We start from the raw sequence: 57671 nt of genomic DNA on the forward strand, positions 1-57671 counted from the left end.
ACGCCACAGCAACGGCGCGTCGAAACGGATTGGGACCTCACGGCAAACCGGGTTCTGGAAGAACGCATCATCCCGCAGCCGAACAACAGCACCAACACGGTGCCCGATGCCAAGACGACCTATGCGTATGATCCCGCGACCGGCCGGCAGGTTTCGGTCACGCGAGCAAACCTCACGGATGGAACCATCCGGAAGACGCAGCGCACCTACTGCTCGGTCACCGACACCGCCGCGACGGGCTGTGTAGCGGGCTACCTCAAACTGGTCGATGGGCCGCGATCGGACCTGATCGATCAGACGACCTATGCCTACTACACGTCGACGGACCTCTCGGGTTGCGCGAGTGGCCCTTCCGGTGCCTGTCACCATGCCGGGGATCTGTATTCGGAAACCAATGCCCTCGGTCAGGCGAGCTATTTCCTCGCATACGACAAGTACGGACACCCGACGCGCACGAAGGACATCAACGGCGTCATCAGCGACTACCAGTATTCCGCGCGTGGCTGGCTCACCGACAAGATCGTTCGTGTGAACGCCAATGGCACGCCCGCCGTGGGGGACGCGACCACGCACGTAGAGTACGACCTGTCCGGCCTGGTGAAGAAGGTCACCGACCCGGACGGCGTGTACCTTTCGTATACGTATGACGACGCCCATCGATTGACGAGGATCACGGATCGCGCGAACGCGACCATCGACTACTGCCCGAGCGGCGCAGGCAGCCCGACGTGCCTCGATCCCCTTGGCCACCGCTTGATCGAGGTCACCAAAGACAGCTCCCAGAGCCAGAAGCGCAAGCTCTCGCGTGCCTATGACGCCTTGGGACGCCTGCAGCAGCTGAACAATGCTGCGGGCGCATCCGTGGTCGCATTCGGCGCTACGGGCTACGACGCAAACGGCAATCCGCTCCTCTCGACGGACGGACGTGGAATCAAGACGAAGAACGTCTACGACGCGCTGGATCGCCTGACGCAGCAGGTGCGAGACTTCAATGGTGCGGCCCCGGCGACGAGCAACACGGCGACCTCATATGAGTACGACTCCCGCGACAACGTCAAGAAGATCACGGATCCGGACAACCTCGCTACGACTTATACGTATGACGCCCTGGACAACCTGAAGGCACTGGACAGCCCGGACACCGGTCACACGAGCTACCGGTACGACCTCGCGGGCAATCGGATATCGCAAACCGATGCCCGCAACAAGGTGACGAACTATTCCTACGACGCACTGAATCGTCCGAGGACGCGGACCCATCCGGCCGCAAGTACGCTCAACGTTACCTACACCTATGACGTAGCCAATGCGGACTGCGTCACGGGAGAGCAGGCACCCATGGGCCATCTGACGCGCATGCAGGACGGCAGCGGCGAAACGCGCTACTGCTACGACGCGCATGGCAACCTGCGCCGGAAAGTGCAGGTGACCGCGGGAATCACGCAGACGACCGCATATACCTATACGGCCGGTGACCGTCTGGCCTCGATCACTTATCCGAGCGGCGCTTCGGCGACCTATGGGTTGGACACCATGGGCCGCCAGTCCTCGCTGACATGGCAGCAGTCATCCACGTCGAGTCCCGTCACCATCGTCTCCAGCGCCACCTACAATCCCTTCGGGCCTGTGAGCGTGCTCACGTTCGGGAATGGGAGAACGCTGACCAAGACATACGATCAGGACTATGAGATCTCCGGCGTATCGAGCAGCGAGTCGACGGGGTTGCGCCTCGCTTTCGTTGTGGACACTATGGGCAACATCACCAGCGCGAGCATTCCGCTGTCGCGCGTGCAGCGCTCGTACTCCTATGATGCGCTAGAGCGGCTCGCGGATGTCACCGCGAGTATGGTGCCGTTCGAAACGTACACCTACAACAAGACCGGGGATCGTCTTTCGGCAGCGTTTGGCGGCGGCTCCGCGCAGGCCTATTCCTACGTGCCGGGCACACATCGCCTGCTCAACGCGGGGGATGGAAACCGCAACTACGACGCCAATGGCAACCAGACCACGCTGCCGACGTCGACGTATCCGCTCGTGTACGACGACAGCAACCGGCTCTCGACCGCGACCGTGACGGTCGCCGGTTCGGCGACGACGTTCTCCTACGCGTACAACGGCGCAGGGCAGCGTACGTTCAAGAACAAGAGCGGTCTGACCACCTCGTTCGACGAGTCCTCGGTCTACGACGAGGGCGGCCGTCTACTGAGTGTCCGGACGAGCGATGGGACCTCGAGCTCGAGGAGCACCACATCCTCGACCAATCCGACGTTACGAGAGTTGATGTACTTCAACGGCGTTCCGGTCGCGCAGTTTACGCAGGAGCCGGTGTCGTTGACCGCGGGGCTGCACTACATCGAAACGGACCACCTTGGTTCGCCGCGCGTTGTGTTCGATCCTTCGAATAACGGCGCCATGTGGAAATGGGAGTTCCTGGACAGCGCATTCGGAGCGAACGTGCCGGACGAGGCCGTGTCCGGAAATGGACAGTACTTACTCGGCCTTCGGTACCCGGGCCAGTATTTCGATGCGGAGTCCGGGCTGCATTACAACTACTTCCGGGACTATGACCCAGCTACTGGCCGCTATGTTGAGAGCGATCCAACTGGACTTATGGATGGACCGAATACGTACGCATATGTTGGGTCGTCCCCGCTGAACTACCGCGATGCCTGGGGTCTCGCGCGCTGCGAGTATTCAGTTTCCAGGCATACGCTCACGTGCACATCAAATAATGCGTTCGACCCGAACTTTGTTGGTCCTCCAGATCAACGCAACCTTGGGCCTGGCGGGGTGTTCTCTGGCATTGGCGGATGCAGAAACAACAATTCGCAGGAGTGCGCGGACTCTAGCCATCGTGGGCCGATTCCACCGGGAAATTACCTGATGAACCGAGATACCCGTTCGTGCTGTCTCGATCATTGGCGCCTTGAGCCAAACCCGCCGGTCAAGTGGTGGGAGTATTACTCTGGCCTGCGTCGTAACGGCTTTAAGCTTCATCCAGGCGGGTTCTCGCTGGGCTGTATTACGGCATCAAATAACGATAGTCAGGCAATGCATGACTACGATTGGGTCCACCAGTTGCTGATGCAAGAGGACGGAAACAACATGCTTGTCGTGGTGCCTTGAGATGCGCGTGTTGCTTGCTGGCCTTCTTGTCCTTCTTTCGAGCATTGGATGCTTTGTGGTGGCTGAATTTGCGTCGGCTGCCGCATATCAGGCCGTACCCTTTTTTTCCGCACCCATAAAGGTTGGCGCCAACGTGTTGGCCGCGCCACTTCTTGCGGGATTTATTGCGCGAAGAGTTTCCAGGGCTGGCATGTTGATAAGCACGGCTACCGGGTTTATCGGAATGCACTTGCTAACGATTATGCGGGTTGTCATTGACGACCTGTCAGGCGCCTGGTTGCTCGGTGCGTTGCCTGCAATATTTATGACGATTTCGGTTACAGCAGTGTTATGTTGGACTGGCGCTTATCTCGCACCGCGGTACGGAGGGTCGATGTAACGCGGTAAGGCGCATCTTGGATGCGCCGTTGGATGCTGTTGGGGGCGGAGCCGGGGTCAGGTCTACCGCGGTACGGCGTATAGCGTGCGCCTTGGCGCACCGTCACGAGGCGTTGCGGTGTTCCCATCGGCGCGTCCAAGACGCGCCCTAAGCCGACGCAATCCGGGACACCCTTGAACTTCGAGTGCGATCCGGGGACATCCAAGACTCCCGGCTACCAAGCCGAAAGCTTGAAAAGCGACGAAGTGCGAGCCGATGTAATGACCCAGCGAATTCCTGCTCAGGTGTTACCTTTGACTGAGGAGTCCACCGGTGGGCATCGGCCCAGACAACTTGTTCTCTGGAAATGGGGATTGTAAAAACAACAATTCTGATAAGTGCCAAGGTTCCGATGATGAAGGGCCCGTTCCCGAAGGGGACTACCATATGAGGCCGTATGACGGGAAACATCCGGACTCGGGAAACTGGTGGCGACTGCTGCCTGACTCGTGGTGGGCGCAGATTGCCAGCTTTTACGCGCAGCAGACCGAGAGGACAGACTTGGGGCGACTCGGGGGATATATTTTGCATCCTGGATCCCGGTCCAATGGCTGCATTACGTTTCGATGGGATAGTGAATTGAGGAAGGCCCAGTACGGTTTGGTAAATGAGCTACTGAGCGCGGACCCTCCTAATACGCTACAGGTGGTTCCATGAGATTTGGCCTAAAGCGCACGCGTGACGCCGTCGTGCCTATCTTCGCAATTGCTGCGTCGGAAGCAGGCATGCCATATCTCTTGCATGCAATTTTCCTTGGCTTATCGCTTCCCTATGTTTCTTTGGTTCTCGCTAAAGTTGGCGTCCTATGCATATCCAAGGTAATCGTCGGGTCCGTCGTTGGATGGGCTACGAGCTTCGGGTGGCGCGAGCTACTAGCCATTTTTCTGGCGGGCACGGGTCTGTCATTCGTCGTGCATTTTGCAAGGGGGGCGGATTTTCGGGATTTCGCCGATATGCCGGCGGTGCCTATTTTCTTCTTGGTTTCGATACTGCTGATGCTATTTGGCGCAGTGCTTGGAATTTGGGCGCGTGGACTGGTAGGGGAGCGCAAGGGTCGGCCTAGGATGAATTGAAGTCGTTGATCCAGATATATTTCTCGCAGTAGAGGTACGTTGTCCCCCTGTTCAGACAGCGCTCATGCTTAGCCATGCGATCATTCGTGAATGGAGACGTGGGCTGCGTGCTTGCGAGGTATTGGTGTTGCGCTACTCGCCACGATGCTCGGCGCGTGCGCGACCTTGCGCACGGACTTGCCGAAGCCGCCGTCGACGGCGCTGCCCGCGGTCGCCGACACGGCGTCGACGCGCTACGTCGCGGGTGAAGTCGCCGCACATCCGGGGCAATCCGGTTTCCGTCCGCTGCTCGGCAACGCGAACGCGCTGATGAGTCGCGTCGTGCTCGCCGATGCGGCGCGCCATTCGATCGACCTGCAGTACTACATCTTCAAGAACGACGCGACCGGCCGTCTCGTCGCGCAGCGCCTGCTCGCCGCCGCCGACCGCGGCGTGCGCGTGCGCATCCTGCTCGACGACCTCGACATTTCGAAGGAGGACCGCCTGCTCGATGCGCTCGACGCGCATCCGAACATCGAGGTGCGCCTGTTCAATCCATTCCGCTTCCGCCACCGGTCGATCCTCGCCAAGGCGAGCCAGTTCCTCCTCGAAGGCCCCCGCCTCAACCGGCGCATGCACAACAAGGCGTTCATCGTCGACGGCATGCAGGCGATCGTCGGCGGTCGCAACATAGGCGACGCGTATTTCGACGCGGGCGAGGAGGTGCACTTCCGCGACCTCGACGTGCTCGCCATCGGCCCGGTCGTCGCGCAGGTTGCCGCGATGTTCGACCGCTACTGGAACAGCGACGCGGCGTTTCCCGTCACCGCGTACAGCGACAACCAGGTCAGCGAAGCCAACCTCGCGACCCTGCGCGTACGCTTGCTGCGCGACGCACGCGCGTTCAAGGAAAGCGAGTACGCCGACGTCGTCGCCCAGGACCTGCCCAATGGCCCGAGCGCGGAACACAAGGGCGGATGGTTCTGGGGCGAGGCACGCCTCGCCGCGGACGATCCCGCCAAGGTCGATCCTTCGCCCGGCGTCGACGAGCGCCGGCTGCGCCATATCGCGCCGGCCCTGCGGCGCGAACTCGACGCCGCGAGGTCGCAGGCGCTGCTCGTCTCGCCGTACTTCATCCCGGGCGACGAAGGCGTCGCGCTGCTCGCCGCGCTCGTCGCGCGCGGAGCGACGGTGAAGGTGCTGACCAACGCGCTGTCGGCGACCGACGAGCCGGAAGTGCACGCGGGCTACGCGAAGTATCGCGAGGACCTGCTGCGGGCCGGTGTCGAGCTGTACGAACTCGAGGGACTGCGCGGCGCCGGCGTCCAGCGCGCCTACGGCACGTCGTCGGGCGTGAGCCTGCATGCGAAGACGATGGTGATCGACCACCGCCGCGTATTCGTCGGCTCGATGAATTTCGATCCGCGCTCGGTCACGTTCAACACCGAGATGGGCGTGATCGTCGACAGCCCCGGGCTCGCCGATGCGATCGAACAGTTCTTCGCGCACGCGACCGCGCCCGACAATGCCTATCACGTGGAACTCGTGCATGGCCGCTTGCGCTGGACCGGCCAGGAGGACGGCAAACCGATCGAGTATGACCACGATCCCGGCGCCTCGCGCTGGCAGCGCGCGAAACTGCGCATGCTGCGCTTGCTGCCAATCGAAGGATTGCTTTGATGCGCAGGCGCCTGCTCGCGCTCGCCGGCGTGCTCGCGCTCGCCGCGGCGGCCGCCGCGGTGTGGCAGCTCGCGCCGCACGTCACGCACGCGACCGTCGCGGACGTGTTCGCCGCGGCGGAGCGCTGGCGCCATTCGGCCTGGGCGGCGCCGCTCCTGCTCGTCGCGTTCGTGGTCGGCGGTCTCGTCGCGTTCCCGGTCAACCTGCTCACCGCACTCGCGATCGTCGTGCTCGGCCCGTGGCTCGGCGCGCCGTGCGCGCTCGCCGGCGCGCTGCTCAGCGCGGTCGCGGTGCACGAGATCGGTCGCGCCTTGCCCGAGCGCTTCCATGCACGGCTCGCCGCGCCGCGCTGGCGCCACGTGCGGGAACGCATCCTCGCGCACGGCGTGCTCGCAGTCGCCGCCGTGCGGATCGTGCCGGTCGCGCCCTACAGCGTGGTCAGCCTCGCCGCCGGCATGCTGCGCGTGAAGCGCGTCGACTACGTCGCGGGCACCGCGCTCGGCATGGCGCCCGGCGTCGCGCTGTATGCGGTGTTCGCGGATCGTGCCGCGGCCGCCCTGCGCGATCCGCACCCGCTCGCCTGGCTGTCGCTGCTCGGCGTGGTGGTCGTGATCCTCGCGCTCGCCTGGTTCGCGCGTTCGCGCCATCGCGCGCGCGGCGTGCGCTGATGCGCATCGCGACCTGGAACCTGCACGAGGCCGTCGGCGTCGACGGCCGCTGCCTGCCCGTGCGGATTGCGCGCGTGCTCGCCGAGCTCGACGCCGACATCATCGCGCTGCAGGAATTCTCGCCACGCCGCAGCACGCTGGACGAGCTCTCGGCGGAGCTCGAGCATGCTGCCGGCGCGAGTCTGGTCGTGATGCCGACCTTCCTCAAGCGCGGCCGCGTATTCGGCAACGCGCTGCTCTGCCGCGTCCCGATCGTATCGGTGGATGCGCGCGAGCTCGCACTCGAACGGCGCGAGCCGCGCAACGTGATCGACGCGCGCATCGACTGGGACGGCCGGCCGCTGCGCGTGCTCGCGACGCACCTCGGCCTGCGTCGTGCCGAACGCATCCAGCAGGTCGAGCGACTCGATGCGCTGCTCGACGAGGATGCGCCGACCGTGCTCCTCGGCGATTTCAACGAATGGCGCCTGCACGGCTGCCTCGCGGTGATCGAACGCCGCCTCGCGCGCGTGCCGGCGCCGCCGACGTTCCCGTCGCCGTGCCCGGTCGCGCGGCTCGATCGCCTGTTCGTTTCGGCAGGCTTGCGCGTATCCCACGTGCGTACGCATCGCAGTCGCAGCGCGATGGTGGCGTCGGACCACCTGCCGCTGGTCGCGACGCTCGAACGCGCCTGAACAAGGCGTCACGGACAGCCGCGGCTCAGCGATGCGCGACGAGCATGGACTCCCGTCTCGGTGGAGTGCACACGATGATCCGCAAGCTCAAATCCGGCGAATACCGCCTCTATTCGCGCAAGACCGACCCGCGCACCGGCAAGCGCCGCAACCTCGGCACGTTCCGCACCCGCGCGGCGGCCGAAAAGCACGAGCGCGAGGTGCAGTACTTCAAGCGCCACGGGTAAGCGCAGGTGGCGGGGCTCTGCAGGAGGCGCCAGTCGCGATGCTCCCCGGGGCCGGGCGGCTGCAGCCGCTCCTACGGGTTGCGCGCCATCAGCACTCGATGACGTTCACCGCGAGACCGCCGCGGCTGGTCTCCTTGTACTTGTCCTGCATGTCGCGGCCGGTGTCGCGCATCGTCTTGATGACCTTGTCGAGGCTCACCTTGTGCTTGCCGTCGCCGCGCATCGCCATGCGCGAGGCGTTGATCGCCTTGACCGAGCCCATCGCATTGCGCTCGATGCACGGGATCTGCACGAGGCCGCCGATCGGATCGCAGGTGAGGCCGAGGTTGTGTTCCATGCCGATCTCGGCCGCGTTCTCGATCTGGCCCGGGCTGCCGCCGAGCGCGGCGGTGAGCCCGGCGGCTGCCATCGAGCAGGCGACACCGACTTCGCCCTGGCAGCCGACCTCGGCGCCGGAGATCGACGCGTTCTCCTTGTAGAGGATGCCGACCGCCGCCGCGGTCATGAGGAAGTCGCGCACGCCCTGCGCCGTCGCGCCGGGACAGAAGCGGTCGTAGTAGTGCAGCACCGCGGGGATGATGCCGGCCGCGCCATTGGTCGGCGCGGTGACGACGCGCCCGCCGGCGGCGTTCTCCTCGTTCACCGCGAGGGCATAGAGATTGACCCAGTCGAGCGTGGTCAGCGGGTCGCGCATCGCCGCCTCGGGACGCGACGACAGTTCCGCATGCAGCGCGGGCGCGCGTCGCGCGACGTGCAGCCCGCCCGGCAGCGTGCCTGCCTCGCGGATGCCGCGCGCGACGCAGGCCTGCATCGCGCGCCAGATCTCGTCGAGCCCGGCGTCGATCTGCTCGCGCGTGCGCCAGGCAAGTTCGTTCGCATACATGAGCGCGGCCATCGTGAGCCCGCTCTCCTCGCAGCGCCGCAGGAGTTCCTCGCCCGAATGGAACGGGTAGGTGAGCGGCGTCTCGTCGGCGACGATGCGGTCTTCCGCCGCCTCGTCCTGGTTGACGACGAAGCCGCCGCCGACCGAGTAGTAGTCGCGCGTGGCGAGCACGTTGCCGTCGGCGTCGTAGGCGGTGAAGCGCATGCCGTTGGTGTGGAACGGCAGCTTCTGCCGCTTGTTCATGATGAGGTCGGACTTCTCGTCGAACGCGATCTCGTGCTCGCCGTGCAGGCGGATGCGCTTGTTCTTTCGGATGCGCTCGAGCGCGGGCGGAATGAGGTCGGGATCGATCTCGTTCGGCCAGTGGCCCTCGAGGCCCATGAGCACGGCCTTGTCGGTGCCATGGCCGCGGCCGGTCAGAGCGAGCGAACCGAACACTTCGGCGCGCACGCGCGCCGTGCGCGCGAGGTCGCCGCTCTCGACGAGCCATTTCTGGACGAAGCGCGCGGCCGCGCGCATCGGCCCGACCGTGTGCGAGGACGACGGCCCGATGCCGATCTTGAAGAGGTCGAAGACGCTGACGGCCATGGTGATGGAATGAGGCGACGGAAAACATGCAGTGTACTCCGACCTGCGCGGAGCAAGCCGGCCCGTCGTCGCGTCATCCGAGCCGCTGCCGTGCGGCCGTGCGATACGCCTCGGCTACACTGTGCCGACGCCGCATCGCGGATGCGGAGCGGAACCCCGCATGCACTTCGTCCTCTACCAGCGCGACGACTGCGCATTGTGCGACCACGCGCTCGCCATGCTCGCCGCCGTGCGCGCACCGGAATTCGCCAGCGTATGGATCGACGACGACGCCGCGCTCGAAGCGCGCTACGGTGCGCGCGTACCGGTGCTGCGCGACGAGCGTGACGGACGCGAACTCGAGTGGCCGTTCGACCCCGAACGCCTCACTGCATTCCTGCGCCACGCGTAGGGCAAGGCATTCCCGGACGCGCGACGTGGGGCGAGGCTACCTCCCCATCCCGGCCGATGGCGCTGCGTGGCGGTTACTCGAACCAGTCCGCGAAGATGAGTTCGTCCGTGATGCGTGCGACCATGAAGTCGGCGTGGCCGAGGTCGGCCACGTTGAGGGCACCGGCGAGCACGATCTTCGAGCCTTGCGCGGCGATGCCGTTGAAGAGCTGGCCCGATGGCATGCTCTGCTCGAAGTCGTACAGGCGCTTGCCGACCGTGCCGAAGGTCGGATCGAGCAGGCCATCGGGTCGCAGCCGGATCACCGTGCCGTACTCGTAGGCCGGCGGTACCTGCAGGCCGAGTGAAGTCCCCGCGACGAGCAGGCGGCCGTTGCCCTGCTCGAGCAGCGAGAAGCCGTAATCGGCGCCGTTCGGCGCGAGATCGAGCGAGACGACCGTCTTGCCGCCGATGCCGAAGGTCGCGTCGGGCGATCCATCGGGTTGGAGGCGCGCGACGGCGATGTCGAGGTTCCCCGCCTGCGGATCGTTGGCCGAGGTAGGACTGGAATCGACGGCCCCGGACAGCACGATGCGTTCCTGCCGGTCGATGATCATGCCGATCGCCTGGTCGTGGTTGTTGCCGTTGGCGCCGCCGAGGTCGAACGCGAGGGTCGCGCGGCCATCGGCGCTGAAGTCGGGATCCGGCTGGCCATTCGGCAGCAGGCGCACCACGGCCATGTCGAGTCCGCCGGGCGAGCCGCGGTCGGCGAAGCCCGCGGCGATGATGCGTCCCGCCGCATCGATCGCGACGCACTGCGCCTGGTCGTCCTTGATGCCGCCGAGGTTGAAGCCGACCGTCACGCGCCCCGTGAGGTTGAACGCGGTGTCGCGCGAGCCGTCCGTGTTGAGTTGCAGGATCGCGAAGTCCATTCCGTTGGACGCCGTGCTGGCCGAGCCGGCCACGACGATGCGGCCGTTCGGGCGCAACGCGACGGCGAGGGCCTGGTCGGAATTGTTGCCGCCCAAGTCGAAAGCGACGACGCTCTTGCCGCTGCCATTGCCGAAGCCGGCGGTGTCGAGGGTGCCGTCGCTGTTGAGACGCGCGATCGCGAAGTCCCCGTTGCTGCCCAGGTGCGGTGCGCTCGTGCCGACGATGACGATCTTGCCGTCGGGCTGCACGGCGAGGCCGGTGCAGATGTCGTCGCCGCCGTCGAAATCGACCGTGGTACGTCCGTCGAAGCTGAAACTGGTGTCGAGCTCGCCATCGGCGGTGAAGCGGGCGACGTAGAAATCGCTCGAGTCGACGCCCGCGGCCTGGGACCCGCAGATGAGGATCTTGCCGTCGGCCTGCACGGCCGTGCCCGCGATGGGGTTGGGGTACGCATCGAGGATGCCCGACAGGCGGAAACCGCCATCGCCGAAGTCCGGATCGAGGTCACCGTCCGCGGCGATGGCGTGGTTGGCCATCGCCGCGGCGATGAGGATGGCGCAGAAGCTGCGCGGGGTGATGACGTGCATGCTGGTTCTCCCGTTGGTGCACCGGAGCCAGCCGCAAGCCGCCCCGTCGCTAGTCGGCCGGCACGTGGCCGTGGGCGGCTTCGACCGCCGGCGTGCGCCAACCCGATCGCACGCCCCACAGGTAGAACGCAAAACCGACCACGGCTATGACAGCGAGGTCCCAGCCATAGGGCAGGTACCCCTTGCCGCCGAAGCGCTCGCTGCCGCCCCAGGACAGCAGCGCGATCACGGGCAGGTAGGCGATCAGCCACCATGCGCCCTTGAGCTGGCGGTCGAAATCGCGCCAGCCGGCTTTCGCCTGGTAGTAGAAGTAGACGGGGAGCGCGACCACCATCAGCAGGATGATCTCGCCGGTCAGCGGCCACTTCGCCCAGTACAGCAGCTCGGTCGCGAACACGAATGCGAACGCGGCGAGCACGGGCAGCGCGTTCAGCCGGAACGGGCGGTGCAGGTCCGGCGCAGTGCGGCGCAGGCTCATCGCGCTGACCGGCCCGGTCATGTACGAGATGATCGTCGCGACCGAGATCACCGCCGCGAGCGTGCCCCAGCCGCGGAAGAAGAACAGGAAGATGTACGAGACGACGAGGTTGAACCACATCGCCGGGCGCGGCACGCCCCACACCGGATGCACGCGACCGAGGATCTTCGGCATCGTGCCGTTGCGTTCCATGCCGTAGATCATGCGCGCGGTCGTCGCGGTGTAGGTGATGCCGGTGCCGCTCGGGCTCACGAATGCGTCGGCGTAGAGCAGGATTGCGAGCCAGTTGAGGTTGACCAGCAGCGCGAGTTCGGCGAACGGCGAGCGGAAGTCGATGCCCTTCCAGCCGACCTGGGCGAGCAGCTCCGACGGCACCGAGCCGATGTAGGCGACCTGCAGGATGAGATAGACGATCGTGGCGAGCCCGATCGAACCGAGCACTGCGAACGGGATCGCCTTGCCCGGGTTGCGCGCCTCGCCGGCGAGGTTGACCGGGCTCTGGAAGCCGTTGTAGCTGAACACGATGCCGGCGGTCGCGACGGCGGTGAGCACCGCGGCCCAGTCGATCGTGTGCTCGGAGCCCGGATGGATGCCGACGGAGAAGTTGCCGGTGTGGAAGCCGCTCGCGATCAGCGCGACGCCGGTCGCCGCGGGCACGACGAGCTTGAAGATCGTGATCGCGGTGTTGGAGTGCGCGAACAGCTTCACGCTCCAGAAGTTGAGCAGGAAGTAGACGATCACGAGCGCCGCGGCGATCCACAGGCCCGGCACGGTCAGCTCGCCATGCCCGTCGGGCAGATGCATGAACAATCCCTGCGCCCACGGCCATGGCCATGAGGCCATGTATTGCACCGACGCTTCGGCCTCGACCGGGATTACCGAGACGATCGCGATCCAGTTCGCCCACGCGCCGATGAAGCCGACCAGCGAGCCGTGCGAATAGTGGCTGTAGCGCACCATGCCGCCCGATTCGGGGAACATCGCGCCGAGTTCGGCATAGGTGAGCGCGATCGTGGTGATCACGATCGCGCCGATCACCCACGCCCAGATCGCGCCGGGACCGGCGAGGCCGGCTGCGCGCCAGGCGCCGAACAGCCAGCCGGAACCGATGATCGAGCCGAGGCCGGTCAGCATCAGCGCGAAGGCGCCGACGTCGCGGCGGATGGAAGAATGCTCGGACATGCAGGAACCCCAGGTCGCCGCGGAGCGCGGCCTATCCCCCGATGGTCGCAGGTCGGGTCGCGAATGTCAGCGCCCGGGTGGCGGGGCGTCGTCCTCTCGCTGGCCCACGCCGAGGGTGGACGAATGGGATCCTGTCGCGCGCGAGTGCTGTTCGCGTGGGCGGCAGACGCGATGGTCCTGCGTGCCCGGCTTCTTGAGCCCGGGCCTCATCACGCTTTGCCGCCTACTCCAGGCCGTCGCTGAAGATCAGGTCGACGCCGAGGTCCGCAACGAAGCCATCGTAGATGTCCTGCCCCGTCGTCGCCGTGTCGCCCGAGACCAGGAGTCGCCCTTGCTGGAAGCGAACTCCGTTGAAATATCCGAAGCCGGCGGTGTCGGGCAAATCGTAGACTTTCCTGCCGCCGTCGCCGAAGGAGGTGTCGAGCGAGCCATCGCTCGCGAGGCGAGCAATGGCGGGATGGTTGCCGGATTGACCGGCGAGGACGACCTTGCCGTCGTCCTGCAAGGCGACCGCATTCGCCGCGTCGCTGCTCGCTTCATTCGCGCCGAATGCGATGCGCACGCGTCCGCCGCCGAAACTCGGGTCCAATGTGCCGTCGTCGAGCAGGCGAGCGACCGCCATGTCGGGATCGGCGAGGGCGGGGATCGGGAGATTGGCCGAGCCCGCAATGACGATGCGTCCATCCCGTTGCACCGCCAGGCTCCGGGCCATGTCCCGTTCTTCCGGAATGGCGCTGAAGGCGACAATGGCGCGGCCGGCGTCGCCGAAGCTGGCGTCGGGGCTTCCCCCAGGCGTGAGGCGCGCGACGGCGAAGCGCGCCGGGCCGTTCGGCGCGCCGCTGTAGCTGAAGCCGCCGACCACGATACGGCCTTGCCGGTCGAGGGCGAGCGCAGTGGGATGGTCTTTCACCGCCGATCCGACGATGTCGTCGAAGCTGATGGTCGCCTTGCCGCCGTTGCCGAACGTCGTGTCGAGCTGGCCGTCAGGCAGCAGCTGCGCGACGGCAAACTGCTCGTCCTGCGAGGTCGTCGACGTCGGGCCCGCGAGCACGATGCGCCCGTCGCCGCGCACGCGCACGCCGACCGCGGCCGAGAACTCCGAACCCGATCCGCTGAAATACACCGTAGCCCGGCCGTCGCCATTGCCGAACGAGGCGTCAGGCTCGCCGTCTGGATCGAGCCGAATGACGAGGAACCCGGCCGGAAGTGCGGACGGGTCGGCGTAGTAGTCGCCGACGACGACGATCCGACCGTCGTCCTGCACGGCGATGTCGATGCAGTCCGTCGAACCATCCGCGATGACGACGTGACCACTCGTCCCGAACCCTTCGTCCAGCGAACCCGCGGCGTCGAAGCGCGCGACGACGAAGGCGTCGCCGGAACCGACCGGATTCGGGGCGGCGTCGCAGACCACGATCTTTCCGTCCGGTTGGACGGCTGGCCGTGTTGCGAAGCCATAGTACGGTCTCGGCGTCCCCACCCATGCGATGCCGTGCTGGCCGAACGCGGGCAGGAGATCGCCTTCCGCGGCGCCGGCGCCGAAGCTTGTGAGCATCGCACCCGCGGCGCACACGAGCGCGCGTTTGAAATCCATTGGGTTCCCCGGCAAAGCCGCTATTCTAGGCGCCGCCTTGCCGCACCCGCAATCCGCGGGCACGCCAGTGGCTCGCGCGGCGTGCCAACGAGACGGCCGAGGCGGCCCGGGCGATCTTTCAAGGGCGCGGGACGCGCACGCCGGCGCTGAAGCGACTGCCGACGTGCGCCATCACGGTTGCACTTCGAAGCCGTCGGCGAAGACGGTGTCGATCACGATGCGGCCGGCGAGGAACTGCTGATAGTCGCCGGCGCCCGTGGTGACGCCACCGAACACGAGGTGGCCGCCGTAGACGCGCGCGCGCACGGCCGCGTCGAACAGCGCCCCGCCGAGGTCGAGCGGGATCACCTGCTTGCCCGCAAAGCCGAAAGTCGGATCGAGCTGGCCTGCGGTATCGAGGCGTGCCAGCGCGATATCGTTATTGTCCGTGTCGATGGATACGAAGCCGACCAATACGAGCTTGCCGTCCGGCTGCAAGGCCGAGCCGTAGGAAATGTCGCTGTTCGGCGCGCCGAGGTCGAACGGCACGGTGACCTTGCCACCATTTCCGAAGCCCGGATCGGGCGTGCCGTCCGGCAGCAGCTTCACGGCGGCGAAGTCGTAGCCATTGTCGGTGGCGACGCCGGTGAGGTAGATCGCGCCGTCCGGCCCGACGTGGAGTTCGAGCGCTTGGTCGTCGAAATCGCCGCCGATGTCGAAGGCGACGGTGACGCGGCCGTCGCCGCCGAAGTTCGGGTCGAGCGTGCCATTGGGCTTGAGCCGGGCGATCGCGAAGTCGAAGCTGTTGGCGCTGCCGTGTGCCGCGATGCCGGCGACGAGGATGTTGCCGTCCGCGTCGATCGCGACGCTCGAGGCGGTTTCGTCCTTGAACGCGGGATCGAGGTCGAAGTGCAGCGTGACGCGGCCGTCGCCATCGAAGCTCGTGTCGCGGCTGCCATCCGCGTTGAGCCGCACGATCGCGAAGTCGCGCCCCTGGCCGGTGACCTCGGCATTGCCGACGAGGATGAGCTTGCCGTTCGCGAGCTGCACGCCGTCGAGCGCGCGATCGTAGTTGGCGCCGCCCGCATCGAAGTTGATGAATGCCTTGCCGTCGCCGCTGAAGGAGGTGTCGAGCGTGCCGTCGACGTTGAAGCGCACGACCTCCATGTCGGTATCGTCGCCGCCGACATCGGTATCGGGGCCGTCGCCGATCAGGACGATCTTGCCGTCCGACTGCACGATCGTGTTGAACGACGTGTCGGTCGCCGCACCGGCCCCGACCGCGACGGTGGTCTTGCCGTCGAAGCTGAAGCTGGTGTCGGGATGGCCATCGCGATCGAGGCGCGCCACCGCGAAGTCGAAACCGGTGGCGGCGCCGCTGTCGACGACGCCGCCGAGGACGACTTTGCCGTCAGGTGCGATCGCCATGCCGTAGGCGGTGGAAAACGAGCCGAAGTCGACGACCGTGTAGCCGCCGGTGCCGAAGGTGGGGTCGAGGTCGCCGTCGCGTGCGAGCGCCGTGCCGGCGAGGGACGAGAGGATCAGCGCGGCCGTCAGGGTGGGACGAATCGAGGTCATGGCAGTTCTCCTATGCCTTGGAGAAACGCGGGAACATGCGTTTTTGCGACACGCGCCCGGGCTTCCCATGGGTGTAGCGCTCGGCCCGGCAGGCGGCGCCGGGGCGGATCCGCCATGGTCGAACGCGATGCGGCTGCCCCGGCGCGACGCGCGGCGTGACCGGTTCAGGGGGCATCGAATCCGTTCGCGAAGATCGTGTCGTCGGTCATGCGCGCAACGAACACGTCGATCGAATTCGCGCCCGTGTCGACGATGACGATGCCGCTTGCAAGGATGAAATCGCCGGCGAGCGCGAGCCCGAGGAAGGCCTGCGAGGACGGCAGCGTATGTTCGAAGTCGTAGCTGCGGCGGCCGATCATGCCGAAGCTGGCGTCGAGGTCGCCGTCCGGCTCGAGGCGGAACAACGTCGCATGGAGGCTGCCGTCCCCGGCGTACTGCGTGGCCCCGGCGACGAGGATGCGTCCATCGGCGCGCAGCCCGACGTCGAGGCCGTAGTCGAGCCCGCCCGGTATTTCATCGTAGGTCACGACCGTGCGGCCGCCGATGCCGAAGTTCGCGTCCGGCGAGCCGTCGGGCAGGAGCTTCACGACGCCGACGTCCTGGTTCGTGGGCAGCGAGGGCGAAACCTCGACATTGCCGCTGAGCACGAGCGAATCGTCCGGGCCGATGGCGAGACCGAACACCGCGTCGGCCTTGTCGAAACCCAGGTCGAAAGCGATCGTCGCGCGACCGTCGGCGTCGAAGTCGGGATCGAGCGTGCCGTTCGGGCGCACGCGCGCGACGGCGAAGTCGCTGCCTTCGCTGTCGTTGCCCTTGTCCGCGGCACCCGCGACGACGATGCGGCCCTGATGGTCGATCGCGACACGCGTGGCGGCGTCGTTCATGCTCGTGCTGCCGGGCAGGTCGAAGCCGAAGCCGAGCTTGCCGGCGAGATTGAAGCTTGCATCGGGCGTGCCGTCGGAGAGCAGGCGTGCGACACCGATATCGGTGCCATGGTTGCTGGTGGCGACGGTTCCGGCGAGGACGATGCGGCCATCGCCCTGGATCGCCACGCTCGCGAGGTCGTCGTTGCCGCTGCCGCCGGCGAGGTCGAATGCGATGACCTTCTTGCCCGTGCCCGCGCCGAACGTCGTGTCGAGCGTGCCGTCCGCATTGAGGCGCGCGACAGCGAAATCGTCGTGAGTGGCGCCGCCGTCGGCATTGGTGGTGCCTGCGACGACGATCTTGCCGTCGGCCTGCAGCGCGAGCGCCATGGCCACGTCGATGCCGCCGGAGCCGGAGAAGTCGATCGTGGTCCGGCCGTCGAAGCTGAAACTCGTATCGAGCGCGCCGTCCGCGGTGAAGCGCGCGACGAAGAAGTCGGCCGTGGTGCCGCTCGCCCGCGTGCCGCAGAGCAGGATCTTGCCGTCCGGCTGAACGACGGGCCGGCAAGCGGAAACGCCGCCGGTGGCGTCGGTGATGCCGGCGAGCGCGATGCCGCCCATGCCGAACGCGGGGTCGAGATCGCCATCGGCCGCGCTGGCGGTGACGCTGGCCAAGGCGAGGGACAGCGCGACGGTGAAACGCGAAGTGGTCGTGTTCATGGGATCTCCTTTGTCCCCGTGAAACGCAGGAGCGATCGGTTTCCGACATGCGCGCATCCGCAACGCCCGGGCTTGGCGCGGGCGGGCTGACCGGAAGCGCGCTGCGTCGGCCGGTCGGCAGGCAGGCGTCCCGTTCATGCCGGGCGGGCGCTGCCACGCCCCGCAGCACACAGGCTCCGCTCCGTCGTATGGCGTCGTTCGCGCGATCCCGGCCGCGTCCCTCGCCATTGCTCACCGCGCGCAGGGTCATTTCGGTGTCCATGTAAACCTCATGGAAACCGGGGACAGGTCGCCGAGCGGCGGCGCGACCTCGCGTGACTTGTGGTCGATGTCCCGGCTACTCGGCGAACCGCACCTCGTCGCGCGGGGCATCGCACTCCGCCCGTTGCTCGGCGACGCCGTGCCACACGAGCTCCGGGCTGCACATGCACCGATGGTCGAGGCGTTCGGGTCAGGGCCGCGGGACGAAGACGGCGCTCGAGCGCGATCTCGGGTCGAACAGCGCGCCGAGCGCGCTATGTGCCCCCGGCCTGCAGCAGGCGCGCACGCTGCGCTAAGCTGCGCCCGCAGGCACGGGGCAGCATGGCGCGAATCCTGACCATCGAAGACGACGCGGTCACCGCGCGCGAGATCGCCGCGGAGCTGCAGGCGGCGGGGAACGAGGTCGACTGCGTCGGCGACGGCCGCGCGGGGCTCGAGCGCGCGCTCGCCGGCGGCTACGACGCGATCACGCTCGACCGCATGTTGCCGGGGATGGACGGGCTCGAGGTCGTGTCCGAGCTGCGCCGTGCGGGCGTCGACACGCCGGTGCTCATGATCAGCGCGCTCAGTGACGTCGACGCGCGCGTGCGCGGGCTGCGCGCGGGCGGCGACGACTACCTGACCAAGCCGTTCGCGCCGGAGGAGATGGCCGCGCGCATCGAAGTGCTGCTGCGCCGCGGCGCGGGCGCGCGCGAAACGACCCTGCGCGTCGGCGACCTCGAGCTCGATCTCATCGCGCGCACCGCGCGCCGCGGCAGCGTCGTGCTCGACCTGCTGCCGCTCGAGTTCCGCCTGCTCGAATACCTCATGCGCCATGCCGGGCAGGTGCTCACGCGCACGATGATCTTCGAGGCGGTGTGGGGCTACCACTTCGATCCGGGCACGAACGTCATCGACGTGCACATCGGCCGGCTGCGCCGCAAGGTCGATGCGCCCGGCTTCGAGCCGCTGATCCACACCGTGCGCGGCTGCGGCTACGCGATGCGCACGTCGTGAACGCAAGCGACGCAGCATCCCGCCAGGACGGGCCCAGTGGCCGTTGGCGCTCGAGCACGAAGCGCCTGATCCTCGTGTACGGCGCGTTCTTCGTCGCCTGGACGGTCGTGCTGGTCGGCGCGATCCGCTGGCAGACCGCGAATTACCTCGACGGCATCGTCGACAGCATCCTCGAGCAGCGCCTGCGCTACCTGTCCTCGGTCGAGCGCACGCGCCTGCCGGCACTGCTCGCGGCGACGACCCAGCTCGACCTGCACGGGCTCATGGCCTCCGGCCTGTTCGATGCGCAAGGCCACTACGTGGCCGGTGACATCGAGCACCTGCCCGAGGGGCTCGCGATCGATGGCCGCGTGCACCCGCTGCCCGAAGGCGTGCAGCGCATCAGCGGCGAGCGTGCGGGCCGCATGCACGCGGTCGCGCTGCGGCTTGCCGACGGCGCGGTGATGCTGCTCGCGCGCGACTACCGCGTGGTCGACCAGGTCGGCGAGATCATCCGCAGTGGCCTCCTGTGGGCGCTGTCGCTGACCCTCGTGCCGGGCCTGCTCGGCGGCTACCTGCTCAGCCGCGGACCGTTGCGGCGCGTGCGCGCCATCGAGTCCGCGATACAGCCGGTCATGCGCGGCGATCTCGGCGCGCGCCTGCCCGTGTCCGAGCGGCGCGACGAGCTGGACATGCTGGCGGCGATCGTCAACCGCATGCTCGAGCAGGTCGAACGCCTGCTCGGCGAGGTCAAGGGCGTGTCCGACAGCATCGCGCACGACCTGCGCACGCCGCTGACGCGCCTGCGCACACAGCTGCATCGCGTGCAGCAGCTCGGCAGCGAAGGCGATCCGCGCAGCCAGCTGGTCGAGCGCTGCATCGTCGAGGCGGACGCGCTGCTCGACCGCTTCCGCGCGCTGCTGCGCATCTCCGAACTCGAGGACATCGGGCGCCGTGCCGGCTTCGCCGCGGTCGATGTCGGCGATACGCTGCGCCGCGTGCACGAACTGTACGCACCGCTCGCGGAGGAGAAGGAGATCGCCTTCGCACTCGAGGCCGACGCCGTGCCGACGCTGCGCGCGGACGGCCACCTGCTGTTCGAGGCGATCGGCAACCTCGTCGACAACGCGATCAAGTTCGCACCACGCGGCGGCCATGTCGTACTGCGCGCCGCGAGCGAGGACGGGCGCGCCGTCATCGAGGTCCTCGACGATGGGCGTGGCATCCCCGCCGACGAGCGCGATGCGGTGCTGCGACGGTTCTACCGCAGCGCCGCGTCAGGCGCCGACGACGCCGTCGGCCATGGCCTCGGCCTGCCGCTGGTCGCCGCGATCGCGCGGCTGCATGGCTACGCCTTCACCATCGCCGACAACGCGCCGCATGGGACGCGGATGCGGCTGGTGTGTTGGCTGGTTGACGACGGGCCCTGACGCTTTTCGCTCCTGCACGAGCGCGGCGCATGTCACCAGCAGGAGCGCACCCTGTGCGCGACCGTCGCGCCTCGGTGTGCTGCGACGCTGCGGCCGCCCAGCGTGAGCTCCTGCAGGTGCACACGCGCGCGATGGGAGCGCCCTGAGCGCCGGCCTGCGCGCTGCGCTCGGCGCGAGCGGAACGGTGGCGTGGGGCAGCAAGGATGGTTGCCCGCCGCCGCCTCCGCCACTCCCGATCCACCCCCATACCTGCCCACGATCCCCAATACCTCCCATGCGCCCAGCCCTCAGCCCCGGCCCCGGCCTTCATGAACAATTCTTCATCCGGCCGAGCCTTGGTAACCCGCTCCATGCACCGATAATCCGCGGCTGCAGCACCATTGGTCTTCCGCATGATCGGTATCGTCCGCGTCGCGCTCACGCGCCCGTACACCTTCGTCGTCCTCGCGCTGCTCATCCTGATCACCGGCGTCCTCGCCGCGTTGCGCACGCCGGTCGACATCTTCCCCGAGATCCGCATCCCGATCATCGGCGTCGCCTGGCAGTACACGGGCCTGTCGCCGGAAGAGATGGCCGGGCGCATCGTCACGCCGTACGAGCGCGCGCTGACCACGACCGTCAACGACATCGAGCACATCGAGGCGAGCTCGTACAACGGCTTCGGCATCGTCAAGATCTTCTTCCAGCCGAACGTCGACATCCGCACCGCGAACGCGCAGGTGACCGCGATCTCGCAGACGGTGGTCAAGCAGATGCCGCCGGGCACGACGCCGCCGCTCATCATCAACTACAGCGCGGCGACCGTGCCGATCATCCAGCTCGCGCTGTCCGGCCATGGCCTGACCGAGCAGAATCTCGCCGACCTCGCGATGAACACCGTGCGCACGCGCCTGGTGACCGTGCCCGGCGCGGCGATCCCGTATCCGTTCGGCGGCAAGACGCGCCAGGTGCAGATCGACCTCGACCCGGCCGCGCTGCAGGCGCGCGGCCTCTCCGGCCAGGACGTCGCCAACGCGCTAGCCGCGCAGAACCTCATCACGCCGGTCGGCACGCAGAAGATCGGCGACTTCGAATACAACGTGCTGCTCAACAATGCGCCGAAGGACATCGAGGCGCTCAACGACCTGCCGGTCAAGGCGGTCAACGGCTCGATGGTCTACATCCGCGACGTCGCCCACGCGCACGACGGCAATCCGCCGCAGACCAACATCGTGCACGTCAACGGCCAGCGCTCCGTGCTGATGTCGGTGCTGAAGAGCGGCGCGATCTCCACGCTCTCGATCATTTCGGGCATCAAGGACAAGCTGGCCGAGATCAAGCCGCAGCTGCCGGACAACCTCGAGATCGCCCCGGTCGGCGACCAGTCGCTGTTCGTCAGCGCGGCGATCGGTGGCGTGGCGAAGGAAGGCGTGATCGCCGCGCTTCTCACCAGCGTCATGATCCTGCTCTTCCTCGGCAGCTGGCGTTCGACCGTGATCATCGCGATCTCGATCCCGCTGTCGGTGCTCGGCGCGATCGCGATGCTCTCGGCGGCGGGCGAGACGCTCAACATCATGACCCTCGGCGGCCTCGCGCTCGCGGTCGGCATCCTCGTCGACGACGCGACCGTGACGATCGAGAACATCAACTGGCACCTCGAGCACGGCAAGGACGTCGAGACCGCGATCATGGACGGTGCCGCGCAGATCGTGACGCCCGCGTTCGTCTCGCTGCTGTGCATCTGCATCGTGTTCGTGCCGATGTTCTTCCTCGACGGCGTCGCGCGCTTCCTGTTCGTGCCGATGGCCGAGGCGGTGATGTTCGCGATGGCGTGCTCGTTCATCCTGTCGCGCACGCTCGTGCCGACGATGGCGAAATACATGCTGAAGCCGCACGCGGCGCACGCCGACGCGCACGGCGGCGACGCCGCGAAGCCGCCGTCGCGCAACCCGCTCGTGCGCTTCCAGCGCGGCTTCGAGGCGCGCTTCGAGCGCGTGCGCGCGGGCTATCATGGCGTGCTCGAGCTCGCGCTCGGCCACCGGCGCGCGTTCGTGCTGGGCTTCATGGCGTTCGTGCTGGCCTCGTTCGCGTTGCTGCCGTTCCTCGGCCGCAACTTCTTCCCCGCGGTCGACGGTGGCCAGATCCTCATGCACGTGCGCACCCAGGTCGGCACGCGCGTGGAGGAGACCGCCAACACGTTCGCGCGCATCCAGCAGGCCGTGCGCGGCATCATCCCGCCGGGCGAGCTCGCGGCGATGGCCGACAACATCGGCATGCCGATCAGCAGCATCAACATGACCTACAACAACACCGGCCTCATCGGCTCGCAGGACGGCGACATCCAGATCGCGCTCAAGGAAGGGCATGCGCCAACCGAGGAGTACGTCAAGCGCATGCGCGAAGAACTGCCGCGCCGCTTCCCGGGCGCGACGTTCTCGTTCCTGCCGGCCGACATCGTCAGCCAGATCCTCAACTTCGGCGCGCCGGCGCCGATCGACCTGCAGATCCGCGGCCCGAACGTTGCCGCCAACTTCGCCTATGCGCAGAAGCTGCTGGCCCAGGTGCGCCGCGTGCCCGGCGTCGTCGACGCGCGCATCCAGCAGTCGCTGTCGAGCCCGGGCCTCAAGGTGGACGTCGATCGCAGTCGCGCGCAGTACGCGGGCGTGACCGAGCGCGACGTCACCAACAGCATGGTCGTCAACCTCGCCGGCTCCAGCCAGGTCGCGCCGACGTTCTGGCTCAATCCCGCCAACGGCGTGTCCTATTCGATCGTCATGCAGACGCCGCAATACGCGGTCGACTCGCTCGCCGACTTGCGCAACCTGCCGGTCACCTCATCCTCGGGCGGCTCGCCGCAGGTGCTCGGCGGCATCGCCGACATCGACCGCACCACCTCGAGCGCGGTGGTGTCGCAGTACGACATCCAGTCGATGGTGCAGATCTTCGCGACGACGCAGGGGCGCGACCTCGGCGCGGTCGCTGCCGACATCTCGCGGATCATCGACGCGAACAAGGCTGACCTGCCGAAGGCCGCGACGATCGCGATGCTCGGCCAGGTGAAGACGATGAACAGCGCGTTCGCGGGCCTGTCGTTCGGCCTGCTCGGCGCGATCGTGCTCATCTACCTGCTCATCGTCGTCAACTTCCAGTCGTGGAGCGATCCGTTCGTGATCATCACCGCGCTCCCGGCTGCGCTCGCCGGCATCGTCTGGATGCTGTTCGCGACCCACACCACGTTGTCCGTGCCCGCGCTGACCGGCGCGATCATGTGCATGGGCGTCGCCACCGCGAACAGCGTGCTGGTGATCAGCTTTGCCCGCGAGAAGCTCGACGAACTCGGCGACGCCACCGCCGCCGCCCTCGAAGCCGGCTTCGTGCGCTTCCGCCCCGTGCTCATGACCGCGCTGGCGATGGTCATCGGCATGGCGCCGATGGCACTCGGGCTCGGCGAGGGCGGCGAGCAGAACGCGCCGCTGGGCCGCGCGGTGATCGGCGGCCTCGTCTTCGCGACGGTCGCCACGCTGCTGTTCGTGCCGGTCGTCTTCAGCATCATCCATTCGCGCCACGGCAGGAAAGCGCCCGTGGCCCCTGCCATCGGAGTTCCCCATGTCGCCGTCTGATATCCGTAAAACGAAGCGCGGCCTGCGCATCGCCGGCATCGTCGGCGCCGTGGTCGCGATCGCGATCGTTGCCACCGGCGTGCTCGCGCGCAGCCGCGGCGACGCCCGCCTGCGCGAATGGACCGAGGCGCAGGCGATCCCGACCGTCGCGGTCGCGCCGCCGGGCGCGAGCGCGGACGGCGACGAGCTCAAGCTGCCCGGCCGGCTCGAAGCCTATGCGCGCGCGCCGCTGTACGCGCGCACGAGCGGCTACCTCAAGAGCTGGAGTGCGGACATCGGCACGCCGGTGAAGGCGGGCCAGTTGCTCGCCGAGATCGAGACGCCCGACCTCGACCAGCAGCTGCAGCAGGCGCGCGCCGACCTCGCCACGGCGCAGGCGAACGAGAAGCTCGCCGGCATCACCGCCGAACGCTGGCAGAAGATCCTCGAGTCGAACGCGGTGTCCAAGCAGGACGTCGACGAGAAGACCGGCGACCTCGCCGCCAAGCGCGCGCTGGTCGCGTCGGCGAAGGCGAACGTCGACCGCTACGTCGCGCTGAAGGGTTTCACGCGCATCGTCGCGCCGTTCGACGGCATCGTCACCGCGCGCAACACCGACGTCGGCGCGCTCGTCAATGCAGGCAGCGCGGCGGGGCAGGAGCTGTTCGTCGTATCCGACACGCGCAAGCTGCGCGTCTACGTGAACGTGCCGCAGACCTTCGTGCCCGACGTGCCGCCCGGCACGAAGGCGACCCTCACCGTGCCCGAACATCCGGAGAAGACCTACACCGCGACGGTCGAGGCCTCCGCGCAAGCGGTCAATGCGCAATCCGGCACGACGCTGATGCAACTCGTCGTCGACAACAGCGCCGGCGAGCTGCTTCCCGGTGCGTATGCGAACGTGAGCCTCGCCCTGCCGCACGACGCGACCGCGCTGAGCGTGCCGGCGAGCGCGTTGATCTTCGACGCGGGTGGCCTGCGCGTCGCCACCGTGGGCGCCGACAACCGCGTCGTCATGAAGCCGGTGACGATCGCGCGCGACTTCGGCAAGACGATCCAGCTCGGTTCCGGTCTCGCGCCGGACGACCGCGTGATCATCAACCCGCCCGACGGCGTGGTCGCCGGCACCGAGGTGCGCATCGCGGGCAATGCGGAGCCAGCAGCGCCGTCGGCGAAAGGGTAGTCCCGGATCACTCCGCCGCGTCGAGGCCGTCGCGGAAGAGGCCGTCGCCGTCGCGCCATGCGCCCGCGTAGAGCGCGAGGCCGCCGCTCGTGCCGTAGGCGCCGGCGAGCAGCAGGCGGTTCGGTGCGAGCAGTACGCTGCCGAACGACAGGCCGCCGATCGACTGCAGCAAGGTCTGCTCGCCACCGCCCGGGAATGTCGCATCGAGTGCACCGTTGGGCAGCAGGCGCGCGACGCGCACGGCGGCCGCTTGCGAGGTGGCGCGCGCGATCACGACCTTGCCGTCCGCACCGAGCACGGCATGCACGTCCGGGAAGCCGAGCCCGTCCTCCTCGCCGCCGAAGTCGACGATGCGGATGCCCGCGTCGCCGAACCCGGTATCGAGCGCACCACTGGCGGTGAGCTTGAACGCGGTGATGCGTCCCTTCGCCGAACTGCCTCCCGCGAGCGAAGCGCTGTTGCCGATCGCGACGATGCCGCCGTCCGGCGTGGGCAGCACGCGCTGCACGGCCGAGTTCGCGTCGATCGGCACGACGATCGTGCCGCCTTGGCCGAACGTCGTGTCGAGCTCGCCGTCGGCGAGCCGCCGCTGCACCGCCATCGTCGCTGCATTCGTGTTCGCGCTGCCCGCGAGCAGGATGCGTCCCTGCGCATCGAACGCGAGTGCGAGCGGCGAATAGCAGCACGGCGCGGACAGCGTGAGCACGCCGCCGTCACCGAACGAGGCATCGGGCGTGCCATCTTCGGCAAGCCGCACGAGCGTGTGCGACGGCACCGTGCCGACGAGGGCCCAGGTTCGCGATTCCGCGTCGGCAAAGAGGCCGTAGACGGTGTTGTTGCCGCTGCCATTGCCGAGCGCGAGGCGCACGCGACCAGCGTCGCCGAACGCGGGATCGGGCACGCCGTCGATGAGGAGGCGCGCAATGCCGGTGTCGTTGCCGCTGCCGATGCGCCCGGCGACGACGACCTTGCCGCCCGGCGCGGTGGCGATCACGCTCGCGTAGGCGGGGTAGTCGGCCGCGCCGTCGCTGAAATCGACTCGCGCGACGCCAGCGTCGCCGTAGCCTCCGTCGACCGCTCCATCGGCGGTGAAGCGGGCGACGACGAATCTGGTCGCGCGGCTGCCACTACTCACACCCTCGGTGGAGGCAACGAGCACGTTGCCGCCCGCGTCGATGGCGGTATCGGCGCTCACGACGTAAAAGGGCGATGTGACGAGGCGCGTGGCGAGGCCGCCGCCGGCGAAGCCGCCGTCGGGGTCGCCATCGGCGGCGAGTGCGGCGACAGGCGCGAGCAGGGCGGTGAAGAGCAGGGATCGAAACGACATGGAAACCTCGCGGATGCGGTCGGCGCAGGTCGATCAATAAGGATGTCCGCGACGAAAGCTATCGCGAGGGCAGCGCGCAGCCCGCACGGCGCCGGTTGCCGCAGCCGGTCGAGCGGGCGTCACGCGGCGCGCGTGCGCAGCCGCCTCAGGATCTCCTCGCGCGCCTCGCGCAGGATCGAGTCGCGGTCCAGGCTCGCGACGATGTCGGCGACGACGCGCTTGGGGCCGAGCTCGCCCCAGGACTTGCCGGCGACGAGGTATTTCTCCGCGGCGCGCCCCACCAGCTCGGTCGCATACCACGCGAGCGCGCCCTGCGCGCCCGCGGTGACGACCGTCGATACGCCGGCGCTCAGGCCCTTGAGTGCCGATGCGACGAGGTGCACGCCCCAGATCGCGCCCATCAGCACGGCGAGCTGCGCGGTGATCACCGCGATCAAGGCGCCGGCTTCGCTCTTCGTGAGCGGCAGGCCGTAGACGCGGCCGAGATGCATGACGAGCGCAGCGTCGAGCGCGCCTGCGGCGAGCAGGTCGGCGACCGGGATCGGGTTCAACGCGACCGCGACGGCCTTGGCGATGCAGTACTGGCGGATCACCGTGCCGGCGAGTTCGCGCCGCGCCTCGGCGATGCGCGCGCCGACCTGGTCGGCGACGCGGCCGGCGAACAGGCTCGCATTGAGCGCAGCGAGCGTGCGGCCCTCGCGTTCGAGCACGGCGACCAGGCGCGCGCGCAGCGCGCCGAGCTCGGGCGTCTGCTCGACGAGTTCGGCCTGCTCGCTGCCGTCGGCGGCGACGCGCACGCGCTTGATCGCGGCCGGCTGCGCGGCGATCGCGACGACGTCGTCGGCGCGCACGAGCCCCGCTGCATGTTCGCGCAGGCGCTCGAGCAGGCGCTCGCGCTCGTCCTCGCCGTAGCGGTCGGCCTTGTTGAGCGCGAGCAGCAGCGGCCGCTCGGTGCGCGCGAGCGACACCAACGCGTCGCGCTCGCGCTGCGTCATGTCGCCGTCGACGACGAACACGACGAGGTCGCTGACACCGGCGACGTCGTAGGCGAGGCGTTCGCGCGCCTCGCCGTCGAGTTCGTCGATGCCTGGCGTGTCGATGAGATGCACGCCGCCGCCCGCGACCTCCCGCCAAGCACGCTGGCCGGCTTCGCGCGTCGTGCCGTGCAGCACGCCGACGGTGAACGCATCCTCGCCGAGCAACGCATTGGCGAGCGCGGACTTGCCGACGCTGACGCGGCCGAACACGGCGATATGCAGCTCGCCGCGTTCGAGCTTGCCGAGCATCGATTCGAGCCGCGCGAACTCCGCCGCGAGACTCTCGCGCACGGCCTTCGGAATCTGCGGATCATCGAGCAGCGCGCGCAGGCTCTGCGCCGCCTGGTCGCCGTGCGCGCCACCGTCGTCCGCACGCGCGGGTTCCCGCGCGAAGCGCGAACGCAGCCGTTGCCAGATCGAAGGTTCACTCATCGGTCATTCAAGGCAAAAGATGTCGACACGGAGCGCACAGAGCACACGAAGAAGGAACGCAGAAGAAAGCTTCCTCCGTGTGCTCCGTGTTTCGATCTTTCCGCTTATGCCGCTACTTCCCCGTCAGCACGAGGTGGCCGTGGACGGAGACGTCGGCGCCGACGTCGGACCAGTCGCTGCCGGCGCCGAGGCCGAAGTCGGCGCGCTTGAGCACGGTGGCGACGTCGAGCGTGGCGGTGTCGCCGCTTTCGGCGAACGTCACCGCGAGCGTGACAGGCTTGGTCTGGTCGCGGATCGTGAGCTTGCCCTGCGCGGTCACGCTGCCGTCCGCGGCCGTGGCGAACGACTCGGTGACGAAGTGCGCCTTCGGGAATTTCGACACGGCGAAGAAATCGCTGCCCTTGAGTGCATCGTCGCGCTCGGCGCTGGCGGTGTCCGCGCTCGCCAGATCGACGCTGACGTCGAACTTGCCCTTCGACGGGTCCGCCGCGTCGTAGGCGATCGTCGCGTCGAACGTCCTGAAGCTGCCAGTGAACGCCTCGCCCTGGTAGCTGCCCTTGAAGCCGAGCGTGCTCTTGGACGCGTCGACCGCCCAGTCGCGCGCGGACGCGGCGGCGGGCAGCAACAGCAGGGCGAACGTCAGGGTGCGCAACATGGCGGTTCTCCGGCAGGTATGGGTTCAGCCGATGCGCGATCGGCGTTGCGGCAGCATACGGCGCAATACCTCGTCGCGATTGACGAACTGATGAACGAGCGCGGCCGCCGCATGGCCGGCGGCGACGAGCACGAGGGTCCAGAACAGCCATTCGTGCGCTTCCTTCGCGATGTCCTTGAGCCCGGGTGCGGCACCGCCGGTGAGGCTCGGCATCGGCACGAGGCCCCACCAGATAAGCGGGCGCAGCGCGGTCGCCGAATCGAACAGCCAGCCCGACAGCGGCACGGCGAACAGCAGGGCATAGAGCAGGGCATGCCCGACGCGCGCGCCGGCCACCTGCCAGCGTGACATCGATGCGGGCTCCGCGGGGCGCGGATCGAACAGGCGCCAGCCGAGGCGCAGCACGGCGAGCAGCAGGATGGTCAAGCCGAGCGACTTGTGCAGCGTGAACCAGGCGATCACGCTCGGCTTCTTCGGCAGCTCGACCATGACGAGGCCGAGCGTGCCCTGCACGAGCAGCAGCGCCACGATCGTCCAGTGGAAGGCCTTGGCGAGGGTGCCCCAGCGCGTCGCATCGCTCTTGAGCGGCATCGTCATTCGTCCTTCTCGGGTGCGGCGGCGTCGCGGTCGCGCAGGCCTTCCACTTCGATGCGCAGCTCCACGTCGGCGCCGATCACGTCCTTGTAGCGCGTGATGCCGAAGTCGAAGCGCGGCAGGGTCGCGGTCGCGGAGAAGCCCGCCTTCTGCCTGAAGGCATAGGGATCGTTGCCGACGCGGTTGAGGGTGATCGCGAGATCGAGCGCACGCGTGACGCCGTGAAAGGTGAGGTCGCCGTGGACGACGCCGTGGTTCGCATCCGTCTGCTCGATGCTTCGACTCGTGTAGCGCGCGGTCGGCCAGCGCGCGGCGTCGAGCAGCTGGCCCGACGTTGCGGTGTCGTTCCACTTGGCATCGCCGAGATCGAGCGAGGCGAGGTCGACGACGACGTCGACGCGCGCGCTGCTCCAGTCGGCGGGATCGAACTGGAACCAGCCTTCCCTGACGCGCAGGCGCCCGTGCGGACGCGAGAAGCGCTGGTGGTCCACGGCGAACAGGACCTGGGTGTGGACGAGGTCGAAGCGGTAGGTCTCCGCCGCCGCGCGCGCCGGGCCGGGGGCCGCGGAAGCGGCTGCCGCGAACACTGCGGCGATGCGCATCGGACGAAGCAAGGACGATGGCGTCGGCATGCGGCGAGCTTGGCAAAAACCCCGCACGGGCGCCACCGCCACGCGGTGAACGCTGCGTTGCCGGAACGTGCCTTCCGATCCTCGCCGGCGCCGCGCTGGCCCGCAGGGCGGTACGCGCGCAGCGCGTGCCGCCGGGTGGCATGTCGGCCCGCGAAGACCGGGGCTCCTGCGGAAGAAGCGCGGCCGCGATGCCTGCAGCCCCGGCTCAGTCCTCGGCCCTCGTTTCCCGCGCCGCCGCCAACGCCACCCGCGCCACCCGCTCGAGCCGCTCGCGCGCGGGCTCGGCGAGCAGCGCGCGCACGCGCGTCTCGACGTCGGTGGTATCGAGCGTGGCGCGCTCGGCGAGCGTGTCGGCGACCGCGTGGCCGAGGCTGTCGAACACGAGCCCGTAGGCGATCGCGTGCAGCACGCCGCCGCCGAGCGTGCCGAGGCCGGGGAATGCCTTCATCGCGTTGCCGGCGATCGCGAGTACGAGGGCGCTCGTGTTGCGCACGGTCAGGCCGACGCGGGCGAGCAGGGTTTCGACATCGAGTTCGCGCACGGCGACGCCGTGGATGCGCGCGAGTTCGCGCACGAGTGCGGTGCCGAGCGCGCCCTGGATCAGCAGGTCGCTGCCCGGCGCCACGGCGGCAAGCGCGCCGACGACCGCGCGCCGCGTGTACTTCGTGATCGCGAGCTCCGCCTCGCGCCGCGCCGCCGTGCGCGCGAGTTCATCGCCGCGACGGCCGACTTCGGCGAGCACGGCCGCTTCGCGCGCGGGTTCGAGTGCTTCGGCGCCATGCGCGGCGATCGCGCCGAGCGCGTCGAACAGGGGCGCGAGTTCGGCGGCGCGTTCGCGCTCGACCTTCTCGCGGCGCCCGTCGGCGAGCGCGCGCTCGTAGCGCTCGCTACCGCCGGCGCTGATCGCGACGATCGCGCGCGCGATCGGCGCATAGCGCTCGCGGAAGCGGCCGAGCAACGCCGCGCGCTGCGCGTCGTCGTAGAGGTCGGCCTTGTTGAGCGCGAGCAGCAACGGCTTGCCGAAGCCGGCGAGCCAGCGCAGTTCGGCATCCTGCGCGCGGGTGAGATCGGCGGCGGCGAGGTAGACGACCGCGTGCGCGCGCAGCGCCTCGTCGCGCGCGAGCTGCTCGCGCACGGCGCCGTCGACCTCGCCCGTGCCGGGTACGTCGGCGAGGACGAGTTCGCGGCCGTCGTCGAGGCGGCCGCGATGATGGGCGACGTGGTGCGTGGTGCCGCCGCGCACGTCGATCTCCGGCGCGGCCTGCGGCGCGAGCGCACGGACCAGGCTCGACTTGCCGGTCGAGATTTCGCCGAACAGGGCCACGTACAGCTCGCCGCTTGCGCGGCGGCGGTCGAGTTCGGCGAGCTCCGCTTCGAGCGCGGCGGTCGCCACCGCCCGCTCGCGCAGGCGGTCGATGCGCACGTCGACCTCGGCGCGCGATACCGGTGGCGCCGTGGGCACGGCGGCCGGATGGCGGGCCGGCCGCGCGAGCCGCCAGAGCAGCCAGCCGAGCGCGCCCGCGAAGCCGGCCGCGGCAGCGAGCAAGGGAATGCGCAGCCACGGCGGCAGCTCGGCGAGGCGCTGGTAGAGCTCGAGTACGCCGTTGAGCGTCGTCACGACGAGACCGAGCAGCAACGCGGCGCCGAGCGCGAGCGCGGCCGACAACACGAGTCGCAGGGGCAGGCGCGGGCGTGGCATCGGCGCATCCTAACCGGGTTTGCCGGCGGGTCGCTGCCCCGGCGCCGGCTCCGCCGCGCACCGCCCGGTGCGCGCCCGCACGTGTCCACTTTGGGATTCCGTCGTCATGCATGGCAGTATCGGCGTGGGAGGGGTCCCATGCGTCGTTCGTTCCGCCGGTTGGCCGCAGTGTTGTTGGGGGTCGCGTGGCTCGTCGCCGCGCGCGCGGCGGCACCGCCTGCGCCACCGCAGTTCGTCCTGCTCGGCGTCGCCGACGGCGTGCCGTCGAGCCTCGTCTACAAGATCGTGCAGGACCATGACGGCTTCATCTGGATCGGCACGCAGGACGGGCTTGCCCGCTACGACGGCGTCGGCTTTCAGGTGTACCGGCACGATCCGACCGATCCGGGCTCGCTCGCCTCGAACGACGTGTCGGCCCTGCTCGTCGATCGCGACGGGCGCCTGTGGTGCGGCGGCGAGGCGTCCGGCCTCAATCGGCTCGAGGCCGACGGGCATACGTTCACGCACTGGATGCACCGCCCGAACGACCTGTCGACGCTCGGCAGCAACGACCTGTTTTCGATCGAGCAGGATGCTGCGGGTGCGATCTGGGTCGGCACCTATCTCGGCGGACTCAACCGGCTCGAGCCGGACGACACGTTCACCCATGTCGACCACGACGCGGAGGATGCGACGAGCCTGCGCTCGAGCAATGTCTACGCGCTGCTCGGCGATGCGCAGGGCCGGCTGTGGATCGGCACCGACGAAGGACTCGACGTGCGCGATGCCCAGGGTCGCCTCGTCCATGTCGACCTGCCGCCGATGGACGGCCGCCCCGGGCCGCCGATCATCATGAGTTTCCTGCCCGAGGCCGACGGCAGCATGCTGGTCGGTACGCGCAAGGGCCTGTTCCGCGTCGATGGCGCACTGCGCTACCGCGAGGAGATCGCCGCGTCGACGCCGGCGCTGATGGTGTCTGCGCTCGCGCGCGATGCCGACGGCGGGCTCTGGCTCGGCCAGCTCACCGGCATCGCGCGCCTCGATGCGCGCGGACTCACCCGCTACAGCACGGAAGAAGCCGCGCCGGGCGCGTATCCGGGCACGCGCACGATGGACATCTTCCGCGATCGCGAAGGCGGCCTCTGGTTCGCCGTCCACGACGGCGGCATCGCGCGCCTGCCGCCGCACTGGGCCAACTTCGCCTCGTTCCGCCATGCGCCCGGTGACGCGAGCACGCTCTCTCGCGCGCGCGTCAAGGCGGTCGCCGTCGACGGCTCGCGCGCGGTATGGGTCGCAAGCGGCAACGACGGCGTCGATCGCATCGACCGCGCCACGGGCGTGCTCGAGCGCTGGGGCGAACGGCTGCACCTGCCGAAGAAGCGCGTCGAGGCGCTGCTCGCCGACGGGCGCCACCTGTGGGTCGGCCAGCGCGGCGAGTTGCGGCGCTTCGACCTCGACACGCTTGCGGCGAGCGAGTTCCCGGTCGACGTCGCGCGCGCCGACGCGTTGCCGCAGGGCTCGGTCGACCATCTCGTGCGCGGCACCGACGGCAGCGTCTGGGTGAGCGTCCTCGGTGGCGGCATCGCGCGCATCGCCGGCGAACCACCACGCGTGGTGCGCCGCTACACGCCTGCGACGCACGACCTCGACGACGCCGACATCACCGCGCTCGCGCTCGACCCGCGCGGCGAACCGTGGATCGCCACCGCGAGCGGCGTCGAGCACCGCGTGCCGGAGCGCGACGTCTTCGAGTTCGTCGCCGGCGGGCCGAAGGAGCGCATCCATGCGCTCGCGTTCGCCGCGGATGGCAGCCTGTGGCTGCATCGCCTCGGCATGCTCGAAAACTATTCGATCGACGGCGGCACGATGCTCGTGCGACAACGCTTCGACGCCGCCAAGGGCTGGCCGACATTGCAGGCGCATGCCCTCGCGGTTGCGAAGGACGGCACGCTGTGGGTGACGTCGCCGCGCGGGCTCTGGCGCGTCGACCCGGTCTCCCGCGCGTTGCGGCGCTTCGACGCGCGTGACGGGCTGCCGAGCCAGGAGTTCATCGCCGGCGCGCTCGCCCAGGCCGACGACGGCACGCTGTTCGGCGGCACGCTCGGTGGCCTCGTCGCGTTCGACCCGCCGGCGTTGCACCTGGACGCGGCGCCGCCGCGCCTGGTCATTACCGCGCTCGATGTACAGCGTGGCGGCGCCACCGTCGCGCTGGATCCGGCGCAGCCGATCGAACTGCAGCGCGGCGACGTCGACCTGCACGTGGTTGCGCGCGCGCTCAGCTACGCGAACTCGTCGGCTAACCGTTACCGTTTCCAGCTCGCCGGCTTCGACCAGGACTGGATCGACACCGACCGTGGCGAACGCATCTGGTCGCAACTGCCCGCGGGCGAGTACCGCTTGCACGTCGGCGCGACCAGTGCGGCCGGTGCGGGCACGGAGCTCTCGCCCCCGCTCGTCGTGCGCGTCGCGCGCGCGCCGTGGGCGACGCCGGCGGCGTACGTCGTCTACGTGCTCGTCGCATTCGCGGCGGCGCTGCTCGCGCTGCGTTCGTATCGCCAGCGCGTGCGCCGACGGCACGTGCTCGCGCTCGGCGAGGAGCGCCGCCGCGCGGCCGAGCAGGTCGCCGAGGCGAAGTCGACGTTCCTCGCGACGATGGGCCACGAGATCCGCACGCCGATGACCGGCGTGCTCGGCATGAGCGAACTGCTGCTCGGCACGCCGCTCGACGAACGCCAGCGCGGTTACGCGCAGGCGATCCACCACTCCGGGCAGATGCTGTTGCGCCTGGTCAACGACAGCCTCGACATCGCGCGCATCGATGCAGGCAAGTTCGTGCTCGAGGACCAGCCTTACGACCCGGTCGCGCTCGGCCGCGAGGTGATCGAGCTCGAACAGCCGGTGGCGCAGGCGAAAGGCGTCGCGCTCGCGCTGCAGGTCGCCGAAGCGGTGCCGGAGAAGGTCTGGGGCGACGCGTTGCGCATCCGCCAGATCCTCCTCAACCTGCTCAGCAACGCGCTGAAGTTCACCGAACACGGCCACGTCGAACTCGCGCTCATGCGCTACGGCGACCGCTTGCGCTATCGCGTGTCCGACACCGGCCCCGGCATGGCGGAGGAGTTGCAGCAACGCCTGTTCAATCGCTTCGAACAGGCGGCGGGTGTCACGCGGCGGCACGGTGGCAGCGGCCTCGGCCTCGCGATCTGTCGCGAACTGACGGTGCTGATGGGTGGCACGATCTCGGTGTCGAGCCGGCTCGGCGAGGGCACGCGGTTCGACGTCGACCTGCCGATCTACGAAGTGCCGGCCGAGCAGGCGCCCGCGGCCCCCGTCGCGCCTGCGGTGACGCCGGTCGCGCTGGACGTGCTGCTGGTCGAGGACGACGAGACCGTGGCGGAGGTCGTGGTCGGGCTGCTCGGCCGCCTCGGCCATCGCGCCGTCCATGTCACCAACGGCCTCGCCGCGTTGACCGCGTTCGAAACCGGGCGCTACGACCTCGCCCTCGTCGACCTCGACCTGCCCGGCATCGATGGCCTGCAGTTCGCGCGCCTGCTGCGCTCGCGTGGCCACGCGGACCTGCCGCTCGTCGCGGTCACGGCGCGGTCGGTCGGCGACGAGGAAGCCCGGATCCGCGCCGCCGGCATGGATGCGCTGCTGCGCAAGCCGCTGACCAGCACGATGCTGGCGGAAGCCATCGCCGCGGCCGGCAGCTCGCGGCGCTGAGTCCCCTGCGGCGCCGTATCCCCGATCGGCCGGAACTCCTCCCGCGCCGCCCCTTGCCCCGGCCCGCAATGCGGAGCTAGAGTCATCCTCTGGACGGATGTGATATTGGGTCTCCGGGCGCTCGGCCGGGTCCATGGGGCCGGGACGCTGTGGCAACGGGGAACGATCTCACGGACGCGTGGCGTGCGCTCTCGTCACGCGTGCTTGCGCGTGGCCAGGGGCACGAAGGGTGCCGGGCTTCGGCCCGGTCGGGGTACCACGATCCGCATCGGCTGCCGCCGATGCCATTGGGGAGAGTTCCATGACGCTGTTGAAGCGCTGTCGTTTGGCGGGTGCGACGCTCGTCGTGCTCGGGCTGGCGTGGTCCGCCAGCGTGGCGGCCTCGGGGCCGCAGACCAAGGAAGAGCAGGTGGCCGGCCAGATGCAGGTCGGCGTGTCGTACCACAGCGACGTCTCGCTGCCGCTCTACATCATGACCACCGGCTGGCGGGAACACAACATGGAGGAGGCCGCCGAAGAGGCTGCCGAGAATCCTGCTTGGGGTTTCCCGAAGCGCCATGTCGACAGCGTCGATCCGGTCGTGCAGAACCTGATGTCGCCGATCTCGTCGATGCCGCTGCCGATCCTCAGCTTCGACGGCCAGCCGAACGGCTGCGGCTGCGCACCGCCGGACACCGATGGTGAAGTCGGCGCGACGCAGTACGTGCAGATGACGAATGGCGGCGTGCAGGTCTTCGACAAGGTCACGGGTGCCTCGATCCTCGGACCGGTCAGCACCGCTTCGTTCTGGAGCGGTTTCGGTGGCGTCTGCGAGAACAATGGCCACGGCGACCCGGTCGTGCTGTACGACCAGATCGCGCAGCGCTGGCTGATCAGCCAGTTCGCATCGGCGACGTCGAACATCACCGACGAGTGCATCGCGGTGTCGACGACGTCGGACGCGACCGGCACGTACAACCGCTATGGCTTCCACCTCGGCTCGGCCTTCTACGACTACCCGCACCTGGGCGTGTGGCCTGACGGCTACTACATGAGCATGAACGTGTTCAACGCCGCGGGCACCGCCTATCTCGGCCCGCAGCCGTACGCGTTCGACCGCGCCAAGATGCTGGCGGGCGCACCCGTGACGACCTTCATCTCGACGGCGGCGCCGCTCGGTGACACGTTCGCGCCGATGCTGCCGGCCGACCTCGACGGTTCCACGCTGCCGCCTGCCGGCGCGCCGAATCCGTTCGTGTTGTTCCCGGATTCGGGCAACTACGACATCTATCGCTTCCATGCCGACTTCACGACGCCGGCCAACTCGACGTTCACCGCGGTGGCCAATCCGCCGGCGGCGGCGGGCTTCACCGCGGCGTGCACGGCGGGACGCAACTGCGTGCCGCAGAGCGGCAATGTCGCCAGCGATCGCCTCGACGGCATCGCCGACCGCCTGATGTTCCGCCTCGCCTATCGCAACATCAACGGCCACGAATCGCTGCTCGGCAACTACACCGTGCAGTCGAACAGCGTGACCGGCGTGCGCTGGTTCGAGCTGCGCAACGTCACCAGCGGCACGCCGATCGTGTTCCAGGAAGGCACCTACCAGCCCGATACCGATTGGCGCTGGATGGGCAGCATCGCGATGGACGCGAACGGCAACATCGCGCTCGGCTACAGCGCATCGAGCCCGACGATCAACCCGCAACTGCGCTACGCCGGCCGCCTCGCCGGCGATCCGATCGGCACGCTGCCGCAGGCCGAAGCGCACCTGTTCGACGGTGCCGGCCACCAGACGGGCACCAGCGGCCGTTGGGGCGACTACAGCGACCTCACGGTCGACCCGGTCGACGATTGCACGTTCTGGTTCACGAGCGAGTACTACTCGACCACCGGCTCGTTCGCGTGGAAGACGCGCATCGGCAGCTTCAAGTTCCCGAGCTGCAGCCTCGCGCCCGGCTTCAGCCTGAGTCCGACGCCGGCGGCCGTGTCCGTCTGCGCGGGCACGCCGGCCAACTACAGCGTCGCGGTCGGCGCCGTGTCGGGCTTCACCGGCTCGGTCACGCTCTCGCTCGCGGGCAACCCGGCGCCGAGCAGCGGCACGTTCACGCCGAACCCTGTCACCGTCGGCGGTTCCAGCAGCCTCGCGGTCAACACCACGGGCGTCGCCTCGGGCACCTACCCGTTGACGATCAACGGCACGGCCCCGGGCGCGACGGACCAGTCGGCCGGCGTCAACATGACCGTGTTCGCGGCGGCGCCGGGTGCGCCGACGCTGACTGCGCCCGCGAACGGCGTGAACGGCGTGGCACTGCGCCCGACCTTCACCTGGACCGGCAGCAATACCGAGTCGTACCTGCTCGAAGTCGCCACCGATGCCGGCTTCGGTTCGATCGTGCTGACCCAGTCCGTGACCGGCACGACGTTCACGCCGGCGGCCGACCTGACCGGCAACACGACGTACTTCTGGCGCGTGACGCCAACCAATGCCTGCGGTGCGGGCACGGTGTCGCCGACCTTCAGCTTCACGACCGCCAACCTCATCTGCCGCAGCCCGGCGCTCCCGATCACCGACAACTCGCCGGCCGGCGTGAACGACCAGCTCGTCGTGACCGATCCGTCCGGCGCGACGCTGACCGACCTCAAGCTGGTCATCAAGGCGACGCACACCTGGGTCGGTGACCTCAAGTTCACGCTGACCAAGTCGCCGGGCAGCTCGATCGTCATCGATCGTCCGGGTTTCACCGGCTCCGGCTTCGGCTGCAGTGGCGACAACGTCGACGTCGTCATCGACGACACGTCGGGTACGCTCGTCGAGAACCAGTGCAACACGACGCCGCCAGCGCTGTCGGGCAACGTCAAGCCGAACAATCCGCTGGCGACGCCGTTCCTCGGCCAGACCCTCGCCGGCACGTGGACGCTCAACGCATCCGACAATGCGAACGGCGACACCGGCACGCTCGACCAGTGGTGCCTCGTGCCCGCGACGAGTGGCGGCACGACGTACACCGTCGGCGGTTCCGTCAGTGGCCTGTCCGGCAGTGGCCTCGTGCTCTCGCTCAATGCGGGCGCGCAGACGCTGCCGATCGCCGCCAACGGCTCGTTCACGTTCCCGACCGGCTTGGCCGACGCTTCGCCCTACGCTGTCACCGTCGGCACGCAGCCGGCCGGCCAGAGCTGCTCGGTCGCCAATGGCAACGGCACGGTGTCCGGTGCGAACGTGACCAACGTGGCGGTGACCTGCACCGACATCACGTACACGGTCGGCGGCACGGTGACGGGCCTGCTCGGCGACAGCGTCACGCTGTCGCTGAACGGCACCGAGAGCCTGCCGGTCGCGAGCGACGGCTCGTTCACCTTCGCGACGCCGCTCGCCGACGGTGCCTCGTACGCGGTCACGGTGCAGACCCAGCCGGCTTCGCCGCCGGAAGTGTGCACGGTCGCCAATGGCAGCGGCTCGATCGCCGGCGCGAACGTGACGTCGGTGCAGGTGTCGTGCATCGACCGCATCTTCGCGGACGGCTTCGAGCTGCCCTGACCGTACCGGGAGGTCGCTCCGCGCGGTGCGCAGGAGCGACCCCCGCTTGAACTGCGGCCCCGTTTCCGGGGCCGCTTTTTTTTCTTTCTTGCCTGATGCCGTCCTTCGCGCGAAAGGCGGGGGTAGCGCGAGGCCCTGTCGCCCGGGCTGCGGGGTTCGCTTGAAAGCGCATCCCTGCGCCATCGGCGAACGCGGCGCATCCCGCGTCGCCCCTGCGGCGGCATCCCGGCCGGTCCGGGCCATGCACAACGAATTGCCGCTTTCACGAGAACGACGCCGGGCGGGCGAGGACCTCAACCGTCGAGTTCGACGATGCGCGCATCCACCGCTTCGCCGTCGACGACGAGCTCGCCGACGGCGATCGGCAGGCGGAAGCGTCGGCGTCCGGCGCTGCCGGGGTTCACGTGGAGGAGGCCGGCGCGTCGATCGATCGCTGGACGATGCGAGTGGCCGCAGACGACGACGCCGATGCCGGCCGCGTGCGGATCGATCGCGAGCGTGGCGAGGTCGTGCAGCATGTGCATGCGCACGCGCTCGAACACCATGTCGACACTCGCGTGCAGCGCCTCGGCCCAGGCGCCGTGGTCGTTGTTGCCGCGCACGGCGGTCAACGGCGCGATGCGCGAGAGCGTGGCGAGGATCGCCGGGTCGCCGATGTCCCCGGCATGCAGGATGTGGTCGCTGCCTTGCAGGAACGCGATTGCCTGCGGCCTCAGCAGGCCGTGCGTGTCGGAAATGAGGCCGATGCGCGTCATCGTACGCCTGGCCCTGGCTCGCGCGAGACGACGCGCACCGCCGACTCGCGGTGGATGCGGAAGCCCATGCGTTCGTACATGCGCACCGCGCCGGTGTTCGTGCTGGCGACGTGCAGGAACGGCCGTTCACCGCGCAGCATCTCGCGCCGCAACAGCAGGTTCATGAGCCGCTGGGCGTGGCCGCGACCCTGCTGGTCCGGATGCGTGCAGACGCCGCTGATTTCGCGCCAGCCGGCCGCGAACACGCGTTCACCCGCCATCGCGACGAGCTGATCGCCGTCGAACAGGCCGAAGTACTCGCCGAGTTCGATCGTCCTGGGCCCGAACGGACCGGGTCGCGTGAGCCGCGCGAGTTCGAACGCCCTGGTTGCGTCACGCGCGTCGAGCGGTCGCACGCCGCGCAGGTCGTCGGCGTCGGGGACCGGCCCATCCCGGACCATCTTGTACATCGTCGAATCGAGCTCGAGACGCCAGCCCGGTGCCACGCGACCGGTCCAGCCGTCCACGTAGAAGCGCTCGCCGGCTTCGCACCAGGGCGCGATCGCGGCGAAATCGGGCGACTGCGCGTCGGCGAACGCGATGATCGGCGAGTAGTCGCGCGCGAAGCGCCGCGCCACGTTCGTTCCGAGCGCGAAGCGTGCCTGCGGCCCGGCGAGTGCGTGCCAGAAGATGTTGTCGAGCAGATGCAGGTCAGCCACCGCGTGTCCTCCGCCGGGAAGCCGCCACGATGACCGGCGCGCAGGCGATCCGCTTGCGCGGCCATCTGCCGTGGTCGCTTCGCCGCGGGCCATCGCTCGCGCTGGAGCATGCCCGGTCCATGTCAGCGCGAGCCGGTCTTCTTGCGCGGCGCGGTCGCACGCGTCGTGCCCGCGGCCGACCGGCTGCGAGGACGCTTCGTCGCCTGCGCTGCGCACGCCTGCTGCAGCAATCCGCGCAGCGCCGCACGCGTGATCCGCTCGAGGCGCACGAGTACGGCCGCATAGCCATCGTAGTGCGGCTCGGTGAAGAATGTGTCGGGATCGGCGAGCAGCAGCATCTCCTTCGCTTCGAGATCGGCGACGCGCACTGCGAGCACGTCGGGATTGACGACGCGCGGCTTGCGCGGATGGATCCGCTCGCGCCACGGCCAGGCGATGCCCTTGCGAGTGCTGCCGCTGCGCACGGAATACGCGAGCGGGCCCTCCTCGCGTACGTCGGGCAAGGCGAGGGCGAGCTCACGGACGTCGCCGTGCGTGACCATGGCGCGACCTCTTCACGGACGAAAGCACGAGTCTACGCCGACGCGTTTGACGAATGCTGCCCTTTCGCGACGCGCTCGAGCGTGCGTGCGCCGAGCCGTCGCCGCGGAACGCGTGCTCGCGCAGGATGGCCGTCATCGCGATTTCCGCAGCTTGCGCGACAACTCAGGCGGGCCTTGGCCCATCACGGCGGGGAGCACCGCGCCAGAACAATCTGCCCACGGAGCGAACGGGCGTCACGTCCGGCAGGCGCTTCGAATCCGCCCGCTTCGCGGGCTGCGCCCGGCGCGAACGGCATGGTGCGCCCTCCAGCCCTCAGCCCCTGGCCCTCACCCTGCAGCTCCCGGCGCCCAGCCCTCACCCATAAAGCTCACCCCACCGCATCTCCCGACCGATGCGCGACCCACGCGCCGGCCAGCGCCGATGCGTACGGGATCGCCTGGGCGGCCAGGATCGCGATCCACAGGCGGCCCTCGATGTAGTTGACGCCGGTGGAGTTGATCATGCCGATCACGCAGGCGACGAGGGCGAGGAACAGCAGCAATTCCTCGCTGACCGAGGTGAACGGATTGGGCTTCTTGCCGATGCGGCGGCTCTTCGCGGTGCGGATGAACTCGCCCTTCTTGCGCCACAGCCCCTCGAAGATGCCGCGCGCGATCGCATGCGACAGGCTCATGCTCGCGACCGACGCGGCGATCGTGTCCTTCCACGAACATGGCACGCGCACGCGGTAGAGGATGAAGCCGAACGCGGCCTTGAACACGAAGAAGCCGATCAGCGGCACGAGGAAGAGATACATCGGCAGGGTGAACCAGCGCGGCGCGAGCACCATGCCGAGCGTCCACAGCATCGCCATCAACGTGAACACGAGGTGCAGCGCGTCGCCGAACCAGGAGAACCAGCCGGTGAGGAAATGGAAGCGCTGGCCGCGGGTCAGGCCGGAATCCTTCGAGGTCATCCAGTCCCAGCGCGCCTTCATGATCTGCATCGCGCCGAATGCCCAGCGGTAGCGCTGCGACTTGTAGGCCTTGAAGTCCGCCGGCGTCAGGCCCTTGCCCATGAGTTCGTCGACGTAGACGAGGTCGTAGCCGGCCTTCATGAGGCGCAGGCCGAGCTCGGCGTCCTCGCAGATCGTCCATTCCGACCAGGCGCCCGTGTTCGCGAGCACGTCCTTGCGCACCATCGTCATCGTACCGTGCTGGATGATCGCGTTGCGCTCGTTGCGGTGGTGCATGCCGATGCGGAAGAAGCCGTCGTATTCCCAGTTGGTCATGCGGCGGAACGGGTTGTGCTCCCACTCGCGGTGCGCCTGCGGGCACTGCACGACCGCGACCTTGGGGTCGGCGAAATAGCCGGTCAGCGCGCGCAGCCAGTCGCTGCGGACTTCGTAATCGGCGTCGACGACCGCGACGACCGCCGCACGCGGGTCGGTGACTTCGAGACCGTAGTTGAGCGCGCCGGCCTTGAAACCCGGCCAGGGCTCGAGGTGGTAGAAGCGGAACTTGCCGCCGAGTTGCGCGCAGTGCGCCTCGACGGGCTTCCACACGTCCGGGTTCTTGGTGTTGTTGTCGAGGACGATGACCTCGTAGTTCTCGTAGTCGAGCGCGGCGAGCGAATCGAGCGTGAGGATCACCATCTCGGGCGGCTCGTTGTAGCAGGCGAGGTGGATCGACACGAACGGTTGTGGGTCGCCCGGCTCCGGCTGCAGCGGCCGGAACTCGCGCAGCCAACGCGGGCGCCACAACACCTCGGTGAACTCGAAGCCGTTGATGAGCAGGATCAGGATGATCGCGAGCTGTGCCGGGAACAGCAGCAACAGCATCGCCCAGTCGAACGGGTCGAGGTAGAAGTCGTACGGCAGCGTCGCCATCCAGACGAGGATCGAGGCGCTGAGCTGGATCAGGGCGAGGAAGAAGGCGAGCCCCGTCGCGCGGAAGCGGATGAAGTGGCGCGCGAACCAGAACATCGGCAGCAGCGCGATCAGCGAGGCGAGCCCGGCCTTCCACGGCCAGATCGGATCCTCGATCACCGTGCCGGTGAACGAGAACTTCGGCTGGCGGCTCGCGTTGAACACGCCCCAGTACGCCTCGACGCGACCACCGATGCCTTCCTTCCACGGCTGGTCGATCGCTTCCATCACGTAGTAGTCGATCTTCTCGCGCGCGGCGACGTTGAACCAGTCGCGCAGGAAATGCGCTTCGTCGGCGAGCGACGGCTGCGCGTACTCGCGGCGGTTGCCGTTCGACGGCCAGCCGACCTCGCCTATCACGATCGGCTTGTCCGGGAACAGCTTCTGCAGTTCGCGGTACTGCCCGAGCACGAAGCCGACCGCGTCCTTGCGCGGCACGCGCTCCCAGTACGGCAGGATGTGCACGGTGATGAAGTCGACGTGTTGCGCGAGTTCGGGGTGGCGCTGCCAGGTGTCGAGCGGCTCGGCGGTCGACACCGGCACCTTCAGCTGCGCGCGTGCACGATCGAGATAGCCGATCAGCGACTTCACGCTCGTGTCGCCGCGCAGGATCACCTCGTTGCCGACGATGACGCGGTCGATGTTGTCGTTCTTGCGCACGACCGCGATCAGCGCGGCGAGCTCGCGCTCGTTGCGCTCGGCGCGCCCCTCGATCCACGCACCCGCCATCACGCGCATGCCGTAGAACTTCGCGATGCGCGGGATCTGCGGATTCTCCGCGGTCGAATAGGTTCGGATGCGCTTGGTGTACTGCGACAGCATGCGGATGTCGCTGTCGAGCTCCGCCTCGCTCGGGAAGATGAGCTTGGTCGGGTCCTGGTAGCGCTGCGACGGGTTGTAGGCGAAGCCGGCGACCCCGCCACGCCAGTCGGCGATGTGCACCGGCCGGTTGAGGAAGCCCCACAGCCCGATGTTGAGCGCCGCGACGACGAGGGTCAGGGCGAGCGCGCGCCAGAACGACTTGCGCACGACGGGAGGCGGGGTGGCGTTCAAAGAGGCTCTCGGCTTCGGAAAACGGGCGCAAAACGCGTTGCAGCATAGCGGAACGCCGCGCGGCGCCTCAATGTGCGGGGGAACGGCAACCCCGCGGCATTCGAGGGCGCCGGACGCTGACTGTCCTTGGCCGTGGGGCTGGCGAGGAGCCCCGCCGCCGTCGTGGGAGCCCACCCCGTGGGCGAGCCGGTCTCCGGCGAGATCGGAGGGTGCGGTCGCGCACGGGGTGCGCTCCTGCGCGATGGTTTCGCGGCGGCACGAGCGAGGTTCGCGCCGTGGCTCGCGCTCAAGCCTCCGGCGGCTTGCGTCGCAACTGCGCCAGCACGATCGGCGCGAGCGCGAGCACGGCCATGCCGAGCAGCGGCAGCAGCACGCTGCGGTGCGCGAACAGGTTGAGCGACACCGTGCCCTCGCGCGCAATCGTCTCGGTCAGGCCTGCGCCGAGCGCGGTTTCGAACGCGATCATCACGCTGCCGCCGGTCACGGTGGCGACGAGGAACAGCCACAACGGGCAGCCGAGGCCCGCAAGCGCGATCGTCACGCCGCCGAACGGGAAGATCGGCACGAGCCGCAGGAACATCGCGTAGCTGACCGGGTAGGCGCGATAACCGCTGCGCACGCGCTCGACCCACGCCGGCGCCTTGCTGCTGCCGGCGGCGAACGCGGAACGGCTCGCGAAGAACAGGATCAGCGCGCCCAGCGTCGTGCCCAGCGCGGACAGCACCGTGCCTTCGACGATGCCGAACAGCATGCCGCCGGCGAGCACGACGACGATCGCGCCGGGAATGCCGGTCGCGATCGCGAGCGTCATGAGGCCGACCTGGGCGAGCGCCGCGAGCAGCGGATGCGCGGCGATCATCGCGTGCAGCTCGGCTTGCTCCTGCGCGATGCGGTGCGGATCGAAGCGGTCGAGCGCGCCGCCGAAGAAAAGCGCGAGGCCGATCGCGACCAGCACGAGCAGCGGCAGCAGGGCGCGCAGGCGTTTCATCATCGTCCGTGGATGAAGCCGCCCGACCGGCGGCGGCGTGGTCGCCAAGGATAGCGGCAGGGGCGCGCCGCCGATACCCGGCGACTCAGGCGACGCGCGCGTAGACGGTGATTTCCTCGCGGTCGTGGTAGAGCTGCTTCGCGCGCACTTCGACGCGCCGGCCGCTGGCGGCGAGCGCGCCGGCGACGAGATCCAGGCACAGGCGCACCTCGTCGTGGCGCTTCTTCATCGGCAGCTTGAGATTGAAGATCGCATGCCGGCAGAGCCCTTCCGCGAGCCAGTGCGCCATCAGTTCGGCGACGCGGCGCGGCTGCTCGACCATGTCGCAGACGAGCCAGTCGACCGGTCGCGTCGGACGATAGCGGAAACCGTCCGCGCGCAGGTGGTCGACCAGGCCGGAGGCGAGCAGGGCGGCGTCCATCGGCCCGTTGTCGACGGCGGTCACGTGCAGCGAGCGCGCGACGAGTTGCCAGGTCCAGCCGCCCGGGGAAGCGCCGAGATCGACCGCGCGCATGCCGGGCTCGAGCCAGCGCTCGCGTTCGCCTTCGTCGAGCAGCACGAGCAGCGCTTCCTCGAGTTTGAGGGTCGAGCGGCTCGGCGCGCCGCGGGGAAATTTCAGGCGCGGAATGCCGCCCGGCCACGGCGCGGACAGGGTGCGCTCGGCGACCGCGACGTAAGCTGCGTCGGTCGCGGTCATGCACAGGTGCAGGCGCCAGCGCGAGGCGCGATCGATGAGCTTGCGCTGCTTGAGCGCAGCGACGAGCGCGGCCTCGAGCCCGCGGCACAGCGGTGCCAGCTCGCGCGCGGCGTCGCTGTCGGGTGCCTCGACCCAGGCATCGCACCAGCGGCACGGCCCGTCGGCGGGGTCCTCGCCTTCGATCATCGGCAGCAGTACCGAGAGGCGATCCTTCGGCGGCAGGTCGCGCGCCTCGCCGAGCACGCCGAGCAGCTGGCGCGCGAACACGAGGTCGCGCCAGCTTCCGGCCAGCGCCGGTGCGTCGTCGCTGACGAACTCGACATGGCCGCTGCCGCGCGCGGCGCGTGCGTAGCCGGCGCCCGACTGGCGCGCATCGAGCGCGGCGAGCTCCTGCGCGCATTCACCCTCGAAGCCGGGGCGGCAGTAGGCGAGCAGGCGGCGGAAGGCGGGTGCGGACATGGGCGGGCCGGCGGGGCGGGTGCGCATGATGCCGGGGCCGCGCCGCGCTGGCGAGTGTGACCGCGTGAGGGGAATGCGTGCCCGGCTCCGTATAGCGTGTCGCCGCCGGAGCTCCCCGGCCGCGGCAGAGGCCGCAGGAGGATCGCCATGAGCAGTGCATTCCTAAGCCGGACCGCCATCGCGGCGGCGCTCGCGGCCTTCGCGCCGTTCGCAGCCATGCAGACGGCCAGGCCCGCCGCGGCCGCGGTCGCGGTCAGCGTCGACACCGGTGCCGACGTGCACCCGTTCAGCCCGCTCATCTTCGGCATCGCCTACGGCGACGGCGCGCGCAATGCGGCGATCGGCTATCCGCTGCGCCGCTGGGGCGGCAATTCCGCGACGCGCTACAACTGGCAGGTCGACGTGCACAACACCGCGTCAGACTGGTATTTCGAGAACATTCCCGGCGCATCCGACCGCAGCCACGTGCCGCCGCTCGGCAACGACGCCGACGCGTTCATCGGCGAGGCGCGCGCCTACGGTGCCGACGTGCTGTTGACGATCCCGACGATCGGCTGGACGCCGCGCGCGGACAGTCCGCAGCAGCACCCGTATTTCGCCGGTTTCTCGGTCGCGAAGTACGGCGTGCAGGAACCACCCAACCCGTGGAGCGCCGCGACCGACCCGTGGGATCCCGACGCCGGCAGCGGCGAGTGCCTGCCCGCGCACAACCCGTCGCCGGACTGCGTCGCCTACAGCGAGGGCTACCACCTCGTCAACAACGACCCGCACGACACTTCGAGCGAAGTCGCGCCTGCGTTCTGGAAGGACTGGATCGCCCACCTGCAGGCGACCTTCGGCGGCGCGGCCAACGGCGGCGTGCGCTACTACTCGCTCGACAACGAAGTGATGCTGTGGAACTCGACGCACCGCGACGTGCACCCGGCGCCGACCACGTTCGACGAAACCTGGAACAAGGCGTTCGCCTACGGCGGCGCGATCAAGCAGCAGGACCCGGCGGCGAAGGTGACCGGGCCGGTGACCTGGGGCTATTGCGACCTGTTCGGTTCGGCCGCGGACGACTGCGCCGAAGGCGGCGACCGCAACGCGCACGGCGGCATGCCGTTCGTCGCCTGGTACCTGCAGCAGATATGCGCGCATCCGCTCGCGGGCGGCGCGCGCGCGGTCGACTACCTCGACCTGCACTACTACCCGCAGGGTGGCGTCGCGCTCAACGACGACGATTCGCCGTCGACCGCCGCGCGCCGGCTGCGTGCGCTGAAGGAGCTGTACGACCCCGACTGGGTGTCCGAATCGTGGATCGCCGACCTCGGCGACAACGATGCCAACCATTACAGCAAGCCGAACCTGATCCCGCGCGTGCGCGGCTGGATCGACCAGTACTGCCCCGGCACGAAGCTCGCGATCACCGAGTACAACTGGGGCAACGACGGCACCGTGAGCGGTGCGGTCGCGCAGGCGGAGTTGTTCGGCATCTTCGCGCGCGAAGGCGTCGACATGGCGACGCGCTGGGTCGCGCCCGAGGCGAACTCGCTCGCCGAACGCGCGTTCACGCTGTTCCTGGACTACGACGGCGCCGGCGCCCGCGTCGCCGGCAACAGCGTGCGCGCGCAGAGCGCGAACGGCGACCAGGTCGGCGCCTATGCGTTCAACTCGGGCGGGCGCACGATGGTGCTGCTCACCAACAAGACGACGACCGCGCAGGACGTGAACATCGCGTTCGCGAGCGTGCCCGGCACGGCCTGGACCCTCTACGGCTTCGATGCGACGCACGCGGTGCATTCGATCGGGACAGGCGCGCCCGCCGGCACCAGCGTATCGCTGACCGGCCTGCCCGCGATGTCGGCGAACCTGCTCGTCGTCACCGGTGCCGATTCGATCTTCCGCAACGGCTTCGATTGACGGTTGCACGTGAATGGCCTGAAACACGGAGCACACGGAGGAAAGCGCTTTGCCTTCTTCGTGTGCCCGGTGTGCTTCGTGTGTCAATCTTCTTCGCCGCGGCCCGCCACGGCGGCACGCGCTGCGCGCGTACCGCCCTACACGGATATCGAGAGGCCCGGGCGTGCGTGTAGGGGCGGGGCGAGCGCGCAGCGCGAGTCCCGCCGCGGCCACACGGCGCCGGCCACACGGCGGCACGCGCTGCGCGCGTACCGCCCTACACGGATATCGAGGGGCCCGGGCGTGCGTGTAGGGCGGGTCGGGTGCGCAGCGCGAGTCCCGCCGCGGCGGCCACACGGCGGCGGCCACACGGCGGCACGCGCTGCGCGCGTACCGCCCTACGCGGATATCGAGGCGCCCGGGCGTGCGTGTAGGGCGGGTCGAGCGCGCAGCGCGAGTCCCGCCGCGGCCACACGGCGGCGGCCACACGGCGGCACGCGCTGCGCGCGTACCGCCCTACGCGGATATCGAGGCGCCTGGGCGTGCGTGTAGGGCGGGTCGAGCGCGCAGCGCGAGTCCCGCCGCGGCCACACGGCGCCGGCCACACGGCGGCACGCGCTGCGCGCGTACCGCCCTACACGGATGTCGAGGCGCCCGGGCGTGCGTGTAGGGCGGGTCGAGCGCGCAGCGCGAGTCCCGCCGCGGCGGCCACACGGCGGCACGCGCTGCGCGCGTACCGCCCTACACGGATATCAAGGGGCCCGGGCGTGCGTGTAGGGCGGGTCGGGTGCGCAGCGCGAGTCCCGCCGCGGCGGCCACACGGCGGCGGCCACACGGCGGCATGCGCTGCGCGCGTACCGCCCTACACGGATATCGAGGGGCCCGGGCGTGCGTGTAGGGCGGGTCGAGCGCGGAGCGCGAGTCCCGCCGCGGCCACACGGCGCCGGCCACACGGCGGCACGCGCTGCGCGCGTACCGCCCTGCGCGGACATCGAGGCGCCCGGGCGTGCAGGCCCTGCGGCAGGCATGGCCTCAATACGTCGCGCCACCCGCCCGCGCGTAGAGACGGAACACCTCGCGCGCCTCCTCGCGCAAAACATCGCGCACGACCGCGATACCCCGCCGCTCGAGTTCGCCGGGCCAGTCCGCCGGCAGCGGTCCTTCGTCGAACTCGCTCAGTTCCATCACGTCGCTCGCGCGCGCGCCGATGCGCAGTTCGTCGATGCCGGCCCAGAAGCTCGCGCCGTAGCACTGGCAGCACGGCTGCGCGCTCGTCGCGAGCACGTAGCGCGCGCCATCCTCGTTGAGGCGTGCGCGGCGCAGGCGCGCCTGTGCGGCCATGAACGCCATCATCTCCGCGTGAGCGATCGAGCACGCCTCGGGCAGCACGCGGTTGACGCCCGCGGCGACGAGGCGGCCGTCGCCATCGAAGATCGCGGCGCCGAACGGGCCGCCGCTGCGTTCTTCGACATTGCGCCGCGCGAGCGCGATCGCCAAGCCGACCTGCGCATGCGCATCGGCGAACACCCGGCCCGGCGGTGCCGCTTCGTCGAGCCAGGCGGGCAGGGCGAGCGTGATCGGTGTCGGCATGGCGGCGTCCGGTGGTCGAGCCGACAGCGTAGCGGCTCGCCCGGTTCCGCGTCACGAGGCCGTGAGAGCGCCGCCGTCTCCTGCGCGCAGCACGCTGTCACGGACGTCCTGCGGCATGCGCAGCTCGCGCACGAAGGCGGCAATGGCCGTGCCGATCGCGGCCGGCGAATCCTCCTGCAGGTAATGGATGCCGGGAACGGTCACTTCGCGCTGGTTCGGCCATGAGCGGCAGAAGTCGCGCGCGCGTCCGGTCAGCAGTGCGCCCGGCTCGGCATTGACGAAGAGCTTCGGCACCGTGCTGCGCGCGAGGCCATCGGCGTAGTCCGCGACGATCGCATCGACATCCGCGGGCGTGCCGTCGATCGGCAACTCGCGTGCCCACATCAGCGTTTGCAGCCGCGCCCTCGCACTCGAGGTCGGCATTCGGTATGCAGCCATCTCGCCATCGGACAGCGGTCGCAACACGCTCCTGGGTAGCACTGTCTCGACGAAGAAGTTCTCCTCCAGCGCGAGGCGCTCGCCCTCGGGAGAGCGCAGCGCGCGGAACAGCTCCGCGCGCGCGGCCGGGAAATCGTCCCAGCGACGCGGTTGCACGAGCGCTTCCATGTACGCGATGCCTTGCACGTGCTGCGGGTAGCGATGCGCGCGATGGAAGCCGAGTACCGAGCCCCAGTCGTGCAGCACGAGCACGACCTTGCGCTCGAGGCCGAGCGCCTCGAACCAGGCATCGAGATAGCGCGCGTGATCGACGAAGCGCAACGGGCCGGAGGGTGCCGGCGTCGAGCGCCCCATGCCCACGAGGTCGGGCGCGAGGCAGCGGCCGAGGCCCGCGACGCACGGCAGTACGTTGCGCCACAGATAGGACGAGGTCGGGTTGCCGTGCAGGAACACGATCGGGTCGCCGCTGCCGATGTCGACGTAGTCGATCTCGGCATCGAGCACGCGCATGCGGCGGCGGGGATGGAGGTCGTCGGTCGCGATCGGATCAGTGCTCATCGGCAGGCTCCTTGATGGGGTGCGGCGAGGCTAGGCAACCGGCGCAGCCCGGCGGGTTCCAGTTGTCCCGATTGCGCATGGACCAGTCGCCTGGCGCTTGCCGTCGCGTCGCGGTCGTCGCACGATCGCGCGATTCCGTGATGGGGCACCGCATGCCATACCGATCCGACGCGACGCCCGCACGCAACCCGGGCATCGATACGCTGCGTGGCCTGTCGATCCTGCTGGTCGTGCTGCACCACCTCGGCCTGCGCATGCCGCTCAAGGCGAGCCTGCTCGGTGACGTCGTGCCGGCGCGCGTGCTCGCCGCACTCAACTGGAACGGCTACGAAGCCGTGTTCGTGTTCTTCGTGATCTCCGGCTTCCTCATCGCGCGGCATTCGATCGCGCGCTGGGGCAGCCTCGCGCGCATCGACGTCGGCGCGTTCTACGCGCGCCGCGCCGCGCGCATCCTGCCGTGCCTCGTGCTCGTCGTGCTCGTGCTGTCGCTGCTCCATCTCGCCGGCGCGGCGGACTACGTGATCGCGCGCGAGGGCCAGTCGCTGCCGCGTGCGATCGGCGCGGCCTTCGGCCTGCACCTCAACTGGTACGAAGGGCGCACGGGCTACCTGCCCGGCGGCTGGGACGTGCTCTGGTCGCTGTCGATCGAGGAGGTGTTCTACCTGGGCTTTCCACTCGCCTGTCTCGCGGTGCGCAGCGAGCGCCTCTTGTTCGTGCTGCTCGCCGCATTCGCCCTGACCTTGCCGGTCTCGCGCGCGGTGCTCGAGGGCAACGCGATCTGGCAGGAGAAGGCTTACCTGCCCGGAATGGCCGCGATCGCCTCCGGCGTGCTCGCGGCACTGGTTTCCGCGCGCTGGAGCACGCGCGCGCCATGGCTGGGGCCGCGCCTCGTCATGCTCGGTGCCGCCGGCCTCGCGAGCGTGCTGTTCGTCGAGGGCTGGTGGTGGTCATGGCTCGGGAACGGCACGATGCTCGTGCTGACCGTGTCGGTCGCCTGCATCCTGGTCGGCCTCGATGGCCGTGAAGGCGTGCGCGGTGCGCGTGGATTCGACTGGCTGCGCTCGTTCGGCCGACTCAGCTACGAGATCTACCTCGGCCACATGTTCGTCGTGTTCGCGATCGTCGCGCTGTACCGGGCGAGCGGCGCGAACGCGGACTGGAGCTTCGTCTGGTACGTGCCGGGCGTCGCGCTGTGCTGGCTGCTCGGCGCCGCGGTTGCCCGCGTGTATTCGCTGCCGTGCGAGCGCTGGATCGGGCGACGCTTCGCACGCGCGCGGGCACGCAGTGCGCGGCGCGTGTTCGCGCCCGAACGGGCGGCGCCGTCAGGCCTGCAATGAATCCGTGCCGCGCGCATGCGCGTCGCGCGTGCGGCCGGTCGCGGGCCAGGCATAACCCTGCCACTGCAGCAGGCCGGCGTAGAGTTCGATGAGTTCACGCATGAGGGCGCGCATGGTCCGTCTCCGTGGGGTACCGGACATCCGGTGAGGCTACGGTAGCGACGCATGCGGCCCGGGGTGGTGCCAGTCCTCGCGAGACCACGGGAGCCAGTCCCGCGTGTTCGCGCGCGGTTCACTGCGCGGCGTCGTCGCCCTCGAGCCGGTTGCTGCAGTGCCCTTCGATGCAGGCGCACCCGCGCACGTCCGGGAAGCCGCACACGCCGGCCTCGTGGCGCGCGGCGCATTCCTCGCGCACGCGTTCGGGGAAGGTCACGCTGTCCTTGTTGACGCAGGCGGGCTGGCGGCCGCAGCAGCTGCCGATGTCCTTGATCGCGCAGTCCGCGTCGACCTCGCAGCGGTAGTCGACCTGTGCCTTGATCGGCGGGCCGAGCAGGCGTGGCGCGGCGTTCGCGCAGGCGCACAGCGATGCGAGCAGGGCGGTGGCGGGCAGGGCGCGCATGCGACGAGCATACGCCGGTCGCGTCCGCCCGGCGCGTCAGCTCCGCGCTGCGTTCAGGTCGCGTGCGAAATCGCCGGGCGTGCGACCCACCAGGGCGCGGAAGTCGCGGATGAAATGCGCCTGGTCGAAGTAGCCGAGATCGAGCGCCAGCGCGGTCCAGTCGACCCGACCGCCCGCGGCGAGCTGCTCGACCGCTTCGTGCAGCCGGTAGCGGTTGATCACCCATTTCGGACCGACGCCGACGTATTCGCCGAACAGGCGCTGCAGTGCGCGCACGCCGAGGCCATGGCGTCCGGCGAGCCGGTCGACGCGCGTGAGGCCACGGTCGGCCGCGATGTCGTCGACGATCGCCGCGACGCGATCGACCTCGGGATCGGGCGGCGGCAGGCGTTCGAGCAGGAATGCGCGCACGACCCTGATCATCGCGTGCTCGTCGGCGGCGTCGAACACGCGGCGCTCGAGGTCGCCGGCGGGCGCGCCGAACGCCGGCGCGAGCGCGAGCGAACGATCGGTCAGGCTGGATACCGGTCGACCGAGGAACGGACGGAACCCGCCCGGCCGGAACTTCACGCCGAAGGTGAAACTGTCGCCTTCGAGAACGCGCGTGTAGCGACCGCTCGCGACGCCGTGCACGCCGGTGAGGCCGGGTTCGAACACGAGGTAGACGTTCGGGTGCGGCAGCGTTTCCTGCAGCTGCGGTGCGTGGCCCGCGAGGTTCCAGCGCACGATCCAGTAGTGCTGCACGAACGCGGCGAGCGGACCGTCGGCGGGATGGCGCGCGTGATGGAACCGCCCGGCGGGTGCGAGCCGGTGCAGGATGCCGCGCGCCTGGCCGGGCCCGAAGTTCACCATCAGCGCACCGGCCCGCCTCGCGCGTGTCGCGTTTTTCCAATCGCCGCGAGGGTGTCCATGCTGCAATGCTCCCGCTGCCGAAGCGGGAGAGCAACCATGATCATGTCCGGCCGCGCGACACTCACCGCCGTCATCGTCGGCGTGCTCGCCGGCCTTGCCACGCCGACGCCCGCGCACGCGCATGCGTCGACCGAAGAATCCGTTCCACGAGGAGCTTCCATGAAACACCACGCCACCGGGCCCTTCGACGTCCAGCTCATCCCGCAGAAGGCCGACAACCCGTACGCCGAGGGCGCCGGCATCGGCCGCCTCGCGCTCGACAAGCGATTCCATGGCGCGCTCGAGGCGACGAGCCAGGGCGAGATGATCGCCTTCCGCACGAGCATTGCCGACTCCGCCGGCTACGTCGCGCTGGAACGCGTGACCGGTACGCTCGACGGCCGCGCCGGCAGCTTCGTGCTGCAGCACAGCTCGACGATGCATCGCGGCATCGCGGCGCAGAGCATCACGGTCGTGCCTGACTCCGGCACCGAAGCCCTCACCGGCCTTTCCGGCTCCATGACGATCACGATCGCCGCCGGCGGCGCGCATACCTACGCATTCGACTACGACCTCCCGTAGGCGGCACGCGCTGCGGCGGGACTCGCGCTGCGCGCTCGACCCGCCCTACGCGCTCGACCCGCCCTACGCGCTCGAGCAGGCGTGGCCGTGGCGTGTAGGGCGGTACGCGCGCAGCGCGTGCCGCCGAAGCGCGGGGCCGAAGCGGAAGACGCGTGTTCCATTTTGGCTTTCCACACGCGCCAATGCCGCGGCGGGACTCGCGCTGCGCGCTCGACCCGCCCTACACGCTCGAGCAGGCGCGGCGGTGGCGTGTAGGGCGGTACGCGCGCAGCGCGTGCCGCCGAAGCGCACCGGACGCCGCCGAGTCAACCATCCTCGAGCGCCGGTTCCGGTTCGGCTTCCGGTTCGGGTTTGCGGCGCGGCATCGGGCGCGAGGTGACCGACGCGGCGGCGGTGCCGGCGAGTGCGGCGGCGAACGCCTTCCCGGTGCGTTGTTGCTGTTGCTGCGCGCACAGGTCCGGGCACAGCACGTGCATGTAGTCGGCGTCGAAGTTGAGGCGGTCGACGAGGAAATCGATGAACGCTCGCACCTTCGGCGACGGCACGCGGCCGCGCGGGAACACCGCGTTGAAGTCGAGCTCCGGGCCGGTCCAGCCCGACAGCACGCGGCGCACGTGGCCGAGTTCGGCGTACGGCTTGATCGTGACGTCGCTCGCGAGCATCAGGCCTTCTCCCGACAGCAATGCGCTGATCAGCGGGCCCGGGTCGTTGGCGACGAGGATCGGGTCGACGCGGTAGTCGTCGACCTTGGTGCCGTCGCCGAGCGTCCAGTGGTAGGTGCCGTTCATGCCCGACTTGTGGACCGCGAGTGCGCGATGACGCACGAGTTCGTCGGGGTGCTGCGGTTCGCCGTAGCGCTCGACGTAGAGCGGGCTCGCATACACCTGGGTGCGGAACACCGACAGGCGCCGCGCGGCGAGGTTCGAGTCGGGCAGGTTGCCGACGCGCAGGCCGACGTCGAGCTCCTTCGCGATGAGGTCGAGCGGTTCCTGCGTGAGGACGAGCTCGACGCGCAACTCCGGATGCAGCGCATAGAACTCGCCGAGCAGCGGCGCGACCCAGGTGATGCCGATGGAGTAGGGCGCGGTCACGCGCAGCCATCCGCGCGGGCCGCCCTGCAACTGGCCGACCGCGCTTTCCGCCTCGTCGAGCTGGCGCGCGATCTGCTGGCAATGCTCGAAGTAGATCGCGCCGGCTTCGGTGAGGCCGAGCTTGCGCGTCGTACGGTGCAGGAGTTGCGCGCCGAGACGCTCCTCGAGCTCCTGCACCTTGCGACTGACCGAGGTCTTGGGCAGGCGCAAGGCGCGCGCTGCCGCGATGAAACTTCCGTGTTCGACCACCTTCACGAAAATCAGGGTGTCGTTGAGGTCGCGGGCCATGCTCGACTCCGAACGGGGCAGGGATTGGCCCGATGTCGGGACGGTCATTCCCTCATTCAAGCTCTATTTAACGGGAACCCACGCCCTTACTCCGTAGCGCGAGGCCAGTCGCCGACCCGATTCCGCCGCTGTCGATCCGGGCATGCCTGCTTCGTCGAACGGATGGATCGCCGCCCGTCGGGTGTCGCGCAAACACCGAATAGCCCTATCGGCGGCAACGCCCGACGCTTGGTCGGGCGCGTCGCCGATGCCAACGATTTTCCGGAAATCACACTCAAGAAACGAGGTCTGCACATGAACTCGCGTCATGCTTCCCTCTTCTCCACGCCGCGACCCGCTGCGATCGCGCTCGCGGCCGCGTTCGCCGCGGCGTTCGTCGCCGCCGGTTGCAGCAGCCACGCCGCCTCCGGCGAGGCGCACATGCCACCCCCGCCCGAAGTCAGCGTCGCCCAGGTCCTGGTCAAGAACGTGCGCCAGTGGGACGACTTCACCGGCCGCGTCTCGGCCATCCAGAGCGTCGAACTGCGTCCGCGCGTGAGTGGCTACGTCGACAAGGTCGCCTACAAGGAAGGCAGCGAAGTCGCCAAGGGCGACCTCCTGTTCGTGATCGACCAGCGCCCGTACCGCGCCCAGCTCGCCAAGGCGCAGGCCGACCTCGCGCGTGCACGCAGCGAAGCTCAGCTCGCGAAGACGCAGGATGCGCGCGCGCAGACCCTCGTTTCCGCCAAGGCGATCTCGCGCGAGGAGTTCGACACGCGTCACGCCGCCGTCGCCCAGGCCGAAGCCGCGGTGCGCGCGGCGCAGGCCGCGGTGACCAGTGCCGAGCTCGACCTGCAGTTCACCGAGGTGCGCTCGCCGATCGCCGGCCGCACGGGCAAGGCGATGATTACCGTCGGCAACCTCGCGCGCGCCGACGAAACGTTGCTCACCACCGTCGTCTCGATGGATCCGATGTACGTCGACTTCGAAGGCGACGAGCAGGCGTACCTGCGCTACGGCGAACTCGCCCGCAAGGGCCAGCGCGCCGAGCTGTCCAACCCGGTGCGCGTCGGCCTCGCCAACGAGGACGATTATCCGCACCGGGGCACGGTCGAGTTCGTCGACAACCGCGTCGATCCGGCCACCGGCACGATCCACGCGCGCGCGGTGCTGCCCAATCCCGATCGCGCGCTGACGCCGGGCCTGTTCGCGCGCGTGCAGCTCGAAGGCAGCGCCGAGTTCAAGGCGATGCTCGTCGACGACAAGGCGATCCTCACCGACCAGGACCGCAAGTACGTCTACGTGCTCGGCCCGGACAACAAGGCGATGCGCAAGGACATCGTGGCCGGCCGCGTCATCGACGGCCTGCGCGTGGTCGATTCCGGCCTCGAGGCAGAGGACAGCGTGATCATCCGCGGCATGCAGAAGATCTTCTTCCCCGGCATGCCGGTGCAGCCGAAGACGATCGCGATGGACGAACGCGCCGCACCGGCGGGCCAGGACGCGGTCGCGATGAAGTAGCCGCAACGCCCGTCGTCCCGGCGGATACCGGGACCCGGTGCCTCCATCGAGGCCACGGGTGAAGACGCCGGGTTCCGGCTTCCGCCGGAGCGACGAGGAAGAAACGAGGCGCAGCCGACCGGCGACAGCGCCGCCCGGCTCCCGAAGCACACAGCAATGCCGCCTCCCGATGGAGGCGGTCCGGATGCGGCCGTGCGCCGCGCAAGGACAAACCCATGGACTTTTCCAGATTCTTCATCGACCGGCCGATCTTCGCCGCGGTGTTGTCGATCGTGATCTTCGCCGCCGGCCTGATCGCGATCCCGATCCTGCCGATCAGCGAATATCCCGAAGTGGTGCCGCCGTCGGTGATCGTGCGCACGGTCTACCCGGGCGCGAATCCGAAGGTGATCGCCGACACCGTGTCGACGCCGCTGGAGGAAGCGATCAACGGCGTCGAGAACATGATGTACATCAAGTCGGTCGCCGGTTCCGACGGCGTGCTGCAGATGACCGTCACGTTCCGTCCCGGCACCGATGCCGACGACGCCGCGGTGCGAGTGCAGAACCGCGTGAGCCAGGCGCTCGCGCGCCTGCCCGAGGACGTGCGCCGCCAGGGCGTGACCACGCAGAAGCAGTCGCCGACCTTCCTCATGGTCGTGCACCTGACCTCGCCGAGCGGCAAGTACGACACGCTGTACCTGCGCAACTACGCGCGCATGCACGTCAAGGACACGCTCGCGCGCCTGCAGGGCGTCGGCGACGCGCAGATCTTCGGCGGCGGCGACTATGCGATGCGCGCGTGGCTCGACCCCGACAAGGTCGCCTCGCGCGGCCTCACCGCAGGCGACGTCGTCGCGGCGATGCGCGAGCAGAACGTGCAGGTCTCGGCCGGCCAGCTCGGTGCCGAGCCGATGCCGAGCAGCAACTTCCTCACCCTGATCAACGCGCAGGGTCGCCTCAAGACGCCGGAGGAATTCGGCAACATCGTGCTCAAGGCCGGCGCGGACGGCGAGATCGTGCGCCTGTCCGACGTCGCGCGGCTCGAACTCGGCGCGGGCGACTACACCCTGCGCTCGCAACTCGATGGCAAGAACGCGGTCGGCATCGGCATCTTCCAGGCGCCGGGCGCGAACGCGCTGGAGATCCAGAAGTCGGTCATCGCCAACATGGACGAGATGGCCAAGCGCTTCCCCGAGGGCATCAAGTACGAGGCCGTCTACGACACGACGATCTTCGTGCGCGACTCGATCAAGGCGG

At 69.1% G+C, this 57671-nt stretch carries 42 protein-coding genes (2 of these 42 cut by a window edge); 18 read left to right on the plus strand and 24 right to left on the minus strand.

What is annotated here, in order from left to right:
- The 6 genes from EV148_RS15555 to EV148_RS15580 all read left to right on the plus strand — a co-directional run.
- On the plus strand, positions 1-3126 hold the 3' portion of the coding sequence (locus tag EV148_RS15555; protein ID WP_131999770.1) for an RHS repeat-associated core domain-containing protein. Its footprint begins 2025 nt before the window's first position; only the last 3126 of its 5151 coding nucleotides appear in the window; its start codon lies off the left edge, out of view; its stop codon occupies positions 3124-3126.
- A 691-nt stretch (positions 3127-3817) separates the two neighbouring features.
- Entirely contained in the window at positions 3818-4201 is a 384-nt protein-coding gene (locus EV148_RS19165) for a tlde1 domain-containing protein (RefSeq protein WP_158287501.1), read from the plus strand.
- Between the two features lie 581 nt (positions 4202-4782).
- Entirely contained in the window at positions 4783-6276 is a 1494-nt protein-coding gene (locus tag EV148_RS15565; RefSeq protein ID WP_241988120.1) for a phospholipase D family protein, read from the plus strand.
- Positions 6276-6944, plus strand: a complete 669-nt coding sequence (locus EV148_RS15570; RefSeq protein ID WP_131999772.1) for a TVP38/TMEM64 family protein — start codon at positions 6276-6278, stop codon at positions 6942-6944. The genes EV148_RS15565 and EV148_RS15570 overlap by 1 nt, the downstream gene beginning before the upstream one ends.
- Positions 6944-7618 (plus strand): endonuclease/exonuclease/phosphatase family protein, encoded by a 675-nt coding sequence (locus EV148_RS15575; RefSeq protein WP_131999773.1) that lies wholly within the window; start codon positions 6944-6946, stop codon positions 7616-7618. The genes EV148_RS15570 and EV148_RS15575 overlap by 1 nt, the downstream gene beginning before the upstream one ends.
- A 74-nt stretch (positions 7619-7692) precedes the next feature.
- Entirely contained in the window at positions 7693-7845 is a 153-nt protein-coding gene (locus tag EV148_RS15580) for a hypothetical protein (protein WP_131999774.1), read from the plus strand.
- An 88-nt stretch (positions 7846-7933) separates the two neighbouring features.
- Here the strand turns inward: EV148_RS15580 and EV148_RS15585 are convergent, their stop codons facing one another.
- The gene (locus EV148_RS15585) at positions 7934-9316 is read right to left on the minus strand and encodes an L-serine ammonia-lyase (protein ID WP_131999775.1); all 1383 of its coding nucleotides are present in this window, start codon (positions 9314-9316) and stop codon (positions 7934-7936) included.
- Between the two features lie 160 nt (positions 9317-9476).
- Between EV148_RS15585 and EV148_RS15590 the strand changes: the two genes are divergently transcribed.
- On the plus strand, positions 9477-9707 hold the full coding sequence (locus EV148_RS15590; protein ID WP_131999776.1) for a glutaredoxin family protein: 231 nt from the start codon (positions 9477-9479) through the stop codon (positions 9705-9707).
- Between the two features lie 73 nt (positions 9708-9780).
- Here EV148_RS15590 and EV148_RS15595 read toward each other — a convergent pair whose 3' ends face one another.
- The 5 genes from EV148_RS15595 to EV148_RS15615 all read right to left on the minus strand — a co-directional run bounded on the left by EV148_RS15595 (position 9781) and on the right by EV148_RS15615 (position 17599).
- Positions 9781-11205 carry a delta-60 repeat domain-containing protein gene (locus EV148_RS15595; protein WP_131999777.1) on the minus strand — a complete coding sequence of 475 codons (1425 nt, stop codon included), beginning with the start codon at positions 11203-11205 and terminating at the stop codon, positions 9781-9783.
- A 49-nt stretch (positions 11206-11254) separates the two neighbouring features.
- Complete coding sequence (locus EV148_RS15600) at positions 11255-12865, minus strand: APC family permease (RefSeq protein WP_131999778.1); 1611 nt, start codon at positions 12863-12865, stop codon at positions 11255-11257.
- 223 nt (positions 12866-13088) lie between these two features.
- The gene (locus EV148_RS15605) at positions 13089-14522 is read right to left on the minus strand and encodes an NHL repeat-containing protein (protein ID WP_131999779.1); all 1434 of its coding nucleotides are present in this window, start codon (positions 14520-14522) and stop codon (positions 13089-13091) included.
- Positions 14523-14630: 108 nt separating this feature from the next.
- Positions 14631-16016, minus strand: coding sequence for an NHL repeat-containing protein (locus EV148_RS15610; RefSeq protein WP_158287502.1), 1386 nt, complete (start codon positions 16014-16016; stop codon positions 14631-14633).
- A 164-nt stretch (positions 16017-16180) separates the two neighbouring features.
- On the minus strand, positions 16181-17599 hold the full coding sequence (locus tag EV148_RS15615; protein WP_158287503.1) for a hypothetical protein: 1419 nt from the start codon (positions 17597-17599) through the stop codon (positions 16181-16183).
- Between the two features lie 582 nt (positions 17600-18181).
- Between EV148_RS15615 and EV148_RS15620 the strand changes: the two genes are divergently transcribed.
- The 4 genes from EV148_RS15620 to EV148_RS15635 all read left to right on the plus strand — a co-directional run bounded on the left by EV148_RS15620 (position 18182) and on the right by EV148_RS15635 (position 25026).
- On the plus strand, positions 18182-18856 hold the full coding sequence (locus EV148_RS15620) for a response regulator transcription factor (protein WP_131999782.1): 675 nt from the start codon (positions 18182-18184) through the stop codon (positions 18854-18856).
- A complete protein-coding gene (locus EV148_RS15625; RefSeq protein ID WP_131999783.1) occupies positions 18853-20265 on the plus strand; it encodes a sensor histidine kinase in 1413 nt (470 codons plus the stop codon). Before EV148_RS15620 ends, EV148_RS15625 begins: the two co-directional genes overlap by 4 nt.
- A gap of 392 nt (positions 20266-20657) precedes the next feature.
- Entirely contained in the window at positions 20658-23864 is a 3207-nt protein-coding gene (locus EV148_RS15630) for an efflux RND transporter permease subunit (protein WP_131999784.1), read from the plus strand.
- Positions 23851-25026 carry an efflux RND transporter periplasmic adaptor subunit gene (locus tag EV148_RS15635; RefSeq protein ID WP_131999785.1) on the plus strand — a complete coding sequence of 392 codons (1176 nt, stop codon included), beginning with the start codon at positions 23851-23853 and terminating at the stop codon, positions 25024-25026. Before EV148_RS15630 ends, EV148_RS15635 begins: the two co-directional genes overlap by 14 nt.
- Positions 25027-25033: 7 nt before the next feature.
- Here EV148_RS15635 and EV148_RS15640 read toward each other — a convergent pair whose 3' ends face one another.
- The 6 genes from EV148_RS15640 to EV148_RS15665 form a co-directional block, all read right to left on the minus strand.
- Positions 25034-26353: a hypothetical protein gene (locus tag EV148_RS15640; protein ID WP_131999786.1), complete on the minus strand. Its 1320-nt coding sequence runs from the start codon at positions 26351-26353 to the stop codon at positions 25034-25036.
- Positions 26354-26472: 119 nt separating this feature from the next.
- Entirely contained in the window at positions 26473-27822 is a 1350-nt protein-coding gene (locus tag EV148_RS15645) for a GTP-binding protein (protein WP_131999787.1), read from the minus strand.
- Positions 27823-27934: 112 nt separating this feature from the next.
- Complete coding sequence (locus EV148_RS15650) at positions 27935-28477, minus strand: YceI family protein (RefSeq protein ID WP_131999788.1); 543 nt, start codon at positions 28475-28477, stop codon at positions 27935-27937.
- A gap of 24 nt (positions 28478-28501) precedes the next feature.
- On the minus strand, positions 28502-29074 hold the full coding sequence (locus EV148_RS15655; RefSeq protein WP_241988121.1) for a cytochrome b: 573 nt from the start codon (positions 29072-29074) through the stop codon (positions 28502-28504).
- Positions 29071-29673 carry a YceI family protein gene (locus tag EV148_RS15660; protein ID WP_158287504.1) on the minus strand — a complete coding sequence of 201 codons (603 nt, stop codon included), beginning with the start codon at positions 29671-29673 and terminating at the stop codon, positions 29071-29073. Before EV148_RS15660 ends, EV148_RS15655 begins: the two co-directional genes overlap by 4 nt.
- A 235-nt stretch (positions 29674-29908) precedes the next feature.
- Complete coding sequence (locus EV148_RS15665; RefSeq protein ID WP_131999790.1) at positions 29909-31402, minus strand: GTPase; 1494 nt, start codon at positions 31400-31402, stop codon at positions 29909-29911.
- Positions 31403-31540: 138 nt separating this feature from the next.
- Between EV148_RS15665 and EV148_RS15670 the strand changes: the two genes are divergently transcribed.
- Entirely contained in the window at positions 31541-35101 is a 3561-nt protein-coding gene (locus tag EV148_RS15670; RefSeq protein ID WP_131999791.1) for a hybrid sensor histidine kinase/response regulator, read from the plus strand.
- Between the two features lie 301 nt (positions 35102-35402).
- Positions 35403-38618 carry a proprotein convertase P-domain-containing protein gene (locus tag EV148_RS15675; protein WP_158287505.1) on the plus strand — a complete coding sequence of 1072 codons (3216 nt, stop codon included), beginning with the start codon at positions 35403-35405 and terminating at the stop codon, positions 38616-38618.
- A 293-nt stretch (positions 38619-38911) separates the two neighbouring features.
- Here EV148_RS15675 and EV148_RS15680 read toward each other — a convergent pair whose 3' ends face one another.
- The 6 genes from EV148_RS15680 to rlmM form a co-directional block, all read right to left on the minus strand.
- A complete protein-coding gene (locus EV148_RS15680; RefSeq protein WP_131999793.1) occupies positions 38912-39373 on the minus strand; it encodes a metallophosphoesterase family protein in 462 nt (153 codons plus the stop codon).
- Entirely contained in the window at positions 39370-40071 is a 702-nt protein-coding gene (locus EV148_RS15685; protein WP_199222805.1) for a GNAT family N-acetyltransferase, read from the minus strand. The genes EV148_RS15680 and EV148_RS15685 overlap by 4 nt, the downstream gene beginning before the upstream one ends.
- Positions 40072-40193: 122 nt before the next feature.
- Complete coding sequence (locus EV148_RS15690) at positions 40194-40613, minus strand: hypothetical protein (protein ID WP_182518216.1); 420 nt, start codon at positions 40611-40613, stop codon at positions 40194-40196.
- A gap of 368 nt (positions 40614-40981) precedes the next feature.
- Positions 40982-43573 carry a glycosyltransferase gene (locus EV148_RS15695; RefSeq protein ID WP_131999795.1) on the minus strand — a complete coding sequence of 864 codons (2592 nt, stop codon included), beginning with the start codon at positions 43571-43573 and terminating at the stop codon, positions 40982-40984.
- A 286-nt stretch (positions 43574-43859) separates the two neighbouring features.
- Positions 43860-44561: a TVP38/TMEM64 family protein gene (locus EV148_RS15700; RefSeq protein WP_131999796.1), complete on the minus strand. Its 702-nt coding sequence runs from the start codon at positions 44559-44561 to the stop codon at positions 43860-43862.
- 85 nt (positions 44562-44646) lie between these two features.
- Positions 44647-45717: a 23S rRNA (cytidine(2498)-2'-O)-methyltransferase RlmM gene (rlmM, locus tag EV148_RS15705; RefSeq protein ID WP_241988122.1), complete on the minus strand. Its 1071-nt coding sequence runs from the start codon at positions 45715-45717 to the stop codon at positions 44647-44649.
- Between the two features lie 147 nt (positions 45718-45864).
- Here rlmM and EV148_RS15710 point away from each other — a divergent pair, with 147 nt between their 5' ends.
- A complete protein-coding gene (locus EV148_RS15710) occupies positions 45865-47619 on the plus strand; it encodes a glycoside hydrolase family 44 protein (RefSeq protein WP_131999798.1) in 1755 nt (584 codons plus the stop codon).
- A 1011-nt stretch (positions 47620-48630) separates the two neighbouring features.
- Here the strand turns inward: EV148_RS15710 and EV148_RS15715 are convergent.
- Entirely contained in the window at positions 48631-49188 is a 558-nt protein-coding gene (locus EV148_RS15715) for a nucleoside deaminase (protein ID WP_131999799.1), read from the minus strand.
- Between the two features lie 51 nt (positions 49189-49239).
- Positions 49240-50184 carry a haloalkane dehalogenase gene (locus EV148_RS15720; RefSeq protein ID WP_131999800.1) on the minus strand — a complete coding sequence of 315 codons (945 nt, stop codon included), beginning with the start codon at positions 50182-50184 and terminating at the stop codon, positions 49240-49242.
- A 152-nt stretch (positions 50185-50336) separates the two neighbouring features.
- Here EV148_RS15720 and EV148_RS15725 point away from each other — a divergent pair, with 152 nt between their 5' ends.
- Complete coding sequence (locus EV148_RS15725) at positions 50337-51521, plus strand: acyltransferase family protein (protein WP_241988123.1); 1185 nt, start codon at positions 50337-50339, stop codon at positions 51519-51521.
- On the opposite strand, the gene EV148_RS19080 is transcribed toward EV148_RS15725, so the two are convergent.
- The 3 genes from EV148_RS19080 to EV148_RS15735 form a co-directional block, all read right to left on the minus strand.
- Entirely contained in the window at positions 51507-51635 is a 129-nt protein-coding gene (locus tag EV148_RS19080) for a hypothetical protein (RefSeq protein ID WP_259393387.1), read from the minus strand. The genes EV148_RS15725 and EV148_RS19080 overlap by 15 nt on opposite strands.
- A gap of 118 nt (positions 51636-51753) precedes the next feature.
- Positions 51754-52080, minus strand: coding sequence for a hypothetical protein (locus EV148_RS15730; protein WP_131999802.1), 327 nt, complete (start codon positions 52078-52080; stop codon positions 51754-51756).
- 36 nt (positions 52081-52116) lie between these two features.
- Positions 52117-52932: a helix-turn-helix domain-containing protein gene (locus EV148_RS15735; protein ID WP_220485000.1), complete on the minus strand. Its 816-nt coding sequence runs from the start codon at positions 52930-52932 to the stop codon at positions 52117-52119.
- A 219-nt stretch (positions 52933-53151) separates the two neighbouring features.
- Between EV148_RS15735 and EV148_RS15740 the strand changes: the two genes are divergently transcribed.
- Entirely contained in the window at positions 53152-53553 is a 402-nt protein-coding gene (locus EV148_RS15740) for a DUF3224 domain-containing protein (RefSeq protein WP_131999803.1), read from the plus strand.
- Between the two features lie 305 nt (positions 53554-53858).
- Here EV148_RS15740 and EV148_RS15745 read toward each other — a convergent pair whose 3' ends face one another.
- A complete protein-coding gene (locus tag EV148_RS15745; protein WP_131999804.1) occupies positions 53859-54932 on the minus strand; it encodes a LysR family transcriptional regulator in 1074 nt (357 codons plus the stop codon).
- A gap of 294 nt (positions 54933-55226) precedes the next feature.
- Here EV148_RS15745 and EV148_RS15750 point away from each other — a divergent pair, with 294 nt between their 5' ends.
- Together EV148_RS15750 and EV148_RS15755 are read left to right on the plus strand one after the other, a co-directional pair.
- Complete coding sequence (locus EV148_RS15750) at positions 55227-56432, plus strand: efflux RND transporter periplasmic adaptor subunit (protein WP_131999805.1); 1206 nt, start codon at positions 55227-55229, stop codon at positions 56430-56432.
- Between the two features lie 215 nt (positions 56433-56647).
- A protein-coding gene (locus EV148_RS15755) for an efflux RND transporter permease subunit (protein WP_131999806.1) crosses the window boundary here: on the plus strand, positions 56648-57671 show its 5' portion. Its footprint extends 2147 nt past the window's final position; only the first 1024 of its 3171 coding nucleotides appear in the window; its start codon is at positions 56648-56650; its stop codon lies off the right edge, out of view.

This window comes from Dokdonella fugitiva (genome assembly GCF_004342425.1).
In the GTDB taxonomy this organism is placed as follows: domain Bacteria; phylum Pseudomonadota; class Gammaproteobacteria; order Xanthomonadales; family Rhodanobacteraceae; genus Dokdonella_A; species Dokdonella_A fugitiva.

What these genes read in the sequence shown, in the direction of transcription:
- EV148_RS15670 (WP_131999791.1), top strand. Translation starts at nt 31,541, where the DNA reads ATGCGTCGTTCGTTCCGCCGGTTGGCCGCAGTGTTGTTGGGGGTCGCG.
- EV148_RS15620 (WP_131999782.1), top strand. Translation starts at nt 18,182, where the DNA reads ATGGCGCGAATCCTGACCATCGAAGACGACGCGGTCACCGCGCGCGAG.
- EV148_RS15735 (WP_220485000.1), bottom strand. Translation starts at nt 52,932, where the DNA reads ATGGTGAACTTCGGGCCCGGCCAGGCGCGCGGCATCCTGCACCGGCTC.
- EV148_RS15570 (WP_131999772.1), top strand. Translation starts at nt 6,276, where the DNA reads ATGCGCAGGCGCCTGCTCGCGCTCGCCGGCGTGCTCGCGCTCGCCGCG.
- EV148_RS15590 (WP_131999776.1), top strand. Translation starts at nt 9,477, where the DNA reads ATGCACTTCGTCCTCTACCAGCGCGACGACTGCGCATTGTGCGACCAC.
- EV148_RS15580 (WP_131999774.1), top strand. Translation starts at nt 7,693, where the DNA reads ATGATCCGCAAGCTCAAATCCGGCGAATACCGCCTCTATTCGCGCAAG.
- EV148_RS15740 (WP_131999803.1), top strand. Translation starts at nt 53,152, where the DNA reads ATGAAACACCACGCCACCGGGCCCTTCGACGTCCAGCTCATCCCGCAG.
- EV148_RS15655 (WP_241988121.1), bottom strand. Translation starts at nt 29,074, where the DNA reads ATGACGATGCCGCTCAAGAGCGATGCGACGCGCTGGGGCACCCTCGCC.
- EV148_RS15700 (WP_131999796.1), bottom strand. Translation starts at nt 44,561, where the DNA reads ATGAAACGCCTGCGCGCCCTGCTGCCGCTGCTCGTGCTGGTCGCGATC.
- EV148_RS15640 (WP_131999786.1), bottom strand. Translation starts at nt 26,353, where the DNA reads ATGTCGTTTCGATCCCTGCTCTTCACCGCCCTGCTCGCGCCTGTCGCC.
- EV148_RS15660 (WP_158287504.1), bottom strand. Translation starts at nt 29,673, where the DNA reads ATGCGCATCGCCGCAGTGTTCGCGGCAGCCGCTTCCGCGGCCCCCGGC.
- EV148_RS15745 (WP_131999804.1), bottom strand. Translation starts at nt 54,932, where the DNA reads ATGGCCCGCGACCTCAACGACACCCTGATTTTCGTGAAGGTGGTCGAA.
- EV148_RS15715 (WP_131999799.1), bottom strand. Translation starts at nt 49,188, where the DNA reads ATGCCGACACCGATCACGCTCGCCCTGCCCGCCTGGCTCGACGAAGCG.
- EV148_RS15630 (WP_131999784.1), top strand. Translation starts at nt 20,658, where the DNA reads ATGATCGGTATCGTCCGCGTCGCGCTCACGCGCCCGTACACCTTCGTC.
- EV148_RS15725 (WP_241988123.1), top strand. Translation starts at nt 50,337, where the DNA reads ATGCCATACCGATCCGACGCGACGCCCGCACGCAACCCGGGCATCGAT.
- EV148_RS15575 (WP_131999773.1), top strand. Translation starts at nt 6,944, where the DNA reads ATGCGCATCGCGACCTGGAACCTGCACGAGGCCGTCGGCGTCGACGGC.
- EV148_RS15710 (WP_131999798.1), top strand. Translation starts at nt 45,865, where the DNA reads ATGAGCAGTGCATTCCTAAGCCGGACCGCCATCGCGGCGGCGCTCGCG.
- EV148_RS15665 (WP_131999790.1), bottom strand. Translation starts at nt 31,402, where the DNA reads ATGCCACGCCCGCGCCTGCCCCTGCGACTCGTGTTGTCGGCCGCGCTC.
- EV148_RS15650 (WP_131999788.1), bottom strand. Translation starts at nt 28,477, where the DNA reads ATGTTGCGCACCCTGACGTTCGCCCTGCTGTTGCTGCCCGCCGCCGCG.
- rlmM (WP_241988122.1), bottom strand. Translation starts at nt 45,717, where the DNA reads ATGTCCGCACCCGCCTTCCGCCGCCTGCTCGCCTACTGCCGCCCCGGC.
- EV148_RS15600 (WP_131999778.1), bottom strand. Translation starts at nt 12,865, where the DNA reads ATGTCCGAGCATTCTTCCATCCGCCGCGACGTCGGCGCCTTCGCGCTG.
- EV148_RS15585 (WP_131999775.1), bottom strand. Translation starts at nt 9,316, where the DNA reads ATGGCCGTCAGCGTCTTCGACCTCTTCAAGATCGGCATCGGGCCGTCG.
- EV148_RS15675 (WP_158287505.1), top strand. Translation starts at nt 35,403, where the DNA reads ATGACGCTGTTGAAGCGCTGTCGTTTGGCGGGTGCGACGCTCGTCGTG.
- EV148_RS15610 (WP_158287502.1), bottom strand. Translation starts at nt 16,016, where the DNA reads ATGACCTCGATTCGTCCCACCCTGACGGCCGCGCTGATCCTCTCGTCC.
- EV148_RS15645 (WP_131999787.1), bottom strand. Translation starts at nt 27,822, where the DNA reads ATGAGTGAACCTTCGATCTGGCAACGGCTGCGTTCGCGCTTCGCGCGG.
- EV148_RS15595 (WP_131999777.1), bottom strand. Translation starts at nt 11,205, where the DNA reads ATGCACGTCATCACCCCGCGCAGCTTCTGCGCCATCCTCATCGCCGCG.
- EV148_RS15615 (WP_158287503.1), bottom strand. Translation starts at nt 17,599, where the DNA reads ATGAACACGACCACTTCGCGTTTCACCGTCGCGCTGTCCCTCGCCTTG.
- EV148_RS19080 (WP_259393387.1), bottom strand. Translation starts at nt 51,635, where the DNA reads ATGCGCGCCCTCATGCGTGAACTCATCGAACTCTACGCCGGCCTGCTG.
- EV148_RS15750 (WP_131999805.1), top strand. Translation starts at nt 55,227, where the DNA reads ATGAACTCGCGTCATGCTTCCCTCTTCTCCACGCCGCGACCCGCTGCG.
- EV148_RS15730 (WP_131999802.1), bottom strand. Translation starts at nt 52,080, where the DNA reads ATGCGCGCCCTGCCCGCCACCGCCCTGCTCGCATCGCTGTGCGCCTGC.
- EV148_RS15635 (WP_131999785.1), top strand. Translation starts at nt 23,851, where the DNA reads ATGTCGCCGTCTGATATCCGTAAAACGAAGCGCGGCCTGCGCATCGCC.
- EV148_RS15720 (WP_131999800.1), bottom strand. Translation starts at nt 50,184, where the DNA reads ATGAGCACTGATCCGATCGCGACCGACGACCTCCATCCCCGCCGCCGC.
- EV148_RS15690 (WP_182518216.1), bottom strand. Translation starts at nt 40,613, where the DNA reads ATGGTCACGCACGGCGACGTCCGTGAGCTCGCCCTCGCCTTGCCCGAC.
- EV148_RS15680 (WP_131999793.1), bottom strand. Translation starts at nt 39,373, where the DNA reads ATGACGCGCATCGGCCTCATTTCCGACACGCACGGCCTGCTGAGGCCG.